This window comes from Desulfolithobacter dissulfuricans (assembly GCF_025998535.1).
GTDB classification, from domain to species: domain Bacteria; phylum Desulfobacterota; class Desulfobulbia; order Desulfobulbales; family Desulfobulbaceae; genus Desulfolithobacter; species Desulfolithobacter dissulfuricans.
The window spans coordinates 1,930,001-1,987,671 of the sequence record NZ_AP024233.1; the positions used below are offsets into that span (position 1 = coordinate 1,930,001).

General features: G+C 55.8%; 45 protein-coding genes and 1 pseudogene (1 of these 46 cut by a window edge). 24 read left to right on the forward strand and 22 right to left on the reverse strand.

The features are described 5' to 3' along the window. The 3 genes from GF1_RS08585 to ccsB form a co-directional block, all read right to left on the reverse strand. A protein-coding gene (locus GF1_RS08585; RefSeq protein WP_267926117.1) for a hybrid sensor histidine kinase/response regulator crosses the window boundary here: on the reverse strand, positions 1–2,263 show its 5' portion. Its footprint begins 653 nt before the window's first position; 2,263 of the gene's 2,916 nt are visible here — the first part of the coding sequence; it begins with the start codon at positions 2,261–2,263; its stop codon lies beyond the left edge, outside the window. 322 nt (positions 2,264–2,585) lie between these two features. Continuing rightward, on the reverse strand, positions 2,586–4,610 hold the full coding sequence (locus GF1_RS08590; RefSeq protein ID WP_267926118.1) for a monovalent cation:proton antiporter family protein: 2,025 nt from the start codon (positions 4,608–4,610) through the stop codon (positions 2,586–2,588). A 228-nt stretch (positions 4,611–4,838) separates the two neighbouring features. Continuing rightward, entirely contained in the window at positions 4,839–5,672 is an 834-nt protein-coding gene (ccsB, locus tag GF1_RS08595) for a c-type cytochrome biogenesis protein CcsB (RefSeq protein ID WP_267926119.1), read from the reverse strand. A gap of 541 nt (positions 5,673–6,213) precedes the next feature. Here ccsB and nhaR point away from each other — a divergent pair. The 3 genes and pseudogenes from nhaR (at position 6,214) to GF1_RS08610 (ending at position 8,611) form a co-directional block, all read left to right on the forward strand. Beyond that, positions 6,214–7,112 (forward strand): annotated as a pseudogene (gene nhaR, locus GF1_RS08600) (transcriptional activator NhaR). Between the two features lie 372 nt (positions 7,113–7,484). Continuing rightward, positions 7,485–8,276, forward strand: coding sequence for a L,D-transpeptidase family protein (locus GF1_RS08605; protein ID WP_267926121.1), 792 nt, complete (start codon positions 7,485–7,487; stop codon positions 8,274–8,276). Continuing rightward, entirely contained in the window at positions 8,273–8,611 is a 339-nt protein-coding gene (locus tag GF1_RS08610) for a PilZ domain-containing protein (protein WP_267926122.1), read from the forward strand. Before GF1_RS08605 ends, GF1_RS08610 begins: the two co-directional genes overlap by 4 nt. A 17-nt stretch (positions 8,612–8,628) precedes the next feature. On the opposite strand, the gene GF1_RS08615 is transcribed toward GF1_RS08610, so the two are convergent. Beyond that, entirely contained in the window at positions 8,629–9,300 is a 672-nt protein-coding gene (locus tag GF1_RS08615) for a Crp/Fnr family transcriptional regulator (RefSeq protein ID WP_267926123.1), read from the reverse strand. A 134-nt stretch (positions 9,301–9,434) separates the two neighbouring features. On the opposite strand from GF1_RS08615, the gene hcp reads away from it, so the two are divergent. From hcp to GF1_RS08635, 4 genes are all read left to right on the forward strand, one after another. Beyond that, positions 9,435–11,066, forward strand: coding sequence for a hydroxylamine reductase (gene hcp / locus GF1_RS08620; RefSeq protein ID WP_267926124.1), 1,632 nt, complete (start codon positions 9,435–9,437; stop codon positions 11,064–11,066). 71 nt (positions 11,067–11,137) lie between these two features. Continuing rightward, on the forward strand, positions 11,138–11,830 hold the full coding sequence (locus GF1_RS08625) for a nitrite/sulfite reductase domain-containing protein (RefSeq protein WP_267926125.1): 693 nt from the start codon (positions 11,138–11,140) through the stop codon (positions 11,828–11,830). Continuing rightward, positions 11,830–12,564, forward strand: coding sequence for an HD domain-containing protein (locus GF1_RS08630; protein ID WP_267926126.1), 735 nt, complete (start codon positions 11,830–11,832; stop codon positions 12,562–12,564). Before GF1_RS08625 ends, GF1_RS08630 begins: the two co-directional genes overlap by 1 nt. Before the next feature lie 75 nt (positions 12,565–12,639). Beyond that, complete coding sequence (locus tag GF1_RS08635; RefSeq protein ID WP_267926128.1) at positions 12,640–13,380, forward strand: ATP-binding protein; 741 nt, start codon at positions 12,640–12,642, stop codon at positions 13,378–13,380. A 104-nt stretch (positions 13,381–13,484) separates the two neighbouring features. Here GF1_RS08635 and GF1_RS08640 read toward each other — a convergent pair whose 3' ends face one another. The 3 genes from GF1_RS08640 to GF1_RS08650 form a co-directional block, all read right to left on the reverse strand. Next, positions 13,485–15,050, reverse strand: coding sequence for a sensor histidine kinase (locus GF1_RS08640; RefSeq protein WP_267926129.1), 1,566 nt, complete (start codon positions 15,048–15,050; stop codon positions 13,485–13,487). Positions 15,051–15,200: 150 nt separating this feature from the next. Further along, entirely contained in the window at positions 15,201–15,350 is a 150-nt protein-coding gene (locus GF1_RS08645) for a hypothetical protein (protein WP_267926130.1), read from the reverse strand. Between the two features lie 53 nt (positions 15,351–15,403). Further along, positions 15,404–15,547 carry a hypothetical protein gene (locus tag GF1_RS08650; protein WP_267926131.1) on the reverse strand — a complete coding sequence of 48 codons (144 nt, stop codon included), beginning with the start codon at positions 15,545–15,547 and terminating at the stop codon, positions 15,404–15,406. A 161-nt stretch (positions 15,548–15,708) separates the two neighbouring features. Here GF1_RS08650 and GF1_RS08655 point away from each other — a divergent pair, with 161 nt between their 5' ends. Continuing rightward, positions 15,709–15,882, forward strand: a complete 174-nt coding sequence (locus GF1_RS08655) for a hypothetical protein (protein ID WP_267926132.1) — start codon at positions 15,709–15,711, stop codon at positions 15,880–15,882. Between the two features lie 21 nt (positions 15,883–15,903). Here GF1_RS08655 and GF1_RS08660 read toward each other — a convergent pair whose 3' ends face one another. Both GF1_RS08660 and leuA read right to left on the reverse strand, forming a co-directional pair. Further along, complete coding sequence (locus GF1_RS08660; protein WP_267926133.1) at positions 15,904–16,386, reverse strand: CreA family protein; 483 nt, start codon at positions 16,384–16,386, stop codon at positions 15,904–15,906. After that, on the reverse strand, positions 16,383–18,083 hold the full coding sequence (gene leuA / locus GF1_RS08665) for a 2-isopropylmalate synthase (protein WP_267926134.1): 1,701 nt from the start codon (positions 18,081–18,083) through the stop codon (positions 16,383–16,385). Before leuA ends, GF1_RS08660 begins: the two co-directional genes overlap by 4 nt. A 683-nt stretch (positions 18,084–18,766) precedes the next feature. Between leuA and GF1_RS08670 the strand changes: the two genes are divergently transcribed. From GF1_RS08670 to recQ, 3 genes are all read left to right on the forward strand, one after another. After that, entirely contained in the window at positions 18,767–19,003 is a 237-nt protein-coding gene (locus tag GF1_RS08670; RefSeq protein WP_267926135.1) for a FeoA family protein, read from the forward strand. A gap of 218 nt (positions 19,004–19,221) precedes the next feature. Next, positions 19,222–21,345, forward strand: coding sequence for a mechanosensitive ion channel family protein (locus GF1_RS08675; protein WP_267926136.1), 2,124 nt, complete (start codon positions 19,222–19,224; stop codon positions 21,343–21,345). A gap of 346 nt (positions 21,346–21,691) precedes the next feature. Next, positions 21,692–23,854 carry a DNA helicase RecQ gene (gene recQ, locus GF1_RS08680; RefSeq protein WP_267926137.1) on the forward strand — a complete coding sequence of 721 codons (2,163 nt, stop codon included), beginning with the start codon at positions 21,692–21,694 and terminating at the stop codon, positions 23,852–23,854. A gap of 23 nt (positions 23,855–23,877) precedes the next feature. Here the strand turns inward: recQ and GF1_RS08685 are convergent, their stop codons facing one another. The 3 genes from GF1_RS08685 to GF1_RS08695 form a co-directional block, all read right to left on the reverse strand. After that, positions 23,878–26,127 (reverse strand): PAS domain S-box protein, encoded by a 2,250-nt coding sequence (locus GF1_RS08685; protein WP_267926138.1) that lies wholly within the window; start codon positions 26,125–26,127, stop codon positions 23,878–23,880. Positions 26,128–26,136: 9 nt separating this feature from the next. After that, positions 26,137–27,612 (reverse strand): DUF7125 family protein, encoded by a 1,476-nt coding sequence (locus GF1_RS08690; RefSeq protein WP_267926139.1) that lies wholly within the window; start codon positions 27,610–27,612, stop codon positions 26,137–26,139. A gap of 196 nt (positions 27,613–27,808) precedes the next feature. Continuing rightward, complete coding sequence (locus GF1_RS08695) at positions 27,809–29,017, reverse strand: cation diffusion facilitator family transporter (protein ID WP_267926140.1); 1,209 nt, start codon at positions 29,015–29,017, stop codon at positions 27,809–27,811. A gap of 256 nt (positions 29,018–29,273) precedes the next feature. Here GF1_RS08695 and GF1_RS08700 point away from each other — a divergent pair, with 256 nt between their 5' ends. From GF1_RS08700 to GF1_RS08710, 4 genes are all read left to right on the forward strand, one after another. Beyond that, positions 29,274–29,537: a FeoA family protein gene (locus GF1_RS08700; protein WP_267929128.1), complete on the forward strand. Its 264-nt coding sequence runs from the start codon at positions 29,274–29,276 to the stop codon at positions 29,535–29,537. Positions 29,538–29,616: 79 nt separating this feature from the next. Continuing rightward, positions 29,617–29,805 (forward strand): FeoB-associated Cys-rich membrane protein, encoded by a 189-nt coding sequence (locus GF1_RS16480; RefSeq protein WP_353740409.1) that lies wholly within the window; start codon positions 29,617–29,619, stop codon positions 29,803–29,805. A gap of 2 nt (positions 29,806–29,807) precedes the next feature. Then, entirely contained in the window at positions 29,808–31,976 is a 2,169-nt protein-coding gene (gene feoB / locus GF1_RS08705) for a ferrous iron transport protein B (RefSeq protein WP_267926141.1), read from the forward strand. A gap of 36 nt (positions 31,977–32,012) precedes the next feature. Further along, positions 32,013–32,690 carry a response regulator gene (locus GF1_RS08710; RefSeq protein ID WP_267926142.1) on the forward strand — a complete coding sequence of 226 codons (678 nt, stop codon included), beginning with the start codon at positions 32,013–32,015 and terminating at the stop codon, positions 32,688–32,690. A 43-nt stretch (positions 32,691–32,733) separates the two neighbouring features. On the opposite strand, the gene GF1_RS08715 is transcribed toward GF1_RS08710, so the two are convergent. Together GF1_RS08715 and GF1_RS08720 are read right to left on the reverse strand one after the other, a co-directional pair. Next, on the reverse strand, positions 32,734–33,285 hold the full coding sequence (locus GF1_RS08715; protein ID WP_267926143.1) for a hypothetical protein: 552 nt from the start codon (positions 33,283–33,285) through the stop codon (positions 32,734–32,736). Then, complete coding sequence (locus tag GF1_RS08720; RefSeq protein ID WP_267926144.1) at positions 33,282–33,842, reverse strand: RNA polymerase sigma factor; 561 nt, start codon at positions 33,840–33,842, stop codon at positions 33,282–33,284. Before GF1_RS08720 ends, GF1_RS08715 begins: the two co-directional genes overlap by 4 nt. Before the next feature lie 521 nt (positions 33,843–34,363). Here GF1_RS08720 and GF1_RS08725 point away from each other — a divergent pair. Beyond that, entirely contained in the window at positions 34,364–34,963 is a 600-nt protein-coding gene (locus GF1_RS08725) for a DUF6448 family protein (RefSeq protein WP_267926145.1), read from the forward strand. A 126-nt stretch (positions 34,964–35,089) separates the two neighbouring features. Here the strand turns inward: GF1_RS08725 and ltrA (GF1_RS08730) are convergent, their stop codons facing one another. The 4 genes from ltrA (GF1_RS08730) to GF1_RS08745 all read right to left on the reverse strand — a co-directional run bounded on the left by ltrA (GF1_RS08730) (position 35,090) and on the right by GF1_RS08745 (position 42,722). Continuing rightward, positions 35,090–36,358 carry a group II intron reverse transcriptase/maturase gene (ltrA, locus tag GF1_RS08730; RefSeq protein WP_267926146.1) on the reverse strand — a complete coding sequence of 423 codons (1,269 nt, stop codon included), beginning with the start codon at positions 36,356–36,358 and terminating at the stop codon, positions 35,090–35,092. Between the two features lie 839 nt (positions 36,359–37,197). Continuing rightward, entirely contained in the window at positions 37,198–38,466 is a 1,269-nt protein-coding gene (gene ltrA / locus GF1_RS08735; protein ID WP_267926147.1) for a group II intron reverse transcriptase/maturase, read from the reverse strand. Positions 38,467–39,288: 822 nt separating this feature from the next. Beyond that, positions 39,289–40,557, reverse strand: a complete 1,269-nt coding sequence (gene ltrA, locus GF1_RS08740; protein WP_267926063.1) for a group II intron reverse transcriptase/maturase — start codon at positions 40,555–40,557, stop codon at positions 39,289–39,291. Positions 40,558–41,360: 803 nt separating this feature from the next. Next, a complete protein-coding gene (locus tag GF1_RS08745) occupies positions 41,361–42,722 on the reverse strand; it encodes a tetratricopeptide repeat protein (RefSeq protein WP_267926148.1) in 1,362 nt (453 codons plus the stop codon). 584 nt (positions 42,723–43,306) lie between these two features. Between GF1_RS08745 and GF1_RS08750 the strand changes: the two genes are divergently transcribed. The 8 genes from GF1_RS08750 (at position 43,307) to GF1_RS08785 (ending at position 53,375) form a co-directional block, all read left to right on the forward strand. After that, positions 43,307–44,650, forward strand: coding sequence for a sensor histidine kinase (locus tag GF1_RS08750; protein ID WP_267926149.1), 1,344 nt, complete (start codon positions 43,307–43,309; stop codon positions 44,648–44,650). A gap of 250 nt (positions 44,651–44,900) precedes the next feature. After that, a complete protein-coding gene (locus tag GF1_RS08755) occupies positions 44,901–45,908 on the forward strand; it encodes an AAA family ATPase (protein WP_353740456.1) in 1,008 nt (335 codons plus the stop codon). Positions 45,909–45,966: 58 nt separating this feature from the next. Next, entirely contained in the window at positions 45,967–46,899 is a 933-nt protein-coding gene (locus GF1_RS08760) for a DUF58 domain-containing protein (RefSeq protein WP_267926151.1), read from the forward strand. Further along, on the forward strand, positions 46,896–47,432 hold the full coding sequence (locus GF1_RS08765; protein WP_267926152.1) for a hypothetical protein: 537 nt from the start codon (positions 46,896–46,898) through the stop codon (positions 47,430–47,432). Before GF1_RS08760 ends, GF1_RS08765 begins: the two co-directional genes overlap by 4 nt. Before the next feature lie 177 nt (positions 47,433–47,609). After that, positions 47,610–48,605: a vWA domain-containing protein gene (locus tag GF1_RS08770; RefSeq protein WP_267926153.1), complete on the forward strand. Its 996-nt coding sequence runs from the start codon at positions 47,610–47,612 to the stop codon at positions 48,603–48,605. Positions 48,606–48,607: 2 nt separating this feature from the next. Next, on the forward strand, positions 48,608–50,692 hold the full coding sequence (locus tag GF1_RS08775; RefSeq protein WP_267926154.1) for a VWA domain-containing protein: 2,085 nt from the start codon (positions 48,608–48,610) through the stop codon (positions 50,690–50,692). After that, positions 50,692–52,617, forward strand: coding sequence for a BatD family protein (locus tag GF1_RS08780; RefSeq protein ID WP_267926155.1), 1,926 nt, complete (start codon positions 50,692–50,694; stop codon positions 52,615–52,617). Before GF1_RS08775 ends, GF1_RS08780 begins: the two co-directional genes overlap by 1 nt. Further along, positions 52,614–53,375, forward strand: a complete 762-nt coding sequence (locus tag GF1_RS08785; RefSeq protein WP_267926156.1) for a tetratricopeptide repeat protein — start codon at positions 52,614–52,616, stop codon at positions 53,373–53,375. Before GF1_RS08780 ends, GF1_RS08785 begins: the two co-directional genes overlap by 4 nt. 65 nt (positions 53,376–53,440) lie before the next feature. Here the strand turns inward: GF1_RS08785 and hypA are convergent, their stop codons facing one another. From hypA to GF1_RS08805, 4 genes are all read right to left on the reverse strand, one after another. Then, a complete protein-coding gene (hypA, locus tag GF1_RS08790; protein WP_267926157.1) occupies positions 53,441–53,788 on the reverse strand; it encodes a hydrogenase maturation nickel metallochaperone HypA in 348 nt (115 codons plus the stop codon). A 19-nt stretch (positions 53,789–53,807) separates the two neighbouring features. Next, positions 53,808–54,734 carry a vitamin K epoxide reductase family protein gene (locus GF1_RS08795; protein ID WP_267926158.1) on the reverse strand — a complete coding sequence of 309 codons (927 nt, stop codon included), beginning with the start codon at positions 54,732–54,734 and terminating at the stop codon, positions 53,808–53,810. Positions 54,735–54,794: 60 nt separating this feature from the next. Further along, entirely contained in the window at positions 54,795–56,942 is a 2,148-nt protein-coding gene (locus GF1_RS08800) for a methyl-accepting chemotaxis protein (protein ID WP_326491542.1), read from the reverse strand. Between the two features lie 125 nt (positions 56,943–57,067). Then, the gene (locus tag GF1_RS08805) at positions 57,068–57,400 is read right to left on the reverse strand and encodes a barstar family protein (RefSeq protein ID WP_267926159.1); all 333 of its coding nucleotides are present in this window, start codon (positions 57,398–57,400) and stop codon (positions 57,068–57,070) included. Between the last annotated feature and the right edge of the window lie 271 nt (positions 57,401–57,671).

Below are 57,671 nucleotides of genomic sequence, written 5' to 3' on the forward strand. Positions count from 1 at the left end.
CCTGGCTCAAGTTGCCGATGCTGACCCCTTCCCGCGGGCCAAGGGTTACGTTATGCAGACCCACCCGGATGATGCCCCGCACCCCCTTGATGGCCTGATAGGCATTGGTACACAGGTTCATGATAACTTGGTGCATCTGGGTGGGGTCGACCCGGACATAGGCAGACGAGGCAATGTCGGTTATGATTTCGATATTGGCAGGCAGGCTGGCTCGGAGCAGCTTGAGCACTTCCTTGACAATGAGCGAAAGCTGCAGGGAAGAAACAGTTTTTTCAGTCTGCCGGGAAAAGGTCAGAATCTGCTCTATCAACTTCCCTGCACGATCAGCGCCTTTAACGATCTCCTCCAGATTGGCCCGAAGGAGCGGATCATCCACCGCCCGCATCAGCGACAGTTCGGCAAAGCCCATGATGGCGGTCAGGATGTTGTTGAAGTCATGGGCGATTCCACCGGCCAGGGTACCGATAGCCTGCATCTTCTGCGCCTGCCGGACCTGGTGTTCCTGGACCACCTGCTCGGTGATATCGCGCTTCACCGCCACAAAGTGATGGATCCGGCCATTGCAGTCCTTGACCGGGGTGATGGTGGCCTCCTCTTCGAGTATGGTCCCGTCTTTGCGCCGGTTGATGAATCGCCCCTGCCAGGTGGAACCGGAGCTGATCTCATCCCACATCATCTTGTAATAGTATTTCTCCCGCATGCCGGCATTGAGAATGCGCGGATTCTTGCCGACCAACTCCTCCATGGTATAGCCGGTCCGCTGCTCAAAGGCGGGATTGACATACTCGATACGGCCGTCCACATCGGTGATGATAACCGACTCGGCGGCCTGTTCCACAGCAGTGGCCAGCAGACGCCTGCGCTCCTCCATAAGCAGCCGTCTGCGGATATCATGGTACACCACCTGGACCATCCGCCGCGAGCCGACGGCAGTGGTGCTGGCACTGATTTCCACCGGAATGCGGCTTCCGTCTGCACTCTGGAGAAAAAGCTCATGTTTGCCGAGCACCTCGCTGAAACCCCGACCGTTACTGTAGAGATCCTGGTAGAGATGTCTGTCCTCCGGCGGATGGAGCTCATGGAGGTGCATGCCCACCAGGTCCTGGACCTCCCTGCCCAGCAGTTTGGACGCCTTTCTGTTGGCCTCGGTGACCAGCCCGGTCTCGGCATCGGCAATGATGATTGCGTCCTGGGCGGTCTCCATCAGGGAGCGGTACTGCTGGGTGGAATCCAGGTAGCGCTGTTCGATCTCCTTCTGCAGGGAAATATCGGTGATAGAGACCAGGGCCATGTGTGAATCGGGCCCGGAAAGGGCATCGATATTGATAATGGTATTGATACTGCGCCCGGAAAGGGTGGAACACTGGGCCTCGACGGAGAAATGTCGACTGCCGGCGAACAGAGCCGAAAAGGCCGCCCGCAGGGCTTCCCTGGTGGACCTGGTCATTATCCCCCGGATACGTCCGACAAGTTCCTCCATGGTGGCGGCCTCGAACAGGTCCAGGGTGGACTGATTGACGTCGAGGATCCTGATCGCGGTCAAGGCCTGGTCGATAAAGTCGGGATTACGGCGGAAATAGTCACTGAGCTCGGCAACACCTTGTTCCCGCAACTGGGAGAACAGGTTCATCAGCTGGGAGAAATCACCGAGCCAGAGGGAAATACTGGAGTGACGGAAGATGGACCTGAAGCGCTCCTCGCTCAACTCGAGCTTGGCGTCCACCTTCTGGCGCTTGGCAATATCACGGCGCACTGTCTCCTGCAGGAGGCGAGCGTCATAACGCTGGGTGAGGCGCCGGGCAAGATAGAGCAGCAAGCGGGTTTCTCGACTGGACCAGGCGTCTTCCTGGTCTCTCTTTTCAAGCAACAGCAACCGGGGACGGTCATATCTGGTCGGCAGGACTGCAGCCATGAGGGCACTGGAGCCAAGCGCCGCCTCCAGGTCCGGGGCTGCCGGGCTGTCCGCCCCCAGATGCATCACCCCTCTGGAGCTCAGCAGTTGGCGCAGGAGCGCTGCCACCGGCTCCGAAACCCTGAATATGTCATTGTCCCCGGAGACAACAGGATCCGGAGATTCGGACAGCCAGGTTCTGGTAACCAGGTAGGGAACCAGCGGGTCACAGGGAAAGAGCACATGCACGGCCCGGAGGGCAAAGATCTGGAGAAATTCTCTGGCCGCCAGGTCGAGCAGAAATTCCGGAGGATCTTCCGTATCCAGGAGGGTATCAAAATTTTCGAGAATATCGAGAAGGTCGTTATCCATGGATGACAGCTGCGAAAGCCTGAACAGAAGAGAATGAAATTGGTCCCGGGCCGGGGGCCGCCAGTTGGCGGTCAGGGTTTCCGGTCACAATATCCCCCGAGCCCACCAGTCGCTCTTTACCACAGCTGGTTGCATTATACGACCGACCTGTGTCTCTTTTACGTGCCACAATGTTACCAGCCAAGCCCGGAGAACCCGCAGGAACGCCCCCGGGTACAGGCCGGACATACCTGAAATGAAGTCTATCATATTTGCGACCCGGGAAGCAATCAGGAAACCGTAAGGACCTGGCCATGCAGGGGGATTCTTCACGATGCATCCCTCATTCAGTCCTGAGGGGTCTGGCGCACCCGGGTCCTTCAGGACTGCGACCGAAAAGGGTGCTGATCCGGGCCAGGTCCTCGGAAGAGCCCATCAGATAAAGGACATCCTCGGCATACAGAGGCATGTCCACCTCGGGATTGGGAAAGGTCTGGGATCCGCGGCGAACCGCAAGGACGGTTACGCCGAATTTTTTCCGCAGCTCCAGATCGGCGAGGGATTTCCCCACCATGGAAGATCCCTGCTCAATACGCATGGAGGAGACTTCCACATCGGGAAGATGCAGGTCTGAGCCGGAAAACAGGGAGGACTGTTCCGCCATACTGCGGAACATCTCATAGCCATCCGAGCGAAGCTGGGTGACCATGGTATCGATCTCGTCCCTGGGAATGAGATATTTAGCCAGCACCCGGGAAAATATCTCAACCGATGTCTCAAACTCCTCGGGGATAACCTCGTTGGCTCCCAGTTCGTAAAGGGCCTGCATCTCCGCGAGATACCTGGTCCGGACGATGAGATGGGCCTTGCGGGTCAGCCTGCGGACATTTTCCGTGATGGCCCGGGTGGCAGCAGGATCGTTGATGGCGACCACCACCACGGTGGCATCCTCGATTCCGGCATGGCGGAGCACCTCCTCATGGACGGCATCGCCGTAAAAAATTGGCTCGCCCTTCTCCCTTTCCTTTTTCACTGTATCCGGTGACATCTCGATGATGACATAGGGAATGTTGATCATCTTCGCCGCCCGGGCCAGGTTGCGACCATTGAGGCCAAAACCGATAATGACCAGGTGCTGGCTCAACCTGGGGAGTGGTTCCTGCTCGGACACGGGCCAGAGGCCGGTCTTCAGGCGTACCGGTACCGGCAGCCTGAGGATCTGATCGGCAAGACGGGGCGCCAGGACAATGATGAAGGGAGTGGCTGCCATGGTCAGCACGGCCACGGCGAGAAAAAGCTGGTAGTGACTGGCCAGCAGGCCGTGCTCCAGCCCGGTCTTGGAGAGGATAAAGGAAAACTCTCCCACCTGGGATATGGCCAGGCCGGCCAGGATGGAGGACCTCAGCGGAAGACCAAGCAGGATGGCCCCGCCGGTGGCGATGACGGCTTTGAGGAGCAGAACTCCGGCCGAGACAATCAGGATGATCCCAGGATGGCTGAGCAGATAACCGGTATCCAGCAGCATGCCGATGGAGACAAAGAAAAAACTGGTGAATACGTTACGAAACGGGAGGATGTTTCCCAAAGCCTGGTGGCTGTATTCTGATTCAGAAATGATCAGCCCGGCGATAAAGGCGCCCAGGGCGAGGGAGAGGCCGGCATAGGAGGTGAGCCAGGCAATGGTGAAGCAGATGGTCACCACGCTTAGAAGGAAAAGCTCCTTGCTGCGGGTCCGGGCGACCTGATGCAGGAGCCAGGGCATGAGATACCGGGCAGCCACCAGAATCAGACCGATAATGGCGACGCTCTTGGCGACAAACAGAAGCAGAGAGCTGTCTCCGGCTTCGGGCTGGCTCCCCACCAGCAGCGGCGTTACCAGGATCATGGGCACGATGACGACATCCTGGAACAGGAGGATTCCCAGGTCGGTGCGACCGTGGGGAGTGTCCACCTCGGCCTTTTCCTGGATCAGCCGCAGGACAATAGCGGTACTGGAGAGGGAAATCAGGAAGCCGTAAAATATCGCCTCGGCCGGGGACAGGCCAGTCATCCTGGTGACGAGATAGACCGCAAGAATGGTCAGGCCGACCTGGAATGAGCCGCCGATCAAGGCCTGTTTTTTGATTTCAATGAGTTTTTTGAAGGAAAACTCGATCCCGATGGTGAAAAGGAGCAGGATAACCCCGATCTCGGCCAGGGCCTCCACCTCGTGGACCGCACCGACCAGACCAAAACCATGGGGGCCGGCCAGGATCCCGGTCAGCAGCAGGCCGACCACCGGTGGCAGCCGGAGGAAATGAAAGAGCAGCAGAACAGCGACAGAGAGCCCGAAAATGATGACGATATCGGTGAGCAGAGGGAGTTCCATAACTTGAGCCCATATTCTCCTGGCGGCAGGACAGGAAGGAAGCAGAGAGGGAGCCCGCAACAACAGGGCTCATGAAGGTATCTTCAGGCTATTTTACATGGTCGGCAGCCGGGGAGCGAGAAAAACATTCCACTGCGGCGGGGTGGCCACAGGAGAATGGAAGGATCGACGGTGAGAGAATCGGTGATCCCGGCTCTGACGAAAAGAAGATGGTGTTTGCCTGGCGGTTTAGCCGTAGCTGTGCAGACCGGAAAGCAGGTAGTTGACCCCGTAATAGGTAAACATGACCGAGGCGAAACCGGTGATGGAAAACCAGGCGATTTTCCTGCCGCCCCAGCCCCTGGTAAAGCGGGCATGCAGGGCCGCGGCATAGATGAACCAGGTAATAAGCGACCAGGTCTCCTTGGGGTCCCAGCTCCAGTAGGTTCCCCAGGCCGAATTGGCCCACACGGCCCCGGTTATGATGCCGGCGCTGAGCCAGAGAAAGCCGAACAGCAGGGTCTTGTGCATGATGTCGTCAAGGACAGCAAGATCCGGAAGCTGAGCCAGGAGAGGACTGGAGGTGCCGCTGTTCTTTTCCCTGTTTTTCAGCAGGTATATCACCCCGAATCCGCAGGCCACCGCAAAGGCTGCGTACCCTATGAAACAGGTGACCACATGGGCGATGAGCCAGTTGCTCTGCAGGGCCGGCACCAGTGGCCGGATGGCCGGGTTTTTCAGCTCCGCCAGGATCATGGCCAGGGCGGCAAAGGGCATGGCAAAGGCACCGAGATGGCGGTTTTTATACAGATATTCCAGCCCCAGGTACAGAACGGCAATGGACCAGGAAAAAAAGACCAGCGACTCATACATGTTGGAGAGCGGCGCATACCCTATTCCCATCTGATGGGATTCAACCCATCGCAGAATGATGCCGCCTGTATTGACGCCCAGGGCGACAGTGGTGGCCGCAGTGGCCAGAACACCAAGTCGCGGTGCCCGAAAGACAAAGAGGGCAATATAGATAATGGCAGAGACAAGGTAGGCAAACGTTGTGATGCCAAGCAGCTGTGAACTGTCCATAAAATAGTATCCTCTCCGGTGGTTTCTCGCCTGAAGATGACCGGCTCGTCACTTCCGGAGGTCACGATCCATCCCAGGCCCATCTTCAGGGACGATTTGCTCTGTATAGAATTCTTCCCCTACTCCTGTTCCCGGGGTCAACCGGGCAGACAGCCTGTAGTATGAGTTGCCGCCGGTCGATCCGCCCAGCCAGCCGCCGGAGGATATCGACCGCGTCCACCCTTGTTCACTGTTCCCGGGAGCAGCAACACTTTCTCCGTCGTCAAGTCCCCCGGGGAACTGCTCATTCCCCATGGTATATGAATTCGTTCATGCACAACAGAAATGTTTTATTATTTCTCTTATACCTAATCGGCATATCCAGGATCCTTGCCATTTCCTTCCCGGTGTCCCGAACTGGTCATTCCAGGTTTTCAAATAACAAAATACCCTCCATCCAAACGATATCTCTTGACTTTGTACCGTAAGAATACTACAGGAATACACTTGCAACAAACAGAAAATAATGACACTTTTATTCTAAAAAACAAAAAAGTGATCCATGGAATGGCTCAACTACCATCATCTTTACTACTTCTGGTCCGTGGCCAGGGGAGAAAGTATCAGCAGGGCCAGTGAACGGCTCGGTCTGGCCCCTCGACCATCAGTGTTCAGGTGGGCAAACTTGAGGAGGCCCTGGGCGGCAAACTATTCCGCCGGGTCGGCCGCAACCTGGAACTGACAGAAATGGGCCGGATTGTCTACCGTTACGCGGACGAGATCTTTGCCCTTGGCCGGGAAATGATGGATACGGTGCGGGGACGCGTCGTGTCGGGGCCCCTGCGACTGGTGGTCGGCATTGTCGATGCCCTGCCCAAGCTGGTGGTCCGCAAACTTCTGGAGCCGGCCCTCCAGCTCCCGGAGCAGATCCGCCTCATATGCCACGAAGGCAAGGAAGAACAACTCCTGGCCGAACTTTCCGTCCATGGCCTGGACATCGTCTTGACCGATACCCCGGTCAAATCAGGACTCAGTGTCAAGGCCTACAGCCATTTGCTCGGGGAATGCGGGGTGAGCTTCTTTGCAGTGGAATCGCTGGCCGCCAGGGTGCGCCGGAATTTTCCCCAATCATTGAACGGAATGCCCATGCTTCTGCCCTGTCCCATGTCCGCCCTGCGCGGTTCCCTGGACCAGTGGTTCGATACCCGGGACATTCATCCGAAAATCGTCGGAGAATTTGACGACCAGGCCCTGCTCAAGGTCTTCGGTCAGGCCGGAGACGGGATTTTTGCCGCTCCTTCCGTGATCGAGAAAGAGGTGGTACAGCTTCATGATGTAACGGTGGTGGGCCGCAGCGATGCGGTCAGGGAACAGTTCTATGCCATTTCCGTGGAACGGATCATCAAACACCCGGCGGTGGCCGCCATCCAGAAGGCGGCCAGCAGCTCTATTTTCACCTGAGCAGACAGATCCGGTCAGATGGCGGCACAGAAGCGATTTTCTGCACCGGTCTGTCACCGGTACGCCACCGGCAGAAATCCAGCCCCCTTGGCAATCCACCTCTGGACCAACCAGGCCCACCGTTCCGTCAGGAGGCTGAACCGTGGCCCGGCCGGCTTTTTTCACCGCCTCCACGAGAGCATAATCCCAGAGCAGTAGCTGGAAAGCTTTGCACCAGAGGCAAAACAAGTCATTATACTAAAGAGAAATCTCTGCCCCACCCCGACCACAGGTACCACATCCCCGATTATCGCTGGACAAGGACCTGTGGCGGGAATACAATAGTCGTGTATCATATTATCTGAAATTCATTCTCTATTCCAGCGACCAGTCATGGGCAAAACACATCCTTCCCCGCCTGTTTTTCTGCCGGGTATTGCGCTCATTACCACCGTCACAATTCTCTTTTCCCTCAGATGGGCGATGGCCGCCCCGCCGGTCAACGAACGGGCCAGAGAACTGATGGACCGTGCCAGAACCAGGCTTGCGGCCGAACTGGACCAGAAGGGAATGCATCTGGGCCTGCCCATCTTCATCCGCATCTTCAAGATACCCGGCACCCTGGAGGTCTGGCTGCAGCAGGATGGTACCTTTCAGCTGTTCAAAACCTATCCCATCTGCTCCTATTCCGGTTTTCCCGGGCCGAAACTGCACGAAGGCGACTGGCAGAGTCCCGAGGGGTTCTACACCGTCACCCCCGAACAGATGAACCCCAACTCCCAGTATCACCTCTCGTTCAACATCGGTTATCCCAACAGTTATGACTCCTCGCTGGACAGGACCGGCAGCAATATCATGGTCCATGGCGGCTGCTCCTCCAGGGGCTGCTTCGCCATGACCAATTACTGGATGGAAGAGATCTACCTGCTGGCCCACACCGCCCTGGCCGGTGGACAGGAATCGTTCAGTGTCCATGTCTTTCCCTTTGTCATGACCGCCCGCAACATGTTCAAGTTCCGCAGTTCGCCCTGGCTCGACTTCTGGAATAATCTCAAGGAAGGTTACGATGCCTTTGAGGAGACCAGGCAGGTTCCGGCCATAACGGTTGCCGAAGGCCGATACCAGGTCCTGCCGGACATGCGGCTGGCCCTGGGCGCCGGCAAAAAAGACAGGGAGTCCCTATGATAGTAGAGGAACGGCGCCAGGCGACCCGGATCCGTTTTGAAAGCCGGGTCCGGATCCACCTGAACAGCGGCGAGCTCGAGGCCACTGCCGACACCAGGGACATCAGCCTGAAGGGCCTGTATATTCGCTCGGAGGAAAAACTGCCGGTTGGCACCCGATGTTCCCTGGATATCGACCTCACGGGTCCGGGCAGCAAGCTGATCTGTTCGCTCACCGGGGTGATATGCCGCCATGATGCCAGTGGCATGGGCATCCATTTCCAGGAAATGAATGCCGACACCTTTATCCACCTGAAAAGCTTTATCAAACTCAAGCAGGAACTGGTGGTTGAGTAGACCGCCTCGTGGACAGCTTACATCTCGCGCAACCGCGGCAGGTCAAGAATGTGGATGGTCCTTCCATCCACCTGGATGAGTCCCTCGTCGGTCATTTTGGCAAAAATCCGCGACAGGGTCTCAGGAATGGTGCCCAGCAGGCTGGCCAGCTGCCCCTTGGGAATATCCAGGATAACCTTGCCATCATCTCCCTGTTCTTCGGCCAGATAGACCAGGTGAGCCGCCAGGCGGCCCGGCACCTCTTTGAGGGAAAGACTCTCGATCTGACTGGCGAAACGCCGCAGCCGCAGAGAAAGCATGGCCAGAAGATTGAGCGCCAGCGAGGCGTTGCCAGTGACCAGGTCGACAAAACCGTCCCGGGGGAAGAAAAGGATCCTGGCCCGACTCAGGGCAACGGCATTGGCAGGAAACGGATTGCCGTGAAACACGGCCACTTCGCCAAAGGGTTCGCCCGGTCCAAAGATATGCAGGGTCTGTTCTTTGCCGACAAGGGACATCTTGAAGATTTTAACCTTGCCATCAAGGACCATGTAGAAACCGTTGGCCTCGTCTCCTTCGAAAAATATCGGTTCACCCCGCTTGAACTCCTTCGTGGTGGCAATGGCAGCCAGCTGGTCAAGCTGTTCCCGGGGCAGGCCGTCGAAAAGAAAACTTCGGCCGATTATTTCCTTAACTTTTTCTGAAGGCATAGATTTTTCTAAAAAAAACAATTTTTTGACATAGATCAATGGAACCTTATGCAAGATGGTGCATAATGGGACCATACAAACATAAACCTGACATAACGTCAAACACGACATAAATCAGACAAAGGAGATACATTATGTATTGCAACCAGTGTGAACAGACCGCCAAGGGAGTCGCCTGCACCACCATCGGTGTCTGCGGCAAGGACGAGACCGTTGCCGACCTGCAGGATCTGCTTATTCACGCCCTCACCGGCCTGGCCCTTTTTGCCAATGAAGGCCGCCAGAAAGGCATTGTCGATGAAAATACCGACCGGTTCGTCATGGAGGCCGTGTTCTCCACCCTGACCAACGTGGATTTTGATCCAGAGCGCTTCGTCAAGCTGCTCGAAAAGACCGTGGAGCTGCGCGAGGCCATGAAGGAAAAGGTCGCAGCCGCCGGCGGCAAGACCGATTTCGATCATCCGGCAGCCACCTTCACTCCGGCCGGCGACCTGGACGGCATGGTGGAGCAGGGCAAGGAGCTCAACCTGATCCCGAGCCTGGACAGCGACGAGAACATCCGGTCCCTGAAACAGACCCTGCTCTATGGTCTCAAGGGTATCGCCGCCTATGCCGACCACGCCTCGATCCTCGGCAAGACCGATCCCGCCGTTGCCGGTTTCATGTACGAAGCCTTGGCCGCTCTCCTGGCCGAGGGGCTCACCGTCGAGCAGTGCGTGGCCGTGGCCATGAAGGCCGGCGAGATCAACCTCAAGACCATGGAACTCCTCGACGCCGCCAATACCGGCACCTACGGCCATCCCGTACCCACCACGGTTCCGCTTGGCCACCGCAAGGGCAAATGTATTCTTATCTCCGGCCATGACCTTCATGACCTGGAGCTGCTCCTGAAACAGACCGAAGGCAAGGGTATCGACATCTACACCCACGGCGAAATGCTCCCCTGCCACGGTTATCCCGAGCTGAAGAAATATGAACATTTCTATGGTCACTACGGGACCGCCTGGCAGAATCAGCACAAGGAGTTCCCCAACTTCCCGGGACCGGTACTCTTTACCACCAACTGCATCCAGAAACCCCGTGACGAGTACAAGGACCGCGTCTTCACCACCGGCCTGGTCGGCTGGCCCGGATGTACCCATATCGAGGACAAGGACTTCACCCCGGTCATCGAAAAGGCCCTGGCCATGGACGGCTGGACCGACGACGTGGACAATGGTTCGGTCATGGTCGGTTTTGCCCGCAACGCGGTACTCGGCGTTGCCGACAAGGTGATCGAAGCGGTCAAGAACAAGGACATCCGCCATTTCTTCCTGGTGGGTGGCTGTGACGGTGCCAAGCCGGGCCGCGACTACTTCACCAAATTTGTCGAGCAGGTTCCCAGCGACTGCGTTGTTCTGACACTGGCCTGCGGCAAATTCCGCTTCTTTGACAAGGATCTGGGTGACATCGGTGGCATTCCCAGGCTGCTCGACGTGGGCCAGTGCAACGACGCCTACTCGGCAATCCAGATCGCAGTGGCGCTTGCCAATGCCTTTGAGTGCGATGTCAACGATCTGCCCCTGTCGCTGATCATCTCCTGGTACGAGCAGAAAGCAGTAGCCATCCTCCTGACCCTGCTCTCCCTGGGAATCAAGGATATCCGGCTCGGACCCTCCCTGCCGGCCTTTATCACCCCGGCAGTACTGCAGGTGCTGGTGGATACCTTTGACCTGAAACCGGTTGCCGATAACCCCGAGGAAGACCTGAAGGCCATCCTCGGCTAGAAAACGACCTCCTCCTTATTGCGGCCGGGCGTCCTCCTGCCCGGCCGCGCCTTCTCTCACACGACCCACTCATGACTGACAACAGCCGCCCTGACGCGACCAGGAAAACACACCTGGAGATTCCCGGATTCAACCCGGCCATGCTCACCCTCCAGGATCTGGAGACGCTCACCGGGCTTATGCGGAAATACCAGGTCCCGGTGCTCAGGATCACCGGCGGTCAGCGGGTCCTCTTTCCGGATTTGGATCAGGAGCAATATCAGGCTCTCCGGGAGAGACTTGAGATCCCGGAACCGGCAAACCGGCCGGCCAACCGGATTCACATGGTTCAGGCCTGCCGGGGTACCCGGGGATGCCGATACGGCATGGGAGACTCCGTGGCCCTGAAAGAAAAAATCCAGACCCTGGAACTGGACGGCCCCCTGCCGGCCAAGGTCAAGGTCGGGATCTCGGGATGCCGGATGTGCTGTTGTGAGTCATGGATGCGGGATGTGGGATTGGTCAGGGAACAGAAGGGATGGCGACTGAGCTTTGGCGGTAACAGTGGTGGTCGGCCCCGAATCGGTGACCTGGTGGCCGAGCACCTGGATGAGGACCAGGTCCTTGTGCTGGTGACCAGGCTCCTCAACTTCTACATCAGACATGCCGGACCGAGGGTACGTACCGCCCGGTTCATGGAACGGATCGGTCTTGAAGAGCTTAGGAAAAACGTGCTCGGCCGGGACTGGTGTGAACCAGAACACCACAATTTGGAAACAAGATAATGCAATGCCCAGGACAGGACAGCCGCTACTGGAGCGGTGAGGATGTGTTTGAAGTATCGTGCCCGAAATGCGGACATACGGTGGAGTTCTTCAAGGATGACAGCCAGCAGAAATGCCGCGGGTGCGGCCATCGGCTGCTGAACCCCAAGATCGATTTTGGCTGCGCCTCCTACTGCCCCCATGCCGAGCAGTGCCTGGGTTCCCTGCCCCCGGACCTGGTCGCCGCCCGGGGTGACCTGTTCAAAGACCGGCTGGCCATTGCCATGCGCCGGTATTTCGGCACCGATTCCCGGCGTATCAAACACGCCGAAGATGTGGCCATGTATGCCGAGGAAATCGGCCGTAACGAAGGCGGGGATATGGCCGTGATCATGGCCTCGGCCCTGCTCCACGACATCGGCATCCGGGAGGCGGAACGTAAATTCAACTCCTCGGCCCCCAGGTATCAGCACCAGGAAGGACCGCCGGTGGCCCGGGAGCTGCTGACCGAACTCAAGGCCGATCCCGAGCTCATTGACGAGGTCTGCGACATCATCGGTCATCACCACAGTCCGCGCTCCAAGGAGAGCATCAACTTCAAGGTACTCTACGATGCGGACCTGATCGTCAACCTGGCTGAGAAATATGCCGAGCAGCCGGTAACCAGAGAACAGTTTGCCAGGGTTCTGGAAAACTTTCTGACCGGTTCCGGCCCGGCTGTAGCCCAAAAAGCCCTGAAAAAATATATCAAATAAAAAATACGCGGCCCTCTCCCTGAAACGTTTCAGGGGAGCGCGCAGTCAAACAGTACACAACAAAAAGGTGACATCATGAAAGTAGTACGCAAAATCATTGAAATAGACGAGGAACTCTGCACAGGTTGCGGCGACTGTGTTCCCGACTGTGCCGAAGGATCGCTGCAGATCATCGACGGCAAGGCCCGGCTGGTGGGTGAGAATCTCTGCGACGGACTCGGGGCCTGCCTGGGCTCCTGTCCCACCGGCGCCCTCAGGATCGTTGAGCGCGAGGCCGAAGAGTTTGATGAGGAGGCGGTTGAAAAATACCTGGAGGAGCTGAAGAAGCAGAAAGAGCAGCCCGCAGCAGCCACTGGTGGCTGCCCCTCGAGCCAGCTCAAGACCATGCAGCCCATCAACCCATGCCAGGCTGCCAATGTCCCCCAGTCCCAGATCGGTTCGGCCCTGTCCCACTGGCCGGTCCAGATCCGGCTCATTCCGCCAACGGCGCCCTTTCTTGAAAACTGCGATCTGCTGATCGCCGCCGACTGCTGCGCCGTGTCCTATGGGGCGCTGCAGGACGATTTCGTCAAGGGACGGATCGTGATGATGGGCTGCCCCAAGTTTGATGACCAGCAGATGTATGTGGATCGCTTCACCGAGCTGTTCCGGACCCGGAAGCTGAATACGGTCACCATCCTGATTATGGAGGTGCCCTGCTGCTCCTCCATGCTGCAGATCGTGCGCAAGGCCTATGACGATGCCGGTGCCTCGGTGCCGGTCCGCCAGGTGGTCATCTCCACCCAGGGCCAGATCCTCGACGACCGGAGCTGGTAAACCCAGTCTCCCGTATACGGCCTAAACTTAAGAGGCCGCTGCCAGGAAGGCAGCGGCCTCTTTTTTTATTCTCTCCCGACAAGGCCCGACATCCTGCCCCGGAGCTACGACCCGTCCTCTTCCCCATCCGAGACAGCCAGGCAGGAAGGAAGATCCCCTTCCTGACCGGCGATATTATGGCGCCGCATGAAAAACGGGCACTTGCGGCAGTCGCGGATCTTTTCGGCGTAAGTCCCCATGACCTTGCCGGCACACAGGGTCCCGGCAACAGCCCAGCATATCCGGCCAAAATAAGGGTAGGCAGGACAGCGGAACGAGGGGTCCTTTTCCACCCCGCAGCCAAGACATTTCCAGCATGGAGTCCTGGAGTCCTCTTCCTCGGGCTGATAGGGAAAATAAAGCGACACCGTGGTGCCGCTGCCTTCGGCACTGTGCACCTTGATATAGCCTCGGTGATCCTCGAGTATTTCCCGAACAATGGTCAGGCCAAGTCCGGTTCCGGTGCCGATCCGTTTGGTGGAATAGAAAGGCTCGAAGATGAGATCGGCCTGCTTCCTGCTAATTCCGATCCCGGTATCGGTGATCGAAACCACCACCCATTCGATTTCACGGGCCTCTTCCATGTCGGTGCGAATGGTCAGGGTGCCGCCGTCGGGCATGGAATCCAGGGCATTGGAAATCAGGTTGCCGATGGCCTGTTCCACCTGGTTGGGTTCCAGGTAGACCCGGGGCAAATCATCACGGTACTGCTCCCTCACCTCCAGTTTTTTTTCGCCCCCGTACAGCCCCAGGTAAAAGGAGACCGCGTGCCTCACCACCTGGTTGATATCAGCGCGGTTCAGCTCACCGCCCTTACTGGTCACAATCAGGATATCACGGAGAATGGCCTCGAGCCGGTTGACCTCGGCGATAATGGTCTGGGCGTACTGGTATTCCCGCGATCCTTCCGGCAGCCTGGCCAGCAGGCGTTTGGAAAATCCCCCCAGGGCGGTGAGGGGATTTCGGATCTCATGGGCGACTCCGGCGGTCAGGCGCCCCAGGGCCGAGAACTTTTCGCTCTCTATCAGCTTCGCCTGCATCCGTTCCAGGTTTTCCAGGGTCTCGGAGAGCTGGGCGTTGAGCTGTTCAATTTTTTCCTTGTCTGTTTTCAGTTTTTCATGGATCAGGCCTGCCGGCAGGCCGATGAGATAGAGAAAGATGATTCGCACCCCGATGGCGGTCCAGTGAATTTGACCAAGAAAGGGCAGGACATTAAGCAGATAGAGCCCGGCGGCCAGAGTGGTGACAAACAGACCGAAAACCCGGCCGAAGTAGAGGGTGTGCAGCACGACCAGGAGATAATAACCGAGAAAAAAACTGTTATCGACCCGGTTCTCGAGCCTGACCAGGTAGTAGACAAAAATCAGATCAAAGACAAGAGAGAGGACATATATCTGGCGGATGCGATCGGCCCGGCAAAAGATAAGCCCGTAGAGGACACCGCTGTAGATGATAAAGATGAAAAGTGCAATGAAGTAGCCCCGTGACTCGACGACCGAAACCGGAGCAAAAAGCAGCCAGGCGGAACTGCCAACGATGGTGGCCAGTCTCAGGACAAAAAAGAGCCTGTCGCTGAAGGTAAAAAGCTGCTCGAATCGCTGTCGACAGTTTTTCAGCAAGGAAAAGGGCATGGAAACACCGGCGTTGGTCGTTGATCCTGATTCCGTGGGCCGGGAGGCATACCTCCTGATTCCACGGACAGCCTTCCTCTGGGTTATGTACTCGAGTACTTGAGAGCCGGCAACAACACCAAGCTTCAGGATACCGCTCTTTCCACGTTATCAGGCTGATCTTTGCCGGATGAACCAGATACCGGTGAGGCAGATCACGATGCCTGCCCCTGCCACCACATATCTGGCTCCGGTTACGTCGATGGCAAACAGGGCCTTGAGCACCAGCAAAAGGCCGACGATAATAAGGAGCCAATCCACACAGACACTGATCCAATGGAGCATTTTTCGGAACCATAAAACCAGGTGCGCCATCAGGTCTTCACCACCGTATAGCTCACGCCACCGGATTCTACCTTTTTTTCCACTATCCGGCCGTCGTTCAAGACAATGACGCGGTCCATACGTCCGGCCGTGTCCGGGTCGACAATAAATCGCAATATATCACCCTGATGCATGGAGCGAAGACGTAACCTTACGTCTCTGTATCCTCGTCAGCAGTCACCCCGATAGTCAAATCTCCGCCTCTCCCCCACCACGATGTAGATTCCTCATTTGAGTAGATTTTCACTGAAGCTCTATGGTACAATGAACCAGACCAAAACAAAAGAGGTGATCCATGACCCAGAAGAAAGAAACCTGTGAAGTCTGCGGCAAAACCACGACCACCGGCCTGACAAAATGCAAGGGATGCGCACGCATGTACTGTACAAAATGCCAGAGCCCCTCGACCAGTCAGGACTTCTGCCGGGAATGCGTCGCCATGGAAGGAGTGGTCTCCAAGGAAGACTGATCCCGCAGCCGGGATATCGACCTATTTCTGCCACGGCAGAACGACAATCGTTGAAATGGAATTTTTCGGCGAACCGTCAATCAGTTTGTCGCTATAGGTCAGGTAGACCAGGGTATTGCGTTTTTTATCATAAAAACGGACCACCTGCAGTTTTTTAAACAGCAGCGAGGTGGATTTCCTGAACACCCGTTTCCCATCGGCCCTGCCACTGGCCACCTCCGGCGGCAGGATGATAGGCCCTGTCTGCCTGCAGGCCAGCGAAGCATCGGATCTGTCTTCTGCCACCCCGAGGCTGCCCCGGATACCGCCGGTCTTGGCCCGGCTGACATAACAGGTTGCGCCGGGTATATCGGGATCGTCAAAGGCTTCGATGACGATCTTGTCATTGGCCCCCACCAGCTTGAAAGTGGTGGAGACCTCACCGATCTTCTCTGCCGCCGCCGGCCAGGTTGCCAGCAACACCATAACGATCGCTACCACCAGGCCCAGGCAGCTTTTTCTCATGTTGTTTCCTCCTGGTGCTTTCTGCAGGCCCGGTTCAGGGCACTGAGAAGCGCCTTGATCGAGGCCACGATGATGTCCGTGTCCACCCCGGCACCCCAGAACGGCCGCCCCTCCCCGTCGGTTACCATAATATAACTTACCGCCTTGGCCGACGACCCCCGGGTCAGGGCATGTTCATGGTAGGCCTGGAGAGTAAACTGGAGGCCAAGCCCTTCCCGGAGCGCCTGGCAGAAGGCGTCCAGCGGGCCGTTGCCAGCGGCCCGCAGCGTCTTTTCCTCCCCATGGACCTCTATAACCGCCTCCACCTCGGCGGACGAACGGGCCTCGTCATGGTCGATATGTCGTTTGAGGACGTTGAAACTCCGGAGCTTGTAGCACGAGTCGGCCTGCAGGTATTCGCGGTCGAAGGTGTGGTAGATGACCTCGCCCGGCAGCTCGCCGCCGGCCTCGTCGCTGATCTTCTGAATTATGGCCCCGAACTCCGGGTGCATGTCCTTGGGCAGCTTGAAGCCGAATTCCTTGTCCATGACATAGGCCACCCCGCCCTTGCCGGACTGGCTGTTGATCCGGATGATCGACTCATAGGTCCGGCCCACATCCTGCGGATCGATGGGCAGGTACGGAACCGCCCATATACCGGAGTTGTCCTTCTCCACCGCGGCCATACCCTTGTTGATCGCATCCTGGTGAGACCCCGAAAAAGCGGTATAGACCAGCTCACCGGCATAGGGATGCCGGGGATGGACTGGCAGCTTGGTACAGCGCTGGTAGACATCTATAACCCGGTTGATATCGGAAAAATCAAGCTTGGGATCCACTCCCTGGGTGAACATATTGAGCGCCACGGTCATGATGTCCACGTTGCCGGTACGCTCACCGTTACCAAAAAGGGTGCCCTCCACCCGGTCGCCACCGGCCATCAGGGCCAACTCGGTGGCTGCTACCGCGGTACCCCGGTCATTATGGGCATGGAGACTGATGAGTGCACAGTCGCGGTTTTTCAGGTGGCGGATAAACCACTCGATCTGATCGGCATAGACATTGGGGGTGGACATCTCCACCGTGGCCGGCAGATTGATTATCACCGGCCGCTGTGGAGTCGGCTCCCACACCTCCATGACCGCCTCGCAGATCTCCAGGGCGAAGTCCAGCTCCGTACCTGTGAAACTCTCAGGAGAATATTCGTAACGGATGTCGGTATCGGTCCTGGCCGCCTCCTCACGGATGACCTCGGCTCCCCGGACCGCCAGGTCGATGATCTCTTTCTTTTCCATGCCAAAGACCACCTGACGCTGCAGAGTCGAGGTGGAGTTATACAAATGGACCACCGCCTGTCTGGCCCCTTTCAGCGCCTCGAAGGTCTTGCGGATCAATGGTTCCCGGGACTGGGTCAGCGTCTGGATGAGCACATCGTCCGGGACGAGATCCCGCTCAATGAGCAACCGGGTAAAATCATGCTCAATCCGTGAGGCTGCCGGAAAGCCGACCTCAATCTCCTTGAAGCCGATATCCACCAGGAGCTGAAACATCTCCAGTTTCTCTTCCAGGTTCATGGGCTGGACGAGCGCCTGGTTGCCGTCCCGCAGGTCCACGCTGCACCAGATCGGCGCCTGGGTGATCGTTTTATCCGGCCACGTCCGATCGGGCAGATGGACCGTGGGATAGGGGCGATATTTTTTCAACTTATCAGTAAACATTGTCTTTCCCTCTTCATGGAAAAAATCTGATTACCATCAATCTTCAGCATTGAAACCGGTGTCGACCTCACTTGTTTCACGGGACGCCATAAACCCGTCCCTGGGAGCTTGACTGTGGCCATCCAGGCCACAGACACCCGTGAAACAAGTAAGGCCGACACCTTCATCCATCGGTGGCTGAATGTCAGTGGTAATCACAAAAAAAAAGCCACGATTCACTCAAGTGAACCGTGGCTGCGGGAACCGTTCTACTCCTGACACCTCAGGACAAAGCTTCTCCTTCTGCCACAGTTCGTCTGTGCAGTCCCGGTAGAGGCAGGATTAGGAGAAGGATTGCTTGATTCATATACTTTTATTCTTTGCTGTTTTTGATTTGATGATGCCTTAATACTAAAACTGCTGGCCGGTTTGTCAAGCTCAATCTGCCCGATTCCCCAACTTCCGGCAACAGGTGGCAGCCAGCCTGAAAAAGATTGACTTTACCCCATCCTGCTTTTAAAAATCATCTGCAGCAGGCTGTGTATGATCCGGTTTTTTCCGGTACTTCCCCGTGGTCTGTTTTCTGTCCTGCTACATCAATTTTCATCTCAATCCTGCCACAGTTGTCCATGCTCCGGAAAGGTCGAGACGACCGCAGGATTCAGCCTCCGATAACTTTCTTGAAAACACAGGATTAGACTGCTATGGCTCGGATCAACCTTCGCAACATGGCCATCAACCAAAGTGGTGTCATTACCGCTGTAAAAGTCGGCGGGGAGTTGGGCCGTCGTATCCGGGAAATGGGATTGGTACCCGGTACAGAGATCACTATCAAGCAGCGTGCTCCACTCAACGACCCGGTGGCACTCCGGGTGATGGGCGGCACCCTTACCCTTCGCAACAACGAGGCTGATTTTATCGAAGTGGAAACAAAGGAATGAACCTGTCCGCAATCCGGCACCTCCTGCTCCGGATAACAGCGGTCTGCTGTCTTCTGCTGTCTGTATGTATTGCCCCGCATGCCATGGCGGGGTTGTCCCTGCCTGGATTAAGCAAGCCGGACCAGAACCCTGTCGGATCTTCTGCCGGGCTGGAAAGCGGGACTGCACCCACGAAAGAGACAGGCAGCCTGCAAGACAGTCCCGAAACGGATATTCCCGTGCCTTCTCTGCGTACGGCAAGCCCGCTGGTCATTGACAAGATATTCAAGCAAACGCTAGAGGAAAGCGAGTATCTTGTCTCACGCTTCAGGCTCCAGATACACGGAATACAGCACCTGCCCGGTGAACTGGCAAAGATATGGAATAAAATAGAAGATGGACATGCGCCCGGTTATCCCCTTCAACTGACGCTGACAGCCTTTGCCATTATCACCACAGCACTGCTCATCGAATATCTTGTCCGGCGTCTCACAGGTCCTTTCCGCAACCTTATCGTCACATTCGACACCTGCAACCTGATGCAGCGCTCCTGGTGCATCTTTCTAAGGGCTGTGTCTGAATGTGCGTTTCTTCTCCTCTTTTTCTTTGTCAGCTTTATCCTTTACTTCATTTTTCTGCCCCGCACCGGTCTGCCCTACCTGTTTGGCGGCTCCATATTCAAAGCGGTCTACCTGGTTCGTATCATCCATCTTATTTCCACCCTGTTGCTGGCTCCCAGATATTCGACCCTGCGTATTCTACCAGTGAGTGACTGGACAGCCCGGTTTCTGTCCAGATGGATTTTTATCGGTATAATCCTTATTGCCTTCCTCGGACGGATCGGTTTCCTGTTCAAGAAGACCCACGCAGACGAAGCGGCCTTTCTGGCTCTTGCCGGCCTGTTTGTCCTCGTTACCTGCACCATTTTTGCCGCCATCATTCTGCGCAGCAGGAAGCGCGTGGCCGAGGCAATACGCCGGACAGAACTGCATGCAGGCAACGAGGCCGCATCACCGCTTATCCTGCGTACTGCCAGAACCTGGTATATCCCGGCCATGATCCTGATCTTCCTGCTGGCCTTTGTCTGGGAGATCAGGGTGCTGTCCACCGGTAAGATTTATTTCGGCAAAGTACTGCTCTCCAGCATGCTGCTGCCGATCTTTTTTGCTGCCGATCACTGGGGGCAGAAACTCTTTCTTTTTGCCTTCCACCGCTCCTGCCAGCAAAAGAGTTCTCCGATCAATCGGAACAGGACCGAAGAAAACGGTTCGCAGCAATCCCCTGACCCTCGGTTGACACCTGACATCTTTCTTGTCAATTATTTTCCCAGATTGCGGACTGCCTATCGGTTGCTGCTGATGGCTCTTTTCACCTTCCTGGTCCTCTCGATCTGGGACATCGACATTGTCCATGCCGGACAGGCCTTTACCCAGTCACTGCTTCTGGTTATCACCGTACTGCTGATAGCGTACCTGATATGGCACCTTTTCAGATCCTGGATCGACACCAAAATCCAGCTCGAAATCCCGGAAGAGGACGAAGAGGCGGACGAAGGAGGCAAGGGAGGGTCCCGGCGCGGTACCCTGCTGCTCCTTTTTCGCAAGGCAGTGCTGACACTGCTTTTTATCATCACCACCATGGTTGTCCTCACATCGGTTGGGGTCAACATCATACCGCTCCTTGCCGGAGCAGGAATCCTCGGCCTTGCCATCAGCTTCGGCGCCCAGTCTCTGATCACCGATATCTTTTCCGGTCTTTTTTTTCTCATCGATGACGCGTTCCGACTTGGTGATTACGTAGACTGCGGCGGCGCCAAGGGCACGGTGGAACATATTTCCCTGCGTTCCCTGCGACTCAGGCACCACCGGGGAATGGTCCATACCATTCCTTTTGGCCAGATCGCCACGGTCACCAACTACACCCGCGATTACATTATAATGAAGCTGGACTTCCGGGTCCGCTACGACACCGACGTGGAGAAGGTGCGCAAGATCATAAAGCGGATTTATAAAGACCTGCTGGCAGATCCGGAATTTGGCCCGAAACTGCTGGGCAAGCTGAAATCACAGGGGGTGTACGCCATGGATGATTCAGCAATGATCATGCGGGTCAAGTTCACCACCCGGCCCGGCGATCAGTTCGTTCTGCGCAAGGAAGTCTATCGCCGTATACAGGAAGCTTTTCGCGAACATGGCATCGAGTTTGCCCACCGCAATGTTACAGTGTACGTTCCCCCGGAGGTAAAAAATGATCTGCAGAACCGTTCTCCGGAAGAAAAGATCAGCAAACTCGGCGCGGCTGCTGCGGCGGCTGTTATTCAGGGAGGAGAAGAGCAACAGCAGCAGAAGGAAGACTCCAGGTAATTCAGAGCAGCACATGACCTGTTTTGGTTTGCTTCTCTTCAAGTCGCTTCTTCCGGCAGCCTCAACCTGAAACATAAAAATTGTCCACCCATAACCCTCGCGGACGTAATTTTTATTTAACTCATCATCCTGAACCATATTTCGATTGGGCCCAGCCAAAAAGAACCTTGAAAATTATCCCGAACCCACCACACGTCGAGATAACTTCCAGATAAACCAGCATGGCTGGACCAGGTAAGCGACCGAAGGGAGACTCCGGGTTTCGGCACGGCCCATCCACAACAACCTATTAAAATCACTATGGAATTACTATAATCTGTGGTGATTTTCGGATAAATTGCTTTCCATGTCCTCTGTTTCTTCAGACCATATTTACAAAATACTGCGTGATACCTTTGGTTTTGACTCGTTCAGAGAAAACCAGGAAGAGGTGGTCCAGGCCCTGATCCAGGGCCGCGACGTATTCACGGTCATGCCCACCGGCGGCGGCAAATCGCTGTGCTACCAACTGCCGGCATCACTTATGGACGGCACCTGCGTGGTCATTTCGCCGCTTATCTCGCTCATGAAAGACCAGGTGGACCATGCCCGGCATCTGGGTATTCCGGCCGCCTGTCTCAACTCATCCCTCAGTGCCAGGGAACGAAGCGGTGTCCTTGAAGATTTCACCGGTGGCCAGCTCGACCTGCTTTACCTGGCTCCCGAGCGGGTGGCGCTGGCCGACTTTTCCAGCCTGCTGCAACGGGTGAAACTCTGTTTCATTGCCGTGGACGAGGCCCACTGCATCTCGGAATGGGGGCACGATTTCCGGCCCGATTACCTGCAGCTCACCGAACTGCGCAGGCTGCTGCCCACTGTGCCCCTGGCCGCCTTTACCGCTACCGCCACCCACCGGGTCCAGACCGACATCATCAAGCGGCTCAACCTGCATGACCCCCTGGTGGTCCGTGCCTCATTCAACCGACCCAATCTCCACTACGCGATCTTTCCAAGAGAAAATATCCTGCGCCAGATCCACCAGGTCGTCCGGGAACAGGATGGGGAACCTGGTATCGTTTACCGGCTCAGCCGGGCCGACGTGGACAAGACCGCCCTCTACCTGCAGGAACATGATATCCGCGCCCTGCCCTACCACGCCGGGCTGGACGGCGGGGTCCGCCAGCAGAACCAGGAGGCCTTCAACCGGGACGAGGTGCAGGTCATCGTCGCCACGGTGGCCTTTGGCATGGGGATCGACAAGTCCAATGTCCGGTTTGTCATCCACGGGGACCTGCCCAAGAACATGGAGAGCTATTACCAGGAAACCGGCCGGGCCGGCCGGGACGGGGAGAAAGCATACTGTGTGCTGTTCTTCCAGCGCGGTGACATGGGACGGCTGGGTTATTTCCTCAACCAGATCGACAATGAGGAGGAGCGACGGGCCGGCTGGAAAAAACTGGAACAGATGGTCTCCTATTGTGAAAGAAGCGTCTGCCGTCGTCACCAGATCCTGAGCTATTTCGGGGAAGAATATCCGCGGGATAACTGTGGTGGCTGCGATGTCTGCACCCGGGGAGTGGAAGAGGTGGAGGCCACCACCGAGGCCCAGATGCTTATGTCGGCCATCTATCGCACGGGACAGCGGTTCGGAGCCACCTACATCATCGACATCGTCACCGGGGCTCGAACCAAAAAGATCCTGGAACTTGGCCACCACCGGCTCAAGACCTACGGGGTGGGCAGCAAAAAGCCAAAGGCCTTCTGGCGCAGGCTCACCGATGCCATGCTGCAGCACGGGTTGCTCCGGGCCACCGGGGACCGCTATCCACTGCTGCAGATAACCCCCAAGGGCGAGGATGTGCTCTTTGGCAGGCAACCCTTTACCTATACCCGCCTCATCCACCCGGAGCAAAGCCAGGAAGCGGCCCGGAAAGAGCTGAGTCCCAATCCGGAACTGTTCACCATCCTGCGCGAACTGCGTCGTCTCCAGGCAGAGGCCGAAGATGTGCCGCCCTACGTGATTTTCTCCGACCGGAGCCTGCGGGAGATGGCCACCTTCCTGCCAGCCACAGACCGGGAGATGCTCACCATCCACGGGGTGGGACGTATAAAGCTCGAACGCTACGGCCAACGCTTTCTCTCCGCCATCCGGTCCTGGCTCGAGAGACATCCCGAGGTGGAGAAGCCCGCAACCAGCGTATCACCCCTGCCGGAAAAAACAAAACCGGTCGCCGGCGCCAGTGTGGAGGAAAGTGGCCGACTGGCCGCCGAGGGAATGACCCTGGAAGAGATCGCCACAAGGCGGGGTCTCAAACCAATGACCGTTGCCCAGCACCTGGAGACCTGGCTCGAGCAGGGAGGAGATGTGGATATGGACCGGTTACTCAGCGCGGAAAAGCAGGCCCGGCTCAAGGTAGAATTCGAAACCCATGGCCTGGCCTACCTCAAGCCGGTGGTCGAATCCCTGGAGGGTCTTGTCAGCTTCGACGAAGCCAGGATCATGCGAGGCTACCTCAGGAGACAACAGTAGCCTCCGCGATAACGCCCCTTTTTCTACTCTTTCCTGCCCTCAAGGGCCTTTCGTACCGCCCTGGCCAGGTCTTGCACACCGATGGGTTTCATCAGCAGCTGGTTCACCCCGTTTTTCCCATCCCTGTAGGCGCTGAGTTTGTCACTGTAGCCCGTGCAGATGATGATCGGTATGTCGGGGCGGATCTTATGCAGCTCCTCAACCAGCTGTTCGCCGCTCATCCCCGGCATGGTCATATCGGTGATAACCAGGTCAAAACCGTCTGGATCCTGACGGAGTTGATAGAGCGCTGCCCCGGGATCGGTGGTGGCCCAGACCGTGTACCCCAGCCGCTCAAGCATCTGCCTGCCCAGATCTGCGATCATGGGCTCATCATCGACAAAGAGGATTCGCTCTCTTCCGCCGGGAACCTGAGACAGCTCCCTGTGGGCCCGGTCAGCGCTCTCGGCACGAACCACCGGGAAATAGAGTTCGAACACGGTTCCCTTCCCCGGTTCGCTCTCGACCGAAATGACCCCGCCGCTGCCGGTAACGATTCCATGTACCGTGGCCAGTCCGAGACCGGTACCGCGATCCTCTTCCTTGGTGGTGAAATAGGGCTCAAAGATTCTATCCTGGATCTCCTCGGGTATACCGCAGCCGGTATCGCCGACCCGCAGCACCAGATAGGGTCCCGGCCGCAGACCCGGATGGGAGGCGGCAAACTCCTCGTCCACCTCCACCGGCCGCAGACTGACCGACAGGATGCCTCCGGTCCCGGCCATGGCGTGCTGGGCATTGGTGCAGAGATTCATGATCACCTGGTGGATCTCGGTGGGGTCAGCCAGTACACACTCCCGGCCCGACCCGATCTGCTGTTCGATATGAATATCCGCCGGCAGGGCGGCCCGAATCAGTTTCAGGGCTTCCTTGATCACCAGCCGGATATCGAGGGGGGACTTCTCCTGCTTGGCCTGGCGACTGAACGAGAGTATCTGGCGGACCAGGTTCTTGGACCGGTTGGCCGCCAGCAGAACCTGATCCAGATACTCGGCAAGCTGGCTGTCCGGCGGAACAGCGGTCTTGCAGAGCTCGGTATAGCCCATGATCGGGGTGAGGATATTGTTGAAATCGTGGGCGATGCCGCCTGCCAGGGTACCGATGGCCTCCAACCGCTGAACCCGCTGGCGCACCTTCTCAAACTGCCGCTCTTCGGTCACTTCCCGGCGAACGGAAACAAAATGGGTAATCTCGCCATGTTCGTCAAAGACCGGTGAAATGGTGGCCTCCACCACATAAATGGACCCGTTCCGGTTGCGGTTGACGAGATCTCCCTTCCAGGTCCGGCCACTGTAGATGGTTTCGTGGAGAGATCGGTAAAAGGATTCGTCATGCCGACCACTGCGCAGGAAACGGGGTGTGTGGCCCATGGCCTCATCCCGACTGTAGCCGCTTATCTTCTCGAACCCTGCATTGACAAAGATAATCTTTCGATCCCGGTCGGTGATGATGACACTCTCGGCGGCAAACTCCATGGCCTTGGACAGGAGGAACCGGTCCTGTTCGGTTTGCACCAGGGTGGTGATGTCGCGGCAGATGCCGCCCACTCTCTTCCTGCCATCGGCGAGCTGGACCGGAAAAAGGGTAACGTGACGATGGACGGGACCATGATCGCCAGGCAGGCTGTATTCCAGGGTCCGGACCCGGTTCTGGGCCAGGCCCCTGGCACATTCCCGCCGCAGGGAACGGGCGATGTCGGCTGGAAATACATCCTCCAGTGGTCTCCCCATAAGATCATCACTGCCCGGGGAGCCAAGGTGGCTGAGACGATTGTTGGTGGCAATGAACTCGCCCTTCTCGCTGAGCATGAAGATGTGGTCTTCCGACGACTCAACCAGGGCCCGGATCTCCTCGCTTTTTTCCGCCAGGGCCGCGGTCTGGTGCCGCAGGCGGAGAAAGACATTGATCCGGCTGACCAGTTCGGCCTTGGACAGGGGCAGGCGCAGGCAGTCATCAACCACCCCGGAGTTGAGCCAGTCGGCCGCACTGCCACGGTGATCGAGGGCGACGATAATCGGCAGGAAGACCGGATCTGCCTGTTTGAGCCCCAGGAGAAACGACCTCCCGCACCGGGTGGCGGACGGCGCATCGAGCAGAACCAGGTCAGGCCCTTCCAACACAGCCTCGTCCAACCTTATAACCCTGTGGTCAAAGGAGGTGAGATGATCGCGTACCAGCCGCTCATCGGCGGGCCGGGCAAAGGAGATGGCTATCGTTCCCTGCAGCTGTGTCACTGGTACCCATTACAGCTCAGGTTTAGTGCCCAGATCCTCCACATGGGGTACTCCAGTGAGTAAGCCCCGCAGGCGGGTCAGTTTTTCGCCCACCAGGATCCCCTCTTCCGTGATCTTGAATTCCCGCAGGTCACTTTGAAAATTACCATGTCTCTTCTTCAGGCAGGCCACCACCTTGATGATCTCACCGGAGTACTCGGCGTACCGGAGCATCAGGACGTTATCGGTCAGGTAACTGACTCCGTCTTCGGAGATGCGCAGATCACCCATGATGTACTGCATCTCGTTGAGCAGAAAAAGGGAGGCCCGCTTGCGACGCAGATAATTGAGTATATTCTGAACATTGGCCGCCATGTTGCCGAATTCGTCCATGGCCAGTTGATAGCCGCGCAGGCTGTCGATGATAATGATCCGCCGGCCTTGTTCCTCCACGTCCCGGCGGATGATCTCCAGAAACTCATCGGGATAAAGTTCCAGCGGATTGACTTCGCAAAGAGCTACGGTTCCATCCTCCAGGCAGCCGTTGAGGGGAATACCGATCCCCTGGCACCGGTCCAGGATTGATTCAGTGCCCTCTTCAAAACAGTACATGATTCCCCGGGTTCCCCGGCGGGCGGCCTGGACCAGAAAATGGGTTGCCAGGGAAGATTTTCCTGTCCCGGATGGGCCGGTGAGCAGGGTGCAGGTGCCCATATGGAAGCCGCCCATGAGCAGCTCATCAAGTGACTCGATACCGGTTGAGAGCAGAGCACTATCGCCGCCGGGTCGTTTGAGGATTTCCACACAGTGGGGGTAGACGACGATACCTTCATCGGTGATACGCATGGGATGGCGGCCGGACAGATAGCTGCTGCCCCTGAACTTGGAAATCTCCAGGGTGCGGATCTCAACCACCCGCTCCTTGGAAATTTCACTGTGCAGCCACAGGATTCCGTCCACGGCCATGGCAATGGACTGCTCCCGCTCAAGTTCACCGGGCTCGAAGAGCAGCAGGGAGAGGCACTGGCGTCGGGAAAGATGGTTGATCAGCTGCTGGACGTGCTTTCTGTACTGGTACTCGTCGGTGGAGAGGTAGCGCAGGTTGGTCACCGAGTCAATAACCAGCCGATCGGGCTCATACTCCTCGATGGCGGCGTGAATCTTCTTCCATATGGATTCCTCTTCCACCTCGCCGGGCGAAAACACCGAATACTCACCATTGGTTTTCGGTTCACCGTCGGACAGGGTCATATCCACCAGGTTGATGCCTTTGAGTTGCCAGCCAAAACTGGCGGCATCGCGACGGATGGTGGTAACCGATTCGGTAAGGGAAAGAAAGAGGCAGCGGCTTTTGCTCTGCTGGCACTGACGCAGAAACTGAAGGGAAAGGATAGTCTTGCCGGCCCCCGGGCCACCGACCAGAAGATAACTTGACGCCGGGATGAATCCTCCATGGAGAATCTTGTCAAGTCCGGTGACACCGGTGGGGATACGACGTACAGTCATGGTGGTTTCTCCTGGCACACTGATTTGTTCCTGAGAGCTCTGAAAAAATCCTTTGTCTGCATCCTGTTCCTGCAGGTCAAAACCCTGGTAGAACGAGTGGTTACCGGCGGCAACACGTGGTGTCATCAAGAGCTTAACAGGGCAGTTCCACTGCGATTTATCGTACCTTATTTTATATGGGACCGGGCAAGGATAGTCAAGTTGAGGGAGCTGATTTTTTCCCGGAAGGCGGCATTTCCTCTTCCCCCTCTTTATCCGTGGTGCGGATCTCGACCCCGGCCTCCCGCAGCAGCTGGACAGCGGTGCCCTCATGGAGCCGGGGGACAAGGATTTCATCCGGTTTGAGGGACAGCAGCCAGTTACCCACCAGCAACCCCTTCTTGCGCTCGGCATGGAGATGGGGATTTTCGACAAATTCCCTCTTCAGTACCCGGCCATTGCGGGTATCCACGGTTTCGACCAGGAACCAGGGCGCCCGGGTAAAATGCTCGCAGACGTCCCCTTCCGGCCGCTCAACCGGAGTGATGCGGCGGATAATATGATCGGGATGGTAATGGGGCCGGATCCGGGCCATGACCACCCGGGGGAAGCGGGCAGGAATCAGCTCCTCGAGCCGGTCGGCCACATGGTCGGCAATCTTGTGGGACGGGGTGTGCATGACCACATCCATGTCGAGGATAAAACGGCCCCCGGCGGTCCGGCTCAAACATTCTTTCACCCGGGTGATGCGGGGATGGCTTTCGACAAAGGCGATGATCTCCCGTTCCGTTTCCCGGTCAATGGAGGCATCGAGCAGGTCCTTCAAGGCGGTAATCAGCAGAGAAGCACCGGCCCGAAAGACAAAGAGTGACACTACGGCTGCAGCCCAGCGGTCCACCTGGTAGCCAAACCGGGTGGCAACCAGGCCGATGAGGACCACGGCCGTAGACAGGGCATCGGCCAGATAATCGCGGGCATCGGCCTGCAGGGCTGGAGAATCGAAGCGACGCCCGGCCCGCAGCTGATAGATACCAAAGCCAAGGGCAACCACCAGCGAAACAAAGGCCACGGGCAGGGCAATGGTGGTATCGGGCAGCCGTTCGGTGCCGAACAGGGCCTGGCGACCGATCTCATAGCCGGCCACAATCACGGCGATGGAGGTCACCAGCGTGGCAACTGTTTCCGCCTTGTACAGGCCGTAGGGAAAGGAGGGATGTTCACGGCTGGCGACCCAGAGTCCGAGCCAGGCGGCCATGGAGGCCAGGACGTCGGTGGCTGAATGGATGGCGTCCCCGATAAGCGCCGTTGAACCGGCGGCAACCCCGGCAATACCCTTGCCTGTGGCCAGACAGAGATTGAGAACAATGGAGATCGCGGCGCGGCGGCGGGCGGATCTGAGATTGGCACGGGATATATCAGAACTCATCGAGACCAGCGCTCTTGGACTGTGTGGAGGTTGCAGAGTATGCTACAGGAAAACATGGCCCAGACAATAATGCTCCAGGAAAAAATAACAAGCTGATATTTGATAAAAATTATCAAAAGTTATCCTTGCAAAATGTGTTGACAGTGCTCATTGTTTGGTGTACCTAAACTTACAAAAATCACCGGAGCGCAATATGAGCAAGAACAATCCGAACATGCTGTTTCGCTGTCTCAAGGGCAAGAGAAATAAATGTCGGATGAGACGTGGGTGTGCTGGGCCATCACAGGCAGGCGTGATTGAGCCCCTCTCCCGGACCTGCTGCCGGGGAAAGGTTAAGGTATGCCGGATAACCGGCGACCGCAAGCTCTGTGCGAGGATGGCCTCTATGGGACTGCTGCCCGGCTCGGAACTTGAGTTGATCTGTCCCGGCCATGGCCATAACTGCATGGTGAAAATCGGTGGAGGAACCCTCAGCCTGGATATGCCGCTGGCGGAAAACATCTATGTGACCCCAGTGTAGTTTTTTTCTCTCGTCTCTCTCTTTTTTTTGCCCTTGTTTTAGGGAGCCCTAATGCCTGATTACACCCATTGGTGAGCCTATGCAGAACTCTATTGTCTTCATTATTGTAGTGGTCATTGCGCTGGGTTTTATTATCCGGCTTTACAGAAGGCTTGTCAGTAAAACGGTTTCTGGCTGCGGCTGGGGCTGCAGCCACTGTTCTTCAGACTCCGGGAGCTGCAGCTTCAAGCCGCCGGAGCCCGATGACACCACAGAGGAAAAACCGTAACCATGCCTGAAATCAAAATCGCCCTGGCCGGCAATCCCAATGCCGGCAAAACCACCCTTTTCAATCACCTGACCGGGGCCCGCCAGCATGTGGGCAACTATCCCGGGGTTACGGTGGAAAAAAAAGAGGGCTTTTTCCAGCACAAAGGGCAGGAAATCCATGTTGTCGACCTGCCCGGCACCTATTCCCTGACCGCCTACTCGGTGGAAGAACTGGTGGCGCGGGATTTTCTGGTGGGGGAACGGCCTGATGTGGTGGTCGACGTGGTCGATGCCTCCAACCTGGAGCGCAATCTTTACCTCACGGTGCAGTTCCTGGAACTGGGCGTACCTCTGGTCCTGGCCCTGAACATGGTGGACGTGGCCCGGAGCCGCGGCATCACTATTGATACCGGGAAGCTGAGCCAGCTGCTGGGGGTGCCGGTTGTGCCCATCATCGCCCGTTCCGGTGAAGGGGTCGAACAGCTCATGGACACGGTTGTGGCGGTGGCAGCGGACAATAAGGCCACTCTTTCCCCGGCCCTACTCCGCTACGGCCCTGACCTGGACCCGGTGATCACGAAAATGACCGCCATCATCGGGGAACACCAGCTTCTGACCGACCTCTATCCGCCCCGGTGGACAGCGCTCAAGATTCTTGAAGACGATGACCAGATCCTCGACAAGATCAGGAAGGCCTCCCCGCCCCTGGCCGATGAGCTGCTCCAGCTCAGCCAGACCGTCACCGCCCATCTCCAGCAGACCCTGGACGTCTATCCCGAGGCGATCATTGCCGATCACCGGTATGGATTTATCAAATCCCTTCTCCGCCAGGGGGTGGTCACCCGCCAGTTCCGCACCGACCGGCTCTACGCCTCGGACCGGATAGACAAGGTGGTCACAAATCGGGTTCTGGGGCCGATAATCATGGCCCTGGTTCTTTTTGGCCTCTATACCTTCACCTTCAACTATTCTTCTGTCTTTGTCGACTGGCTGGCCGCTGGTTTCAGCTGGCTTGGTGATCTCGCCGATACCACCCTGCCGGACGGCCCGCTCAAATCCATGATCATCTCCGGCGCCATCGATGGTGTCGGCGGTGTACTTGGCTTTGTTCCGATTATCATGTTCATGTTTTTCGGTATCGCGGTCCTGGAAGACTCGGGCTATCTTGCCAGGGTGGCCTTTATGATGGACCGGATATTTCATTTTTTCGGCCTGCACGGCTCCTCGGTCATGCCGTTTATCATTTCCGGCGGTATTGCAGGCGGCTGTGCTGTTCCCGGTGTGCTGGCAACCAGGACCCTGCGTTCGCCCAAGGAACGGATGGCAACCCTTCTGACGGTACCCTTCATGAACTGTGGCGCCAAGCTGCCGGTGCTCACGCTTCTGATCGGCGCGTTCTTTTCCCGGCACCAGGCCAGATACATGTTTCTTGCCACGGTTGCGGCATGGCTGGTGGCCCTGTTTGCGGCGAAATTCCTCCGCATGACCGTACTCAAAGGCGCCTCCACGCCCTTTGTCATGGAACTGCCGCCGTACCGGCTGCCAACCCTGCGGGGCCTCATGATCCATACCTGGGAACGGACCTGGGAATATATCAAAAAGGCGGGAACCGTCATCCTCGGCATCTCCATTCTGCTCTGGGCCATGATGACCTACCCCGGCCTGCCCGAGGAAACACGGAGCGCCTTTGATCAGAAGCGTCAGGAACTCAGCCAGATTATGTCCGCGGAAGAGATGGACCGTGCCCTGCTGGCCATTGATCAGCAGCAGGCCGAGGCCGCCCTGCGCCACTCTCTAGCCGGCCGGATAGGCACGGCGCTGGAATCGGTTTCCCGGGTGGCCGGCTTTGACTGGCGGACCAACATCGCGCTGGTGGGGGGTTTTGCCGCCAAGGAAGTCATCATCTCCACCCTGGGCACGGCCTATTCGCTTGGTGAAGTTGATCCCGAAGCATCGGGATCTCTCAAGGACCGGCTGATCGCCGATCCACACTGGAACCCGGTCACCGCCCTGGCCGTACTGGCCTTTATCATGTTCTATTCGCCCTGCTTTGTCACCATTGTTGCCATTGCCCGGGAGGCGGGTTCCTGGAAATGGGCTTTTTTCTCCATGGCTTTCAATACGGTCTTTGCCTTTATCCTGGCAGTGATTATCTATCAGACTGGGATGCTGCTTGGTTTTGGTGGGTGATAACACAACCCGCAAAGAACAAAGAATAAACAAAAAATGCGGATTCTTGTCATAGAAGATGACCGGAAAATCGGCTCGTTCCTGCAGAAAGGGCTGCAGGAGGCGGGATACGCTGTTGATCTGGCATCAGATGGTGAGGAAGGGCTTGACGCCATGCAATCAGGCGTCTATGACGCTGCAGTTGTCGACCTCATGCTGCCAAAGCTCGACGGACTGACCCTGATCGAGCGCATCCGCAATCAGGGAATCACCACGCCGGTGCTCATCCTCAGTGCCAAACGATCCGTGGATGACCGGATCAAGGGGCTGCAGCAGGGAGGCGATGATTACATGGTCAAGCCGTTTTCCTTTGGCGAACTGCTGGCCCGTATCCAGGCCCTGATCCGGCGGGACAACCGGTCTGCCGAGACCCACAGCCTGAGTTTTGCAGATCTGCACATGAACCTGCTCACCAGGGAAGTTACCCGGGGAGGACAGGTAATCAACCTGCCGGCCCGGGAATTTGCCCTGCTCGAATACATGCTGCGCAACCAGGGCCGCATCCTTTCCAAGACAAGCATTCTGGAAAAGGTATACGATTACAGCTTTGACCCCCAGACCAACGTGGTCGACGTGCTGGTCTGCCGCCTGCGTAACAAAATCGACAAGGATTTTGACAGCAAACTGATCCACACCGTTCGCGGTATGGGCTATGTCCTCAAACAGGACAGCTGATCTTTCCGGCCTGCCCCACTGTAACCAAACGGCTCCAGTGGACTCACGACAGTAAAGAATGCTGGTTACGGAATCGCAAGTATGTAACCAGTTCAAAGCCAATCACGCTGCCAAGCGTTCCTCCTGCAAACCATGGCAACGCGCGAGTCCACTTAATATCAGCCCCCAGCAGATAGAACAACATCACTGCAAACAGGGCTGCAGTGGGAAAGTAAACAAGCACTGACCGCTCTATGGCTTTCATCTCAACCTTTCTGAGGAAAAAAGGCGCAATCACAGCCCCGCCACTTAAAAAAATCATTCCGCAAACAAGCATGAAGCCAACACCTTCTGAGTGTTGCACCAGGTCAGCCAGGTGGTCATGCTTTGTGAATCCTACCTCGAACTGGGGACAGAAAAACAGGGTAAGAGTCGCGCAGACAGCCTGTATCCCGCCAAGTTTGGCGAAAATTTTCCAAAGGGCGGGGCGCAGATCATCACCGATGGTGGCCCTGAGCTTTTCTGTCAAAATCGCCGGAGGAGTGACGGGGTCAGAATCGACAAACTCAAGAAATTCCTTTTCCCAGTCACTATATTCTTCTTTCCTGTCTCTCATGTCACATCCTCGGGCTTGATAATTTTTCTCAACTTTTTCAAAGCCCTGCTCACAAGTTGACGGGCATTGGAGGAAGTGGTCCCCAATGTTTTTGCAATGTCCTCAAAGGAAAAATCTTCACCATAGCGCAGCTCAATGGCATGGCGCTGCTTTTTGCTGAGGTCCACGTTTTCGGGCAATAATCCGTCCAGGTTATGCTTATCCTCAACCTGGAGGGCCGTCGGGGTCACCTCCAGCTCATCCAGGGACACATCATGGTATTGTTTTTCCTTTTTCCTGTAGTGATCAATCAAACTGTTCCGCAGCACCGCATATAACCACGGCTCAAAAGGAAATTCACTTTTGTACCGTGACCGGGAATGGTGCAGCCTGAGAAATACATCCTGAAAGACTTCATCAATCTCGGCCCGATTTCTCAGTCTTTTGTGTAAATAGCCATACACCAGGGATTTATACCTGTCATAGAGGCAATTAAACGCCTCCATATCTCCCCCCTGATACAGAACCATGAGCTCTGATCCACCCATGGAGGTGTATGACTTTTTATTTTCATTCATAGATATATTCGTCAGGGAGTGCTGTTTTGTGACATGAACTATCCCATCCCCTCAAAACCAGCTTAACCGGGGTGTCGGTTTTTACTTGACCAGCTCAAAGAGCGCAAGCCCAAAGCAGCAGGGCTTGCCGTGCAGTCAGGGCACACAATTTCCCTTTATCCCCCTCCTCATGCCCGTGCCCGTGAATAAACTACCTCAACTGGATAAATGAAAAACTTTTCCCCTCGTCATCCGCCATACCCTCCCGAAGGATCGCCCCTTACCTTCACATTACTATCCAGCTGATACTACAGACTTTCCAGCTTACAAACAGGCGCTTTGACAGTGCCATTTCAGGCGGCCTCGGGCCAAGGGGACAGAATTTTATCAACCCGGCAAAAAAATAATTGTCACAAACCCGGGCTCGTCTGCGAACTCAACAGTATAGCCGCATCGTATTGGTCGCGGGCGGCACCCTGGCCGGGAACATACCGTTGTAAAGACCGTTAAACACAACCTGAATCAAGGAGAGCTTACCAACCATGAAACCACGCAAAACCATTCTGATCACCCTGTTTGTTCTGGTATCTTTACCCCTTGTTACCGTAGGGAACGCTTTGGCCCACTGCGACACCGTAGACGGCCCGGTGGTCAAAACAGCGCGGATTGCACTTGACAGGGAAGATATCACCCCTTTGCTGAAATGGGTCCGACCGGACAAGGAAGATGAAATCCGGGCCGCCTTTCAGAAAACTCTGGCCATGCGCGCCAAAGGACCGGATGTCAAAGAGTTTGCAGACACCTACTTTTTCGAAACCCTGGTCCGCATCCACCGCGCAGGGGAAGGAGCACCCTACACGGGACTGAAACCCGGAGGAGCAGTGGACCCGGCGGTTGCCCTGGCTGACAAGGCCCTGGAGAACGGCAATGTTGACAAGCTGGTCACAGTCCTCACCAATGCGATGGCAAGTGGTATCCGGGAGCGTTTTCAGCTGGTCAAGGAAACCAGGAAACATGCGGATGATTCTGTGGCAGCCGGCCGGGAATTCGTCGAATCCTACGTTACCTTCACCCACTACGTGGAAGGGCTCCATGGACTGATCAAAGGCGGAGCAGCCCATCATGGCGAAGCAGGGCATTGATTACAGTCCTCCATAACCAGAGTAAAAACAAAATCGAGTAGGGTGAGGCAAGGTAATTAAGCTTGCCTCATCCCTCTCACAGAACCGTACGTACGGGCCTCGTATACGGCTCCTGTTTATTTTCCTTCATACTGAAACAGAAATTCCGGTCTGTACAGATGCGAGGTCAAAGAGCCCCATTTCCCCATGCAGGCAGCTGTTGGGAAGGGCATAATGGCTCAGTGGACTTGCTGCATTGGCCCAGGAGTTCATCTTGATACTTTTGAACTCTCCTCTATAGCCCAGCTGTCTCAGTCTGCGGTGTAGCCTGCGCGGCTTTTTCCACAGCTTCAACTGAACAGCACGCAGCCGTCTTCTGATCCACCTCATCAGCCGAGAAAACTCACCCTTGCAGTTCGCTATTCGAAAGTAGTTGGCAAAACCCCTCAGCAACCGGTTGAGATCGGCTATCACCTTCTCAAGGTTCACCGGGGAGTTACGCCGGGTCATCGCCTTGACCTTCGCCTTGAAGGCCCTCACCTTGCCTCGCTGTATTCGGGTCATCACGGAGTGGATACAAACTCCAAGAAATTTAATCCCTTTGAGGCTGTGGCTTATATGGGTCTTTTCCTGGTTGACGGTCAACAGCAGTTCTTCTTCAAGATAACGACTGGCCTGGTTCAGTGCATTTTCGGCTGCGCTCTTTGACTGGCACAGGATCAGGATGTCGTCCGCATAGCGGACGATGCGGTGGCCACGATTCTTCATAAACTGATCGAAGGAATCAAGGTATACGTTGGCAATCAACGGGCTGATAACTCCGCCCTGCGGACTGCCGACCTCGCTGGCCTGCCAACCATCTCCTGTCAGAACACCGCTTTTCAAAAACTTCTCCAGCAGACCAAGAATACTTCCATCGCTGACCCGGCGACGAAACGAGGCAAGGATCAGGTCATGGTTCAACGTGTCGAAACATTTCGACAGATCCATGTCCACTACCCATTTCCGCTCGTACGTCCGGATGAACATCGTGGCCTTGCTGATCGCCTGGTGACAACTCCGACCAGGACGGTAGCCGTAGCTCGACGGATGGAAATCGCGGTCAAATATTGGTTGAAGTATATCCAGCAGGGCCTGCTGTACCACACGGTCACGGACTGCAGGTATGCCGAGTAGCCGTTTCCCGCCGTTCAGCTTCGGGATCTCCACCCGTCGCACGGCCAGCGGTTGGTAGCTCTTGTCCTGCAGTTCCGTCAGGAGATGATCGATATTGGTCGCAAATGAGCCGGCAAAATCATCGATGGACTGGCCGTCTATACCGGCAGCTCCTTTCGAGAATTTCACCTTGTAGAATGCCTTGACCAGGTTCTCCCGGCTCAGCATTCGATCATATAGGCTGTACCAGACTTCAACCATGCTCCTGTCCTGCGTTTCCCTTCCTCTATTTCCACCCGGAGACTTCGGTTCTTCAATGGGCGCGACCGCTTTCTATCCTCATGGGCAATATACGATCAACACTCCCATCTACTCCGGTGAACGGCCAAAATCGGCAGAGGACCTGTCACGGCATACCGCCGATAGCGTGCCCCGTCCCGTCGGACGGCTTGTGTTCAGTCTGCCAGGTGTCCATAGATTCCGGAAAACCTTCAAATAAACTTCATCCCTTCGCAACAGATATGGCTTTTGGCTCATAACTGCCCCCAACGAACCAGGCCGTTGGGTCATCCCGGTTTTATCCTCCACACTGTTACCAGGCTTCACAGGCCGGAATTTCATCACTACTACGGAATCATCTGCCACCTCACACCGCTTCGATCCGCCTTGGATTTCTCCTTGTGCTTCTCTTTTTCCGCTTAATGCGGAAACAGTGCAAGGCTTCCCCGGTTAAGGCGAACTCCCTGTGAGCGACCACATCCTCAATCACGTATCAGGACTGACCAGGTATCGGGCTTCGCGCTATTTAGGACGCTTACCCTCCTGATACGCCGAATCAGGTTCGCTTGCGCTATGTGCCGCTCACCTCCTATCGCTTCCTTCAGACCCTGCCGTTACCAGCAACGCCCTCGAAGTCTGCGCTTATCTGCGATTCGGATTGTCTTCCCCCTGGTCAGGGTGACGCCTGCTTAACACAGGCTGGGTTTGCCCGCCATGCCGGGCAAACATCGAGTAGGGTGAGGCAAGGTAATTAAGCTTGCCTCATCCCTCTCACAGAACCGTACGTACGGGCCTCGTATACGGCTCCTGTTTATTTTCCTTCATACTGAAACAGAAATTCCGGTCTGTACAGATGCGAGGTCAAAGAGCCCCATTTCCCCATGCAGGCAGCTGTTGGGAAGGGCATAATGGCTCAGTGGACTTGCTGCATTGGCCCAGGAGTTCATCTTGATACTTTTGAACTCTCCTCTATAGCCCAGCTGTCTCAGTCTGCGGTGTAGCCTGCGCGGCTTTTTCCACAGCTTCAACTGAACAGCACGCAGCCGCCTTCTGATCCACCCCATCAGCCGAGAAAACTCACCCTTGCAGTTCGCTATCCGAAAGTAGTTGGCAAAACCCCTCAGCAACCGGTTGAGGTCGGCTATCACCTTCTCAAGATTCACCGGGGAGTTACGCCGGGTCATCGCCTTGACCTTCGCCTTGAAGGCCCTCACCTTGCCTCGCTGTATTCGGGTCATCACGGAGTGGATACAAACTCCAAGAAATTTAATCCCTTTGAGGCTGTGGCTTATATGGGTCTTTTCCTGGTTGACGGTCAACAGCAGTTCTTCTTCAAGATAACGACTGGCCTGGTTCAGTGCATTTTCGGCTGCGCTCTTTGACTGGCACAGGATCAGGATGTCGTCCGCATAGCGGACGATGCGGTGGCCACGATTCTTCATAAACTGATCGAAGGAATCAAGGTATACGTTGGCAATCAACGGGCTGATAACTCCGCCCTGCGGACTGCCGACCTCGCTGGCCTGCCAACCATCTCCTGTCAGAACACCGCTTTTCAAAAACTTCTCCAGCAGACCAAGAATACTTCCATCGCTGACCCGGCGACGGAACGAGGCAAGGATCAGGTCATGGTTCAACGTGTCGAAGCATTTCGACAGATCCATGTCCACTACCCATTTCCGCTCGTACGTCCGGATGAACATCGTGGCTTTGCTGATTGCCTGGTGACAACTCCGACCAGGACGGTAGCCGTAGCTCGACGGATGGAAATCGCGGTCAAATATTGGTTGAAGTATATCCAGCAGGGCCTGCTGTACCACACGGTCACGGACTGCAGGTATGCCGAGTAGCCGTTTCCCGCCGTTCGGCTTCGGGATCTCCACCCGTCGCACGGCCAGCGGCTGGTAGCTCTTGTCCTGCAGTTCCGTCAGGAGATGATCGATATTGGTCGCAAGTGATCCGGCAAAATCATCGATGGACTGGCCGTCTATACCGGCAGCTCCTTTCGAGGATTTCACCTTGTAGAATGCCTTGACCAGGTTCTCCCGGCTCAGCATTCGATCATATAGGCTGTACCAGACGTCAACCATGCTCCTGTCCTGCGTTTCCCTTCCTCTATTTCCACGTGGAGACTTCGGTTCTTCAATGGGCGCGACCGCTTTCTATCCTCATGGGCAATATACGATCAACACTCCCATCTACTCCGATGAACGGCCAAAATCGGCAGAGGACCTGTCACGGCATACCGCCGATAGCGTGCCCCGTCCCGTCGGACGGCTTGTGTTCAGTCTGCCAGGTGTCCATAGATTCCGGAAAACCTTCAAATAAACTTCATCCCTTCGCAACAGATATGGCTTTTGGCTCATAACTGCCCCCAACGAACCAGGCCGTTGGGTCATCCCGGTTTTATCCTCCACACTGTTACCAGGCTTCACAGGCCGGAATTTCATCACTACTACGGAATCATCTGCCACCTCACACCGCTTCGATCCGCCTTGGATTTCTCCTTGTGCTTCTCTTTTTCCGCTTAATGCGGAAACAGTGCAAGGCTTCCCCGGTTAAGGCGAACTCCCTGTGAGCGACCACATCCTCAATCACGTATCAGGACTGACCAGGTATCGGGCTTCGCGCTATTTAGGACGCTTACCCTCCTGATACGCCGAATCAGGTTCGCTTGCGCTATGTGCCGCTCACTTCCTATCGCTTCCTTCAGACCCTGCCGTTACCAGCAACGCCCTTACGATTCGGATTGTCTTCCCCTGGTCAGGGTGACGCCTGCTTAACACAGGCTGGGTTTGCCCGCCATGCCGGGCAAACATCGAGTAGGGTGAGGCAAGGTAATTAAGCTTGCCTCATCCCTCTCACAGAACCGTACGTACGGGCCTCGTATACGGCTCCTGTTTATTTTTCCTTCATACTGAAACAGAAATTCCGGTCTGTACAGATGCGAGGTCAAAGAGCCCCATTTCCCCATGCAGGCAGCTGTTGGGAAGGGCATAATGGCTCAGTGGACTTGCTGCATTGGCCCAGGAGTTCATCTTGATACTTTTGAACTCTCCTCTATAGCCCAGCTGTCTCAGTCTGCGGTGTAGCCTGCACGGCTTTTTCCACAGCTTCAACTGAACAGCACGCAGCCGTCTTCTGATCCACCTCATCAGCCGAGAAAACTCACCCTTGCAGTTCGCTATCCGAAAGTAGTTGGCAAAACCCCTCAGCAACCGGTTGAGGTCGGCTATCACCTTCTCAAGGTTCACCGGGGAGTTACGCCGGGTCATCGCCTTGACCTTTGCCTTGAAGGCCCTCACCTTGCCTCGCTGTATTCGGGTCATCACGGAGTGGATACAAACTCCAAGAAATTTAATCCCTTTGAGGCTGTGGCTTATATGGGTCTTTTCCTGGTTGACGGTCAACAGCAGTTCTTCTTCAAGATAACGACTGGCCTGGTTCAGTGCATTTTCGGCTGCGCTCTTTGACTGGCACAGGATCAGGATGTCGTCCGCATAGCGGACGATGCGGTGGCCACGATTCTTCATAAACTGATCGAAGGAATCAAGGTATACGTTGGCAATCAACGGGCTGATAACTCCGCCCTGCGGACTGCCGACCTCGCTGGCCTGCCAACCATCTCCTGTCAGAACACCGCTTTTCAAAAACTTCTCCAGCAGACCAAGAATACTTCCATCGCTGACCCGGCGACGGAACGAGGCAAGGATCAGGTCATGGTTCAACGTGTCGAAGCATTTCGACAGATCCATGTCCACTACCCATTTCCGCTCGTACGTCCGGATGAACATCGTGGCTTTGCTGATTGCCTGGTGACAACTCCGACCAGGACGGTAGCCGTAGCTCGACGGATGGAAATCGCGGTCAAATATTGGTTGAAGTATATCCAGCAGGGCCTGCTGTACCACACGGTCACGGACTGCAGGTATGCCGAGTAGCCGTTTCCCGCCGTTCGGCTTCGGGATCTCCACCCGTCGCACGGCCAGCGGCTGGTAGCTCTTGTCCTGCAGTTCCGTCAGGAGATGATCGATATTGGTCGCAAGTGATCCGGCAAAATCATCGATGGACTGGCCGTCTATACCGGCAGCTCCTTTCGAGGATTTCACCTTGTAGAATGCCTTGACCAGGTTCTCCCGGCTCAGCATTCGATCATATAGGCTGTACCAGACGTCAACCATGCTCCTGTCCTGCGTTTCCCTTCCTCTATTTCCACGTGGAGACTTCGGTTCTTCAATGGGCGCGACCGCTTTCTATCCTCATGGGCAATATACGATCAACACTCCCATCTACTCCGATGAACGGCCAAAATCGGCAGAGGACCTGTCACGGCATACCGCCGATAGCGTGCCCCGTCCCGTCGGACGGCTTGTGTTCAGTCTGCCAGGTGTCCATAGATTCCGGAAAACCTTCAAATAAACTTCATCCCTTCGCAACAGATATGGCTTTTGGCTCATAACTGCCCCCAACGAACCAGGCCGTTGGGTCATCCCGGTTTTATCCTCCACACTGTTACCAGGCTTCACAGGCCGGAATTTCATCACTACTACGGAATCATCTGCCACCTCACACCGCTTCGATCCGCCTTGGATTTCTCCTTGTGCTTCTCTTTTTCCGCTTAATGCGGAAACAGTGCAAGGCTTCCCCGGTTAAGGCGAACTCCCTGTGAGCGACCACATCCTCAATCACGTATCAGGACTGACCAGGTATCGGGCTTCGCGCTATTTAGGACGCTTACCCTCCTGATACGCCGAATCAGGTTCGCTTGCGCTATGTGCCGCTCACTTCCTATCGCTTCCTTCAGACCCTGCCGTTACCAGCAACGCCCTTACGATTCGGATTGTCTTCCCCCTGGTCAGGGTGACGCCTGCTTAACACAGGCTGGGTTTGCCCGCCATGCCGGGCAAACTAAAAAAGAACGGGGGCCTTCGGGCTCCCGTTCTTTTTCTGCCACCGGGCAGGCAGTATATCGTCCCCTGCACTTCTAGCTTTTTCGGGCTTCCCCTGACGGCTGAACGTTTTTCTGCAGTACATAGAGGCGTCCATCTATCCAGCCGCACTTTTCCCGACGGATTCCCTGGGTTCGAGTGGCCCGAACCGTAAAACCGTGCTCGGCTGCGAGTGTCCTGAGATAGGTGTCGTCATGGGCATAGCGGCCTGATTCCCGCAGGACATATCCCCTCTTCTTCTCTCCGGCCGCATAGTCTTCCACTGAAAAGAGCAACCACCCGCCCGGAACAGTAGAGGCTGCCATGGCAGCAAAAACGGGTTGCAGATCTCCGAGATAGATAAAGACATCGGCGGCCAGCAGCAGGTCAAACCGCTGGTCCGTGTTCCCCAGAAAGGCCACGATGTCACCCTGATGCAACCGGTCATAGACTGCTTTGGCCCGCGCCTGGGCAAGCATACCGCTGGAGAGATCCACACCGGTCAGGTCACCGACCAGGTCCCTGAAGACCTGCCCGGCAAGACCGGTGCCGCAGCCGAGATCCACCCCCCGGGCAAGGGGGAGACCTTCCGGAGCCAGATCATCGAACAGGGTGCGCAGATCCCGTGGCACGGTATAGCCCAGAACCTCCTGGATATGGGTATCAAAATGGCCCGCGTAGCGGTCAAAAACGTCCTGCACATAAGATGGCGGCGCTTGAGCAGTGGTCTGGCCGGTACATGCCGCGAGCAGGTGGCGGGCAGGCGCGTGCCGGGGATCCTGCTCCAGCACCTGCTGCAACTGCTCTTTTGCCTGGCCCGACCGGCCGTCACTCAGGTAGACACCGGCCAGGTTGTAGTGCATGCGCACGTCACCGGGCACCAGATCCAGACTGCGGCGAAAACAGTCTGCCGCCTCCTGTAACCGGTCCATCTTGGCATATACCACCCCCAGGTTGTTGAGGGCCAGGGGATAATCCGGCTCTTCCTGCAGGGCCAGTTCCAGATGATGTGCCGCCTCGGCTGTCCTGCCCAGGTCGGCAAGCAGCTTGCCCAGGTTGTTATGCGCTATGGCATTTGCCGGATCAGCCTGCAGGGCGCGGCGATAACAGAACAGCGCCTCCTGCCCCTGTCCCTCTTCCTCATGCAGGGCCCCGAGATTGATATGGATGGATGGATCCTGGGGTGCCTTTTCCAGGGCCTGCCGGTAACACTGGATAGCCCGGTCACGGCGGCCAGTGGTGGCATAGAGAAGGCCCAGGTTGGCAAGCACCTTGGGATGACCGGGCAGGATACCAAGCACCTGGTGGTACGCTTCTTCTGCAGCCTCCATATTGCCCTGCTGGTGCATGGCCACGGCCCGGGTAAAGAGCTGCTGCGGATCTGATGTTATCGTGTCGGAAGGTTGCCGGTACTGCATTGGGATATTGAAAACAGAGATACGTTCGGGTTCCGTGACATCCTGAAGAACAGCCAGGTGCCACAAAAGTCCTCATGAGCGATCGATCCTCTGCAGACAAAAAATACACCAGCAAAAGCGGGTGGACAAGGGGACAAAACAGGTATTGGAAAAACTTTTCTGATTACCATCAATCTTCAGCATTGAAACCGGTGTCGACCTCACCCGTTTCACGGGACGCCATAAACCCGTCCCTGGGGGCTTGACTGTGGCCATCCAGGCCACAGACACCCGTGAAACAAGTGAGGCCGACACCTTCAGGCATCGGTGGCTGAATTTCAGTGGTAATCACAAAAACTTTTTTGCAGTTAAGGAAAGTGGTCCGTACGGACAATCAGGAATGGTCTTTTCAGTCTCAGAGTGACAACAGCCCGGCTCGAGTATATGATAACTCCAGCCAGGCACAGGCGCCCTGATCCAGAAGCGGCGGCCTCACGCTGTGTGGCGTGGAGCGGCACGAGAGTGAGACAAAAAAAATCTTCACGACCTCTATCCTGTCATTTGTATGGCTTATGTTTTTTCCCAGGCGAACTGACTTTTCCGAAATGACAACACTCCTGCGCCGCAGCCTCCCCTGCCTGGCCGTGTATCTGATTCTGCTCCTCGCTGTTCTGCTGACCATGCAATACATCCTGCAAACGCAGGCACGAACTGAAACCGGGAAGCTCCTGGCTCATTCCATCGAACTCCTTGACCGGACCGGTATCAGGGGAATACAGCACCATTTTACGGTGCCATCTGCCTATGGAGCCGGTTTTCTGCGGGTCACCGGCCCGGACGTCCAGCTCATCCTGGTAACGGGAAATGATACGGAATCTGTCCCTGACTTCAACACATTGCCCCCAGTACTGAACAAGACATGGATCAGCCTGGATGATCCCGGACAGCACGGCAGCTGGACCATTCTTTCCCGGAAAACAGCGGACGGATTGACCGTCCAGCTCGGTCTCGATACCCGGAAACTGTTTGCCCTGTATCAGATGCTGCGCCAGCGCATTCTCTGGTTAGGGCTTTTACTGTCTCCGCTTGTCCTGGTGCCGGCCTGGTACTGGCAAAATAAGCAACAGCAACAGGTCCGGCAGCTCTGCCGGATCATCGATCAGACTGCCCGGAACCCGCAGTCGCCTGCTCTGACGAATGATTTTTCCCAAAACGGTCCTGAACTCGTCCAGGCGGTCAGGCGGCTGCTGGAACGTCACGAGCGGCTGGCCACGGAACTGCGTGAATCCATGGACAATGTGGCCCACGACCTGCGCACGCCCATGACCCGGCTGCGAACAATTGCAGAATACGGTCTGCAGGAAGAGGATCCTGACAGATTACGCGATGCCCTGGCCGATTGTCTGGAAGAGTCGGAGCGCGTGCTCTCCATGCTCCACACCATGCTCAGCGTGGCCGAGGCCGAGGCCGACACGGTCCAGCTCAACCTGCAGCCGGTTTCGCTTGCAAAAATCCTTCAGGATGTCCTGGAACTCTACGAAATTATCGCAGAAGAACAGGATGTTCATATCGAGTACCTTCAAGAGGCTGATCCTGTGGTGGAAATTGATCCTCCACGTATGCAGCAGGTCTTTGCCAACCTCCTTGACAATGCGATCAAGTACGGCGCCACCCGGGTAACCATCACCCTGAAACAGCAAGGCAACCTGGCAATCGTGAGCATAGCCGACAATGGCATGGGCATCTCTTCTTCCGAGATAGAACGCATCTGGGAACGCCTCTATCGCGGAGACCGGAGCCGCAGCAAACAGGGGCTCGGCCTGGGGCTGACCCTGGCCCAGGCCATGGTCATTGCCCACAAGGGGCATATCGAGGTACAGAGTGAACTGAACAAAGGCTCGACCTTTATCGTTTCCCTGCCCCTTCCCTCCCACATTACACATCTGTAATCTTCCCGAAAGGTTCCGGTAAGAATAACCGGTTATTTTTGATTCTGCATTCAGGGTCCCGGCTTCAGAAGTTGGGATACTTCCTGCTGATCAGCAGAGAAAGCTGCATTTGCAGAAGACTGAAACAGGTTCCAGCAATGGTGTCCCTCAAAGAGATAACATCGCTCATATTCGTACAAAAGGAGCACCCATGATCAATCAAGCCACAGACAGCAGCAGCACTATCCCGCCGGTTCCCCGGGGCGTGGCGATGGACCAAAAGACGGCAGAGCAACCTGATATCAAGGCATTAAACAGCGCGGTCAAACAGGCGGCCGCCTGGGTTGAGCCCCTGCAAAACGAAATACGCCGGGTTATCATCGGCCAGGATCATCTGATCGAGCGGCTCCTGGCAGGGCTTTTGACCGGCGGCCATATCCTGCTCGAAGGATTGCCCGGCCTGGCCAAAACCCTGGCGGTAAAAACCCTTTCCCAGGCCATTGCCACGGATTTCCGAAGGATCCAGTTCACGCCGGACATGCTGCCGGCAGATATCATTGGTACGGAGATCTATAATCCCCGTGACACCTCCTTTGAAGTCAAGCAGGGACCGATCTTTGCCTCCATGATTCTGGCCGACGAGATCAACCGGGCGCCGTCCAAGGTTCAGTCGGCCCTGCTGGAGGCCATGCAGGAAAAGCAGGTGACAATCGGCGAGCAGACATTCCGCCTTCCCGAGCTTTTTCTGGTGCTGGCAACCCAGAACCCCATTGAACAGGAAGGCACCTATCCCCTGCCCGAGGCCCAGGTGGACCGGTTCATGCTCAAAGTGGTTGTGGATTACCCGAGCATTGAAGAGGAACGGGCCATTCTCGATCAGGTGGAACACACGGATTCCAGCACCATGGTCCGGGCCATTATCTCGCCCGATGATATCCTGGCGGCACGCAGGGTGGTGGACTCCATCTACCTTGATGACCGGCTCAAGGATTACATTGTTTCCCTGGTCTATGCCACCCGGGACCCGCGCCGGTTCAATCTGGATCTGCAGGAGTACATCGAAACCGGTGCTTCGCCCCGGGCCACCATCAACCTGAAAGTGGTCGCCCGGGCACTCGCCTTTTTAAACGGCCGCGGCTATGTCATTCCCGACGACATTAAAGGTTGCGCCCTGGATGTCATGCGGCACCGAATCCGGATCAGTTACGAGGCAGAGGCCGAGGACATCACCAGCGAGGATATCATCAGGAAAATTCTCGATACCATTGCCGTACCGTAGAGCATGGGAGTTGTGCGTTGGAGGTCAGGCCAGACATGTCGAGAACGCTCGTTTATTCATGAAAAACAAAAAAGAAAAAGAAAATATTACCAGGGAAATCCTGAAAAAAGTCCGGCAGGTTGAAGTTCGGACCCGCCGCCTGGTGGACGACACCCTGGCGGGGAGTTACCACTCTGTCTTCAAGGGACGGGGCATGAATTTTGACGAGGTGCGCGAATACGTCCCCGGCGACGAGATCCGCACCATCGACTGGAATGTCACCGCCCGCACCGGGACTGCCCATGTCAAAAAGTTCACCGAAGAGCGGGAGCTGACCATCATGCTGATGATCGACATCAGCGGCTCAGGGGACTTTGGCTCCACAGCCCGGTCCAAACGGGAATACATGGCCGAGCTGGGCTCGGTCCTGGCTTTTTCCGCCATACGCAACAACGACAAGGTCGGGCTTATCCTGTTTACCGATTTTGTCGAACTCTACATCCCGCCGGGCAAGGGCAAGTCGCATGTCCTGCGAGTTATCCGGGAGATTCTCTTTTTCGAGCCCGAACACCGGGAAACAGATATCGGCGCAGCCCTGGATTTCATCAACCGGGTCAGTAAACAAAAAAGATGCGTCACCTTTCTCCTCTCTGACTTCTGTCTGCCAGGCAAGTACGAAGAAAGCCTGCAGCAGATACGCCCGAAACTGCAGATCACCGGCCGCAGGCACGACCTGATCGCGGTCTCGGTGACCGATCCGCGGGAACACGAGCTGGTTGATGTGGGCTGGATCACCCTGGAAGATGCCGAAACCGGGGAACAGATCCTGCTTGATACCGGTGACCAGTCGACCCGTGCCCGGTACCGGGAACTGGCCGGAGAACGCTGCCGGCTGCTTGGCCGTACGGTGCGGTCTGCTGGGGTTGACCTTCTGGAACTGCACACGGACAGGGATTACACTGGCGCGCTCATGACCTTTTTCGGTTTACGACAGAGGAGGATGGGCCGATGAATACCGCGCAAATAAAAGATATCCGTCCGATCAAAGGCCCCATTGTCCTGGAATCCGGCTTTAACTGGCTGCCGTGGTTGATCGGGGCGCTTGCAGCCCTCCTTCTGATAACAGCTCTGCTTTTTTATTTTCGTAAAAAACAGAGCAGCAGGCGGGCTGCACCGGCCCATGAAAAAGCGCTGGCCCGGCTGGCCGAGGTGCGGGAACGGCTGGATACCAGTACAACCTGTGACCTGGCAGCGCGGACAGCTGATATCCTTCGTACCTATATTGAAGACCGGTTCCGGATAGCAGCTCCCACCCTGACCACGCGCGAATTCATCAACGAGCTGATGGATGGATCCCGGCATCTGCCCCCGGAACTCACCGGAAACACGGAGGTACTGCAACAGGTCCTGGAGCAGAGCGATAAGGCAAAGTTCGCCCGGTGCCAGCCGGCCAGAGAAGAAATAGAGCAGATACTTGGTGCGGCGGATCAGTTTATCCAGTGCACAAAAAGAAAACCGGGCCAAGCGGAAAAAGAAAAAATGTGATTACCATCAATCTTCAGCATTGAAACCGGTGTCGGGCCTCGCTTGTTGCACGGGACGCCATAAACCCGTCCCTGGGGGCTTGACTGTGGCCATCCAGGCCACAGACACCCGTGCAACAAGTGAGGTCGACACCTTCATCCATCGGTGGATGAATTTCAGTGGTAATGAAATAACAAAATGGAAACATTCACCTTCCATAACCCGCAACTCCTCTGGCTGCTGCTCCTGCTGCCCCTGCTTGGTTTTCTGCGTGGCAGGCGTGGTCCGGCACCGGCCCTGGTGTTTTCCAATGTCTCGCAGATAGCAACACTTGCCGGGGTACGAAAGGCACGGCCCGGAAAACTGCTCGGCCTGCTGCGCCTCGCTGCGCTGGGGCTGCTCATCATCGGACTGGCCAGGCCGCAGATGGGCAACACCACGACAGAAATCCAGGCTTCGGGTATTGACATTCTCCTGGCTGTCGATGTGTCCGGATCCATGGAGGCCCTGGACTTTACCCTTGATAACAGGCGGGTCAACCGGCTGGAAGTGGTTAAATCCGTGGTTTCCCGGTTCATCGGGGACCGGCCCAATGACCGCATCGGGTTGCTTGCCTTTGCCGGGAGACCGTACCTGGTCTGTCCCCTGACTCTGGACCACAACTGGCTCCAGGAGCGACTCGAATCCCTGCGAATCGGCATGGTGGAAGACGGCACTGCCATCGGCTCGGCCATTGCCTCCGGAGCCAACCGGCTGCGGGACCGTGATGCCAAATCGCGCATCATGATTCTCCTGACCGACGGCATGAACAACGCCGGCAAGGCATCGCCGCTCACCGCCGCCGAGGCAGCGGAAACGCTTGGCATCAAGGTATACACCATTGGTGCCGGTACCCGGGGCGAGGCGCCCATGCCGGTGCGTGACCAGTTTGGCCGCAGACGGCTTATCCGGATGAAAGTCGATATCGACGAAAAAACCCTTTCCAGGGTGGCTGAAATCACCGGGGCCCGTTATTTCCGGGCCACAGATACAAAATCCCTGGAAAAGATCTATGATGAAATCAATGCCATGGAAGCCACGACCAGAACCATCAAGCATTTTTCCCAGTACCGGGAACTGTTTCACTGGTTCGTGCTCGCGGCCCTTGGGCTGCTCGCGGTGGAACTGGTTGTATCCCGCAGGAGGCTGCCATAACCATGCATATCACATTTGCCTGGCCATACTGGCTTGCCGCAGGCACCCTTTCGCTCACCTGCGCGTACCTGTTTATCCGCTATGCCGGTAAAAAACGGAGGGAAAACCTGGAACGTTTTGCCGCGCCAAACCTGCTTCCCCACTTGACCGGAAACGTATCCGTCTCCATGCGCCGAACCAAAAAAATCCTCTTTCTTCTGGGGGTGTTCTGCTGTTTTATTGCCCTGGCCAGGCCGCAGTACGGAGACCGCTGGGTGGAGGTGAAACGCAAGGGTATTGATATCCTCTTTGCTGTGGACACCTCAAAGTCCATGATGGCAAGGGACGTCCTGCCGAACCGTCTCGACCGGGCCAGGCTCGCCATTGGTGACTTTGTCAGCCGCCTGGAAGGCGACCGGGTAGGCCTCATGCCCTTTGCCGGGACCTCGTTTCTCATGTGTCCCCTGACCACGGATTACGAGGCTTTCAACAGTTCGCTGCGGGCCCTTGACACCACCATTATCCCCAAAGGAGGCACCAATATCGGGGATGCCATCCGCCAGGCCGAAACCGTGCTCGCCAATGAAGCCAACCATAAAATCCTTATCCTGGTAACCGATGGTGAAAACCTGGATGGCAATCCCCTGGAGGCGGCCCGGGAGGCCAAAGAGCATAAGATGACCATCTTTACGGTCGGGGTGGGGACCCCCCAGGGCGAGCTGATTCCGGATCCGGACGCTGGAGAGGGAAACTTCCTCAAAGACCCTTCCGGCAAGTACGTGACCTCCAGACTGGATGAAAAAACGCTGACCAGAATCGCCGAGGAAACCGGAGGTCTGTACGTGCCGCTGGGCACCACCGGCCAGGGCTTTGAGACGATTTATCAGAAAAAACTGGCCCTGGTACCCAAAGAGGAACATGGCCGGCGCATGGACAAGATTCCCATTGAGCGGTTTGGGTGGCCCCTGGCTGCGGCACTCTGCCTGCTCGCCCTGGATTTTCTGCTGATTGGGCGGAAAAAGAACAAAAAGTCCTGGTCGCTGAACAGACACAGAATATCTCTGCGTCGCTCCCGTGGCCGCAGGTCCAGTCGTGACCGAACCATGGCTGCCATCCTGCTGCTTGCCCTCGCTGCCCTGCATCCTGTGACGAGCCACGCAGGAGCGGAAAAACAGGAACAAAAAGAAAAAGAAAAAATCCAGGCAGGACCTTACAGCCAGTATGAGGAAACCTGGCGCAAGACCCTGGCAGAAGATCCGGATAATCCGGTACTGCAGTTTAACCTTGGGGGCGTGGCCTATGAAAAAGGTGCTTTTGACCAGGCAATTGCTTCCTTTAACCAGGCCCTGCACACCGATGATCTCGATCTGCAGGCCCGGAGCTATTACAATCGTGGCAATGCCCAGTACCGCCTTGGTGAAAAAAGCCTGCAGACCGACCCTGGCCATACCATCAAACTCTGGGAAGAGGCCCTCACCTCCTATGAAGGATGCCTGGCCCTGAACCAGGGTGATCCTGATGCGGCCTACAACCGTGATCTTGTTAAAAAACGACTGGAAGAACTCAAGAGGCAGCTGCAACAGAAGAAAAAAAAGAATAAGCAAAACAAAGACAACAGACAGAAAAGCCAGGAACAGCAAAAGCCGCAGGACAGCAAAAAACAAAAACAGGAACAAAAGAAGTCCGGCCGCAAACAGTCTGGCACGAACCAGCAGCAGGACCGGAAAAACAGCAAACAGAAACCGGATCCCGGCCAGTCCAAAGAGCAGGAGCAGAAAAACAGAAACCAGAGTAATGGCCATCAGGATAAGGAAAAGAGAAACAAAAAAAACACCCGGCCCGGCCAGCCGGAGCAGGCCGAAAACCAGCAGAATACAAACCAGGACAAATCCCGGGGACTGGCCGACAACAACAGTCGCAGCAAGGGAAAACCCGGGGACCAGGGTCAGGCTGGTATGAATCAAAACGATGCACAACGCCGCAAGCAGGGAAAAATGACTGTTGAGGAAGCCAAAAGACTGCTCGATGCCCTCAAGGGCGAGGAAGGAGAACTGCGGTTTATACCGCAGGGAGGCCAAAACGACGAACAGAGCAGGAGGAACTGGTAATGGCTGACTGCTTGAAGGATTTTCGGAGAACCAGAGATCAAAGATACAAAAAAGACAAAAAATATCTCGGGGCGACAGTTTTCCTGGCCGTTTTCCTGATCCTTGGGCTTATCGTAAACACCGCCGGTCTGGCCGCGGACCAGGTGACGGTTACGGCAGAACTCAATACCAGTGAGTTCCCGGAAGATCAGGCCGCCCTGCTCACCGTGACGGTGAACGGTGCAGGCTCGGCCAAGGTTGCCAGGCCCGAGGCAGACGGCCTTGAGATCGCTTATCAGGGACAGAACCGACAGATGCAGTGGATCAATGGCAAATACTCCTCTTCCATTTCCTTTGTCTTCATTGTGCAGCCCCTGGAAGCTGGCACCCATACCATCAAACCGATCAAGGTCGAGGTTGATGGAAAGGTCCTGGAAACGCAGCCCGTGACCTGCAAAATCCTTCCTGTCAATTCCACCACCGCGCCTCCGGCCGGAAAAAAGGGCGGCCCGCCACCGGCTGGTCCCCAGACCAGGTTACGTTCGGGCGAGGCCGATAAAATCGGCTTCATGCGCATTATTCCGGAAAAAAACAAAAAAACCGCCTACTCGGGCGAACTGGTCCCCTTTACCATCAAGGCCTTTTTCCGCCAGGGATTACGGGCGACCATCAAGTCCGCGCCGCGTATCATTGGTGATAATTTCATGCTGGAATATCTTGACGACCAGCCACAGCAAAACGAAGAGGTCGTCGACGGGATCCCCTATACAGTGGTGACCTGGCACGGAGCGTTTTCCGGGGTGAAAGAGGGTGATTTTTCCCTGGAAGTGGAGTTGGATGCCAGCCTGCTGGTCCGCACCAGGACCCGGCGTCCGGCCAGCCCGCTCTCACCTTTTTTCAATGATCCGTTTTTTGATGATTTTTTCGGTAACTATACCCACAGGGAGGTCAAACTGGTCAGTCCGGAGCAGGTCATGCACGTCAAAGACCTGCCAAAAGAAGGACAGCCTGCTGATTTCAAGGGCGCCATCGGCACCTTCAGCCTCGCGGTGACCGGTGAGCCCCTGGAGGGCAAGGTGGGTGATCCCATCACCCTGAAGATGAAGATCCGGGGTACCGGCAATTTTGACCGGGTCCAGGCTCCGGTATTTACCGGCGATCCGAAAGAGTGGAAAACCTACCCCCCATCGAACCAGTTTACAGACCAGGGCAACGGTCAGGATAAAAAAGAAAAGTCCTTTGAACAGATCATCGTACCCACTGACCAGAATATCACAGCAATCCCGCCGGTCTCGTTTTCCTATTTTGATCCGGATGCAGAGACCTATATCACCCTGACAAGTGATTCGATTCCGCTCAACCTGCAAAAGAGCAAAAGCACGAAAAAACAGGTAGATTTACCACAGAAAAGCAAACCCCGGCCTGTTGCCCGGGAAAAAACAAAAAATCCTGATCCGGGCCTGGCCCCCATTCACACGGAACTGGGCCGCATGTACCACGCCATCACTCCTGTGTATAAAAAAACCTGGTTTCAGGCCCTGCTCGGCGCGAGCCTGCTTCTACTGGTCACGGGCCTTCTGCTCAGACAACACCAACGACGGCTGGAGGCGGATCCGATGATCACCCGGAGAAAAGAGGTAGATAAGAAACTCGCAGCCTGCTTCCGGGACATGGAGAATGCAGCCTCGACGGGTGACAGCAGCACATTTCTCAAGTCCTGCCGGACGGCCATCCAGGAGGCCATGGGCCTGCGCTGGAACAGGGAACCACGGGCCATAACCCTGGCCGACCTCAGGGCCGGTCTTGAAAAAGACTCACCGCTCATTTCCCTTTTCGAGCAGGCCGAACATGCCAGCTACATGGGCACAGAGCTGGATCAGGAAACCATGGGCAGGATAATTGAAAGTTTGAAGGGAGAAATTGGGAGCCTGAAGAAAAAAAGATGAAAACAAAAACGATCCTTTTCGCCCTAGCAATCCTTTTTTTCTCCGTTGCTGCGTCACTGGCAGCTCCGGAAAACACGGACGCATTGTTCCAGCAGGCAAACGAAGCCTACAGCCGTGGGGAGTATGAGCAGGCCACTTCCATGTATCTGCAAATCGTCAGGGAAAACGGGGTGTCGGCCTCACTGCTGTACAACCTGGGCAACAGTTATGGTGCCAGCGGCCATTCAGGCAGGGCCATTGCCAATTATGAACGGTCCCTGCGGCTGGATCCGGATAACCAGGACGCCAGGTACAATTTGACCCAGGTCCGGAAAAACAATGGGCTGTACCTGGAAAACCGGCCCCTCTATGAACGGTTGGCCGGTATTCTTTCGCCGGACCAGTGGGCCCTGCTGGCCATTACCGGTTTGTCTGTCTGCGGGCTTACAGTTTTTATAACATCCCTCTGGCCCGGTCTGCCCCGGACCTTCACCCGGGTCCTGATCACCTGTGGTCTGTTACTGGTTGTGGTGGGAGTTCCACCGGCCCTGCTGGCGTATCGTCACTGGGACAACGGCGTGGTAATCGCACCGGACGTGCGACTCCTGATTTCACCTTTTGCCGGGGCCGCGTCGGTGGGAACGCTTAAAGAAGGACGGGTCGTCACCCCGGACAAGCACCATAACAACTATATCCACGTCACCGATGAAACAGGACGAAGCGGCTGGCTGGACAGTTCCGTTATTACCTGGCTGGACCAACCCCCTGAAATGAATTGAGGATTCCAGGTTCTGAGCGATGGTATCCCCTGGAGGGATACCATCGCCGGGAGTTTGTATGGCTGTCAGTCGTTTTTCACCTCGATATGGGTAATCTGCAGGGTTTTTCCGCTGGTAATATCCACGCTCCGGCTGTCGCACTCCGGACAGACAAAAACATACCCATCCACATGGAAGGTATGATCACACTGTTGGCACCTGGCCATTATCTCCTCGGTTTCCAGCACCATCTCGGCATGCTCGCAGACTGTATCTTCCCTGAAAAACTGATAGGCCTGCTCAAGGAAATGGGGATCAATGCCTGACAGTTTTCCGACTGTCACATGAATTTTGACGATCTTTTCCGCACCGTGCTCACGGGCCACCCGGGCGCATGTTGCAATCAATGACTGGACAATACTGTATTCGTGCATTGGGCCGGGTTCCTTCAGCCTATCTGTTATCAGAGAGGTTGACCGGTGGTTCCATTTGTTCACCACAATCCACGTCCATGCGGCACTCGTCCTCACCGGCAAAATCAAACAGGAAAAAATCATCCTTTGATTCCCCGGCTACGGGAAGCGGATCAAGGCAATTTTGTTTCAGGTACGTCATGATATCACTTTCTCCCCTGATAAACCGCATCCCGTTGGCCCTTTTTTCGATCAATACCGGGATGGTCTCAATCCCAAGTATTTTCAGGGCCAGGGTATTGATATCCGGGTTCCAGGAATCCATGGGTACCAGATCGGGCAGCACCTGCTTGTCTATCTGCTGCACAGGGTTGAAGCGGACTTCACACCGCGTGCAGGTACTCAGGAGATCCAGTACCCGGCGGCAATGGGGACAATTGCTTGAAAACAGCAGGTACAGCTGCCGTTGCGGGCTGGCGCACCGTTTAATGGCATAGGTACCGTGATCGATATTGAACGATTTTTTACCTGCTCCCGGATTATGAAACTGCAGCAGGGAAAAGATAATGAGCTCTGTGGCAAACATCAAAACCGCAAGACATGCCTGGCGCCAGCCGGCCAGCATGTTCATGACGATGATGAGGAAACAGATAAAGAGACAATAGGAACAAAATGTCTGCGCGACAAAGGCCTGGTACGAGACAAGCACCCCTTCTGCCGCCATGCCGCTAAACAGCAGCAGGCGAAGAAACACCTGTGCGCCAGGGCTGAATCTGGCCACTATGGCGGCAAGCAGGAGACTGAGGAAGAAAAACGCGCCCGCCCCATTGAACCAGAGCGGCGGAATGCGGAGCAGACTCTCGACCACACTGCAGCCCTGGTTCACGCAGATAACTGAATCGTTTATCAGCAGATAAACAACCTGAACAAGCGTCGTGATAGCCCCGATCCCGGCCAGCACAGTCATCCAGGCAAGCGTTCTCCTGCCGAGTTTTGGTATCAATTCACTTTTTGACTGATACATTGTTCACATCTTGAATCTTCCAAGAATTTCGCGCAACTGTTCCGACAACCTGGAAAGCTCTCTGACATTAGTGCTGACCGTTGCCGAATTCCCAGCCATTGATGTGGCTATATTACTTACCTCATCTATGTCACGGGCAATATCTCCCGCCATGGCCGAACTCTGCGAGACGTTCTCGTTCACCTCAGCAAGACCCATGGCTGCCTGGGTCACATTATTCCCTATTTCGCTGGTCACACTGGCCTGCTCCTCCATATCCGCAGTAATGGAAGAGACAATTTCGTTCACCTGATGGATAACATCTGAAATTTCATAAATCTCTGAAACCGTTTCACTGGTTGAAGACTGGATCGCCTCGACTTTCTGACGTATTTCCAGGGTGGCTTCAGAGGCCTGTTTGGCAAGCCCCTTGATTTCATCGGCCACCACGGCAAAGCCTTTCCCTGCCTCCCCGGCCCTGGCCGCCTCAATGGTGGCATTGAGCGCCAGCAGATTGGTCTGTTCAGCAATTTCCGTTATCGTTTCCGTCACTTTGCTTATCTGGGCCGCAGCCGAACCCAGCAGATCAACCTTTTCCGAGGCACTTGCAGCCCTGTTGACCGCATTATCTGTGATGGAGCTGGCCTGGTCTGTCTTTCCGGCAATCGCGGTAATGGTGTTGCTCATTTCCTCCACCGCCGAAGCCACCATGTTGACATTGGTGGTTGCCTGCTCACTGGCAGCGGCCACGGAATGCATGTTCGCACTCATGGTATCTGCCGCATTGGCAACATCATTGGCTTTTTCGGACGAAACCTCAGCCCCTTTTTCCAGATCCTGTGCCATACTTAACAGCCGATCAGCAGAAGAGGCCATGCTGTCCATACTGCGCCGGGCATTCCCGATGAGGACCTGCATATTGAACAAAAACGCATTAAAGTAACTGCCCAGTTCCTGCAATTCATTCATTCTGGCCTGCTGGAAAACCTCCTTACACTCTGTGCAGCTCTGGTACACCCCGGAAACTATTTTCCTGCACGTCACCTCAATGGCGGAAAAGGACCCAACGGTTTCCCAGCACCGGTCCTCCCTACCAAAACAATCGCAATCCTCCTGGTCACAGTCTGAAAGGGCGGCGCAGGGCATCACCGGCATTTTTTCAGTGATTTTCTGTGAAAGATCGCCGCTGCCCGCCTTCTTGAATTTCGCTATCAGCACCTGCACAGGACGGTCCACGAGCCGGTCAAAAAGAATATACAGACTGATGACAAGAGCCAGAAGCAGAACGGCGCCAATCCCTATTTGTTTTACAAGATCTTTTCTGAGGGTTACGAGCTGTGAGGAAATATCTTCAGGAACCGCCACCACTCCAATCACTTTTCCGCTGCAGTCCCTGAGCGGAGAAAAAATGGTGAACAGGTGCTTGCCGTTTTTCTGCACCTGTTTATAACGGACCCTGTTGCCCCACATGACGCTACGCAACCAGGGATAGGACTTTTCAGGAATTGTCAGAGAATGGGTTTTGGCCAGGTAGGCAAAACCACTGCCGTCGGGAACAACAATTGAAATATCGAAGTCGTACTTATCCTTTATAGGCATCAGGAGACTGTCATCCAGTTTAAAGCCCAGTTCGAGAGACCCCACCGGCCGTCCTTCATAGATAACAGGAACCACGCCCCTTATACCAAACCCGGCAACGCCTTTCTCAATCCCCGCGACAGGCTTGCCCGTCCGGTTGGCTTCAAGCACAGCGAACCGGAAGCCTGACAGATCATCACCATATTTATCGGGTTTATGGGCACGGAAAAACGAAATGGCCGGTGGCAGGTGAACCTGAAACTGGGCAAGGTCAAGCGGCTTTTGCAGCCGCTGAAAAGCGCCAAGGGTAAGCTCCTTGACGCGCTCTCTGTTACGCTCAGCCAGAGCCTTCTGCAGCTCACTGTTTTCCGCAAAGGCCATGGCCATTGTCAAAGCCTGGTTGGCTTTGCTGTTGAGCATATTTTCCACTATGGCGAAATGGGAATGGAGACGGAATCGTTCTTTCTGCAGAAGTTTGTCGTGTTTCTGCTTGTAATCGTTCTGCACATATCCGCAAATCATGGCCAGAAAGGCGACAGATACGATCAAAATAAACGTGCTCTTTATTCTATGGGGCAAAATTTTCTTTAACATCCTGTTCTCCTAACCAGCACGGCTGGACCAGGAAAGCGACCGAAGGGAGACTCTGTACTTCGGAAGGATCCAGCCACGATCCAGGGGATCTGTAATCCGTACCCATGCTGACGGTTGTGACGGTGTTACACTGTAAACGAAAGAATCAGCAGGGGCGGATCCCCACTTTCCATACGACGATAATTGACCGTAGCTGCACATTCCAACAGGGTCAGGTACTGGGTGGGGCTTCGGTGTTTCAGTAAACTTGCATTTACTATTTCAAGAATAACCGCCCCGCCTGGCTTGCAGTGAACAGAGGACATGCCCATTTCCGCATCATCGAGATAGGACATGCAATCCACCCAGGATTCACGATCACGGCAAAATTCCGGAGGAAAACCAAATTTTTCACTGAATTCCTCGAAAAAGGAATGCTCACGGATCAATCGATTCCCATCGATTGTCATTCGAAGCATATGCTTGACTTCCATAAAAACATCCCCTGATGGTAGTGTTGCGGCAGGACATCACAATTATCTCTCATGTGGCGCAGTTAACCTGGAGTCCCTTTCGACCCTCCGGTTAAACCATCCCAGAAGAAGGCCTGGGTAATATCCATGGAGAGTCCAGCTAAAACCGACCCTCTCCTTGCCAGAGATATGCGTCTTGTGCGCATACGCACAAGAAGACACGCTGCCTGTCTTACTACCTCTTAACTTATTTATCGTCAAGTAGTGCTGTTATTTT

Coding starts and splice junctions, on each gene's coding strand:
- GF1_RS08725 (WP_267926145.1), top strand. CDS start 34,364: ATGAAACCACGCAAAACCATTCTGATCACCCTGTTTGTTCTGGTATCT.
- GF1_RS08625 (WP_267926125.1), top strand. CDS start 11,138: ATGACTGACAACAGCCGCCCTGACGCGACCAGGAAAACACACCTGGAG.
- GF1_RS08650 (WP_267926131.1), bottom strand. CDS start 15,547: ATGCATCAGGGTGATATATTGCGATTTATTGTCGACCCGGACACGGCC.
- GF1_RS08610 (WP_267926122.1), top strand. CDS start 8,273: ATGATAGTAGAGGAACGGCGCCAGGCGACCCGGATCCGTTTTGAAAGC.
- GF1_RS08690 (WP_267926139.1), bottom strand. CDS start 27,612: ATGACTGTACGTCGTATCCCCACCGGTGTCACCGGACTTGACAAGATT.
- GF1_RS08775 (WP_267926154.1), top strand. CDS start 48,608: ATGCATATCACATTTGCCTGGCCATACTGGCTTGCCGCAGGCACCCTT.
- GF1_RS08670 (WP_267926135.1), top strand. CDS start 18,767: ATGGCTCGGATCAACCTTCGCAACATGGCCATCAACCAAAGTGGTGTC.
- GF1_RS08770 (WP_267926153.1), top strand. CDS start 47,610: ATGGAAACATTCACCTTCCATAACCCGCAACTCCTCTGGCTGCTGCTC.
- ccsB (WP_267926119.1), bottom strand. CDS start 5,672: ATGGACAGTTCACAGCTGCTTGGCATCACAACGTTTGCCTACCTTGTC.
- GF1_RS08805 (WP_267926159.1), bottom strand. CDS start 57,400: ATGCTTCGAATGACAATCGATGGGAATCGATTGATCCGTGAGCATTCC.
- GF1_RS08635 (WP_267926128.1), top strand. CDS start 12,640: ATGAAAGTAGTACGCAAAATCATTGAAATAGACGAGGAACTCTGCACA.
- GF1_RS08785 (WP_267926156.1), top strand. CDS start 52,614: ATGAAAACAAAAACGATCCTTTTCGCCCTAGCAATCCTTTTTTTCTCC.
- GF1_RS08655 (WP_267926132.1), top strand. CDS start 15,709: ATGACCCAGAAGAAAGAAACCTGTGAAGTCTGCGGCAAAACCACGACC.
- leuA (WP_267926134.1), bottom strand. CDS start 18,083: ATGTTTACTGATAAGTTGAAAAAATATCGCCCCTATCCCACGGTCCAT.
- GF1_RS08780 (WP_267926155.1), top strand. CDS start 50,692: ATGGCTGACTGCTTGAAGGATTTTCGGAGAACCAGAGATCAAAGATAC.
- GF1_RS08715 (WP_267926143.1), bottom strand. CDS start 33,285: ATGAGAGACAGGAAAGAAGAATATAGTGACTGGGAAAAGGAATTTCTT.
- recQ (WP_267926137.1), top strand. CDS start 21,692: ATGTCCTCTGTTTCTTCAGACCATATTTACAAAATACTGCGTGATACC.
- GF1_RS08795 (WP_267926158.1), bottom strand. CDS start 54,734: ATGACTGTGCTGGCCGGGATCGGGGCTATCACGACGCTTGTTCAGGTT.
- GF1_RS08765 (WP_267926152.1), top strand. CDS start 46,896: ATGAATACCGCGCAAATAAAAGATATCCGTCCGATCAAAGGCCCCATT.
- GF1_RS08745 (WP_267926148.1), bottom strand. CDS start 42,722: ATGCAGTACCGGCAACCTTCCGACACGATAACATCAGATCCGCAGCAG.
- GF1_RS16480 (WP_353740409.1), top strand. CDS start 29,617: ATGCAGAACTCTATTGTCTTCATTATTGTAGTGGTCATTGCGCTGGGT.
- GF1_RS08695 (WP_267926140.1), bottom strand. CDS start 29,017: ATGAGTTCTGATATATCCCGTGCCAATCTCAGATCCGCCCGCCGCCGC.
- GF1_RS08700 (WP_267929128.1), top strand. CDS start 29,274: ATGAGACGTGGGTGTGCTGGGCCATCACAGGCAGGCGTGATTGAGCCC.
- GF1_RS08640 (WP_267926129.1), bottom strand. CDS start 15,050: ATGCCCTTTTCCTTGCTGAAAAACTGTCGACAGCGATTCGAGCAGCTT.
- feoB (WP_267926141.1), top strand. CDS start 29,808: ATGCCTGAAATCAAAATCGCCCTGGCCGGCAATCCCAATGCCGGCAAA.
- GF1_RS08750 (WP_267926149.1), top strand. CDS start 43,307: ATGACAACACTCCTGCGCCGCAGCCTCCCCTGCCTGGCCGTGTATCTG.
- GF1_RS08630 (WP_267926126.1), top strand. CDS start 11,830: ATGCAATGCCCAGGACAGGACAGCCGCTACTGGAGCGGTGAGGATGTG.
- GF1_RS08755 (WP_353740456.1), top strand. CDS start 44,901: ATGGACCAAAAGACGGCAGAGCAACCTGATATCAAGGCATTAAACAGC.
- GF1_RS08800 (WP_326491542.1), bottom strand. CDS start 56,942: ATGTTAAAGAAAATTTTGCCCCATAGAATAAAGAGCACGTTTATTTTG.
- GF1_RS08760 (WP_267926151.1), top strand. CDS start 45,967: ATGAAAAACAAAAAAGAAAAAGAAAATATTACCAGGGAAATCCTGAAA.
- GF1_RS08605 (WP_267926121.1), top strand. CDS start 7,485: ATGGGCAAAACACATCCTTCCCCGCCTGTTTTTCTGCCGGGTATTGCG.
- GF1_RS08660 (WP_267926133.1), bottom strand. CDS start 16,386: ATGAGAAAAAGCTGCCTGGGCCTGGTGGTAGCGATCGTTATGGTGTTG.
- GF1_RS08590 (WP_267926118.1), bottom strand. CDS start 4,610: ATGGAACTCCCTCTGCTCACCGATATCGTCATCATTTTCGGGCTCTCT.
- ltrA (WP_267926146.1), bottom strand. CDS start 36,358: ATGGTTGAAGTCTGGTACAGCCTATATGATCGAATGCTGAGCCGGGAG.
- ltrA (WP_267926147.1), bottom strand. CDS start 38,466: ATGGTTGACGTCTGGTACAGCCTATATGATCGAATGCTGAGCCGGGAG.
- hypA (WP_267926157.1), bottom strand. CDS start 53,788: ATGCACGAATACAGTATTGTCCAGTCATTGATTGCAACATGCGCCCGG.
- GF1_RS08710 (WP_267926142.1), top strand. CDS start 32,013: ATGCGGATTCTTGTCATAGAAGATGACCGGAAAATCGGCTCGTTCCTG.
- ltrA (WP_267926063.1), bottom strand. CDS start 40,557: ATGGTTGACGTCTGGTACAGCCTATATGATCGAATGCTGAGCCGGGAG.
- hcp (WP_267926124.1), top strand. CDS start 9,435: ATGTATTGCAACCAGTGTGAACAGACCGCCAAGGGAGTCGCCTGCACC.
- GF1_RS08720 (WP_267926144.1), bottom strand. CDS start 33,842: ATGAATGAAAATAAAAAGTCATACACCTCCATGGGTGGATCAGAGCTC.
- GF1_RS08615 (WP_267926123.1), bottom strand. CDS start 9,300: ATGCCTTCAGAAAAAGTTAAGGAAATAATCGGCCGAAGTTTTCTTTTC.